The organism is Paenibacillus sp. A3M_27_13 (assembly GCF_024213315.1).
Classification (GTDB): Bacteria; Bacillota; Bacilli; order Paenibacillales; family Paenibacillaceae; genus Paenibacillus; species Paenibacillus polymyxa_B.
On record NZ_JANAVE010000010.1, the window covers coordinates 1 to 57,671 of the forward strand.

Annotated in this window: 50 protein-coding genes and 1 pseudogene; 16 read left to right on the forward strand and 35 right to left on the reverse strand. The window is 43.6% G+C overall.

The window, feature by feature from the left end:
• Window positions 1–361: 361 nt before the first annotated feature.
• Window positions 362–1,522 (reverse strand): trans-sulfuration enzyme family protein, encoded by a 1,161-nt coding sequence (locus NLX82_RS23820; RefSeq protein WP_076161222.1) that lies wholly within the window; start codon window positions 1,520–1,522, stop codon window positions 362–364.
• 235 nt (window positions 1,523–1,757) lie between these two features.
• Between NLX82_RS23820 and NLX82_RS23825 the strand changes: the two genes are divergently transcribed.
• Genes NLX82_RS23825 through NLX82_RS23835 form a run of 3 tightly spaced genes read left to right on the forward strand, consistent with a single transcriptional unit; the run spans window position 1,758 to window position 5,728 of the window.
• Window positions 1,758–3,377 carry a spore germination protein gene (locus tag NLX82_RS23825; RefSeq protein WP_254349152.1) on the forward strand — a complete coding sequence of 540 codons (1,620 nt, stop codon included), beginning with the start codon at window positions 1,758–1,760 and terminating at the stop codon, window positions 3,375–3,377.
• 9 nt (window positions 3,378–3,386) lie between these two features.
• Window positions 3,387–4,589 carry a Ger(x)C family spore germination protein gene (locus NLX82_RS23830; protein ID WP_023988555.1) on the forward strand — a complete coding sequence of 401 codons (1,203 nt, stop codon included), beginning with the start codon at window positions 3,387–3,389 and terminating at the stop codon, window positions 4,587–4,589.
• Window positions 4,590–4,621: 32 nt separating this feature from the next.
• Window positions 4,622–5,728: a GerAB/ArcD/ProY family transporter gene (locus tag NLX82_RS23835; RefSeq protein ID WP_254349153.1), complete on the forward strand. Its 1,107-nt coding sequence runs from the start codon at window positions 4,622–4,624 to the stop codon at window positions 5,726–5,728.
• Between the two features lie 113 nt (window positions 5,729–5,841).
• On the opposite strand, the gene NLX82_RS23840 is transcribed toward NLX82_RS23835, so the two are convergent.
• The 16 genes from NLX82_RS23840 to NLX82_RS23915 all read right to left on the reverse strand — a co-directional run bounded on the left by NLX82_RS23840 (window position 5,842) and on the right by NLX82_RS23915 (window position 23,535).
• Window positions 5,842–6,522 carry a YetF domain-containing protein gene (locus NLX82_RS23840; RefSeq protein WP_068939434.1) on the reverse strand — a complete coding sequence of 227 codons (681 nt, stop codon included), beginning with the start codon at window positions 6,520–6,522 and terminating at the stop codon, window positions 5,842–5,844.
• Window positions 6,523–6,809: 287 nt separating this feature from the next.
• Window positions 6,810–7,076, reverse strand: coding sequence for a metal-sensitive transcriptional regulator (locus tag NLX82_RS23845; protein ID WP_013310304.1), 267 nt, complete (start codon window positions 7,074–7,076; stop codon window positions 6,810–6,812).
• 76 nt (window positions 7,077–7,152) lie between these two features.
• Window positions 7,153–7,668 (reverse strand): DsrE/DsrF/DrsH-like family protein, encoded by a 516-nt coding sequence (locus NLX82_RS23850; protein WP_049828400.1) that lies wholly within the window; start codon window positions 7,666–7,668, stop codon window positions 7,153–7,155.
• Window positions 7,665–8,255, reverse strand: a complete 591-nt coding sequence (locus NLX82_RS23855; protein ID WP_023988551.1) for a sulfurtransferase TusA family protein — start codon at window positions 8,253–8,255, stop codon at window positions 7,665–7,667. The genes NLX82_RS23850 and NLX82_RS23855 overlap by 4 nt, the downstream gene beginning before the upstream one ends.
• Before the next feature lie 213 nt (window positions 8,256–8,468).
• Window positions 8,469–8,996, reverse strand: a complete 528-nt coding sequence (locus NLX82_RS23860; RefSeq protein ID WP_076161218.1) for a TetR/AcrR family transcriptional regulator — start codon at window positions 8,994–8,996, stop codon at window positions 8,469–8,471.
• Window positions 8,997–9,146: 150 nt separating this feature from the next.
• A complete protein-coding gene (locus tag NLX82_RS23865) occupies window positions 9,147–9,842 on the reverse strand; it encodes a DUF4309 domain-containing protein (protein ID WP_254349154.1) in 696 nt (231 codons plus the stop codon).
• Between the two features lie 120 nt (window positions 9,843–9,962).
• Window positions 9,963–10,589 carry an HXXEE domain-containing protein gene (locus NLX82_RS23870; protein WP_254349155.1) on the reverse strand — a complete coding sequence of 209 codons (627 nt, stop codon included), beginning with the start codon at window positions 10,587–10,589 and terminating at the stop codon, window positions 9,963–9,965.
• Window positions 10,590–10,607: 18 nt separating this feature from the next.
• Window positions 10,608–11,198: a TetR/AcrR family transcriptional regulator gene (locus tag NLX82_RS23875; protein WP_023988547.1), complete on the reverse strand. Its 591-nt coding sequence runs from the start codon at window positions 11,196–11,198 to the stop codon at window positions 10,608–10,610.
• A gap of 230 nt (window positions 11,199–11,428) precedes the next feature.
• Window positions 11,429–12,661 carry an aminopeptidase gene (locus NLX82_RS23880; RefSeq protein WP_254349156.1) on the reverse strand — a complete coding sequence of 411 codons (1,233 nt, stop codon included), beginning with the start codon at window positions 12,659–12,661 and terminating at the stop codon, window positions 11,429–11,431.
• Window positions 12,662–12,708: 47 nt separating this feature from the next.
• Window positions 12,709–14,298, reverse strand: coding sequence for an acetate--CoA ligase (locus NLX82_RS23885; protein WP_254349157.1), 1,590 nt, complete (start codon window positions 14,296–14,298; stop codon window positions 12,709–12,711).
• A gap of 177 nt (window positions 14,299–14,475) precedes the next feature.
• A complete protein-coding gene (locus tag NLX82_RS23890; protein ID WP_068939444.1) occupies window positions 14,476–15,579 on the reverse strand; it encodes a DNA alkylation repair protein in 1,104 nt (367 codons plus the stop codon).
• Window positions 15,580–15,691: 112 nt separating this feature from the next.
• Complete coding sequence (locus tag NLX82_RS23895; RefSeq protein ID WP_254349158.1) at window positions 15,692–17,719, reverse strand: S9 family peptidase; 2,028 nt, start codon at window positions 17,717–17,719, stop codon at window positions 15,692–15,694.
• A 216-nt stretch (window positions 17,720–17,935) separates the two neighbouring features.
• Window positions 17,936–19,054 carry an LLM class flavin-dependent oxidoreductase gene (locus NLX82_RS23900; RefSeq protein ID WP_254349159.1) on the reverse strand — a complete coding sequence of 373 codons (1,119 nt, stop codon included), beginning with the start codon at window positions 19,052–19,054 and terminating at the stop codon, window positions 17,936–17,938.
• A gap of 57 nt (window positions 19,055–19,111) precedes the next feature.
• Window positions 19,112–19,660, reverse strand: coding sequence for a GNAT family N-acetyltransferase (locus NLX82_RS23905; RefSeq protein ID WP_254349160.1), 549 nt, complete (start codon window positions 19,658–19,660; stop codon window positions 19,112–19,114).
• A 288-nt stretch (window positions 19,661–19,948) separates the two neighbouring features.
• Complete coding sequence (locus NLX82_RS23910; protein ID WP_013310291.1) at window positions 19,949–20,452, reverse strand: ferritin; 504 nt, start codon at window positions 20,450–20,452, stop codon at window positions 19,949–19,951.
• Between the two features lie 134 nt (window positions 20,453–20,586).
• Window positions 20,587–23,535 (reverse strand): glycoside hydrolase family 48 protein, encoded by a 2,949-nt coding sequence (locus tag NLX82_RS23915; protein WP_179086223.1) that lies wholly within the window; start codon window positions 23,533–23,535, stop codon window positions 20,587–20,589.
• Window positions 23,536–23,851: 316 nt separating this feature from the next.
• Between NLX82_RS23915 and NLX82_RS23920 the strand changes: the two genes are divergently transcribed.
• Window positions 23,852–24,220 (forward strand): DUF423 domain-containing protein, encoded by a 369-nt coding sequence (locus NLX82_RS23920; protein ID WP_013310289.1) that lies wholly within the window; start codon window positions 23,852–23,854, stop codon window positions 24,218–24,220.
• A gap of 92 nt (window positions 24,221–24,312) precedes the next feature.
• On the opposite strand, the gene NLX82_RS23925 is transcribed toward NLX82_RS23920, so the two are convergent.
• The gene (locus tag NLX82_RS23925; RefSeq protein WP_068939447.1) at window positions 24,313–25,167 is read right to left on the reverse strand and encodes a sugar phosphate isomerase/epimerase family protein; all 855 of its coding nucleotides are present in this window, start codon (window positions 25,165–25,167) and stop codon (window positions 24,313–24,315) included.
• A gap of 19 nt (window positions 25,168–25,186) precedes the next feature.
• Window positions 25,187–25,921 (reverse strand): thioesterase II family protein, encoded by a 735-nt coding sequence (locus NLX82_RS23930; protein WP_076295940.1) that lies wholly within the window; start codon window positions 25,919–25,921, stop codon window positions 25,187–25,189.
• Between the two features lie 224 nt (window positions 25,922–26,145).
• On the opposite strand from NLX82_RS23930, the gene NLX82_RS23935 reads away from it, so the two are divergent.
• From NLX82_RS23935 to NLX82_RS23945, 3 genes are all read left to right on the forward strand, one after another.
• Window positions 26,146–28,581 (forward strand): glycoside hydrolase family 94 protein, encoded by a 2,436-nt coding sequence (locus NLX82_RS23935; protein ID WP_254349161.1) that lies wholly within the window; start codon window positions 26,146–26,148, stop codon window positions 28,579–28,581.
• Window positions 28,582–28,676: 95 nt separating this feature from the next.
• On the forward strand, window positions 28,677–29,801 hold the full coding sequence (locus NLX82_RS23940) for a GGDEF domain-containing protein (protein ID WP_023988537.1): 1,125 nt from the start codon (window positions 28,677–28,679) through the stop codon (window positions 29,799–29,801).
• A 170-nt stretch (window positions 29,802–29,971) separates the two neighbouring features.
• Window positions 29,972–30,490, forward strand: coding sequence for an NAD(P)H-dependent oxidoreductase (locus NLX82_RS23945; RefSeq protein WP_028541334.1), 519 nt, complete (start codon window positions 29,972–29,974; stop codon window positions 30,488–30,490).
• An 88-nt stretch (window positions 30,491–30,578) separates the two neighbouring features.
• Here the strand turns inward: NLX82_RS23945 and ectB are convergent, their stop codons facing one another.
• Window positions 30,579–31,841 carry a diaminobutyrate--2-oxoglutarate transaminase gene (gene ectB, locus NLX82_RS23950; RefSeq protein ID WP_023988535.1) on the reverse strand — a complete coding sequence of 421 codons (1,263 nt, stop codon included), beginning with the start codon at window positions 31,839–31,841 and terminating at the stop codon, window positions 30,579–30,581.
• 591 nt (window positions 31,842–32,432) lie between these two features.
• Here ectB and NLX82_RS23955 point away from each other — a divergent pair.
• Window positions 32,433–33,119: a response regulator transcription factor gene (locus tag NLX82_RS23955; protein ID WP_023988534.1), complete on the forward strand. Its 687-nt coding sequence runs from the start codon at window positions 32,433–32,435 to the stop codon at window positions 33,117–33,119.
• A gap of 5 nt (window positions 33,120–33,124) precedes the next feature.
• Here NLX82_RS23955 and NLX82_RS23960 read toward each other — a convergent pair whose 3' ends face one another.
• The 5 genes from NLX82_RS23960 to NLX82_RS23980 form a co-directional block, all read right to left on the reverse strand.
• Window positions 33,125–35,686, reverse strand: coding sequence for a hybrid sensor histidine kinase/response regulator (locus tag NLX82_RS23960; protein WP_076161190.1), 2,562 nt, complete (start codon window positions 35,684–35,686; stop codon window positions 33,125–33,127).
• Between the two features lie 143 nt (window positions 35,687–35,829).
• Complete coding sequence (locus tag NLX82_RS23965) at window positions 35,830–37,830, reverse strand: methyl-accepting chemotaxis protein (protein WP_076161185.1); 2,001 nt, start codon at window positions 37,828–37,830, stop codon at window positions 35,830–35,832.
• Between the two features lie 400 nt (window positions 37,831–38,230).
• On the reverse strand, window positions 38,231–40,297 hold the full coding sequence (locus NLX82_RS23970) for a thioredoxin domain-containing protein (protein ID WP_076161182.1): 2,067 nt from the start codon (window positions 40,295–40,297) through the stop codon (window positions 38,231–38,233).
• A 204-nt stretch (window positions 40,298–40,501) separates the two neighbouring features.
• Entirely contained in the window at window positions 40,502–41,509 is a 1,008-nt protein-coding gene (locus NLX82_RS23975; RefSeq protein ID WP_254349162.1) for an alpha/beta hydrolase fold domain-containing protein, read from the reverse strand.
• 262 nt (window positions 41,510–41,771) lie between these two features.
• Window positions 41,772–42,044, reverse strand: a complete 273-nt coding sequence (locus tag NLX82_RS23980) for a CD3324 family protein (protein ID WP_254349205.1) — start codon at window positions 42,042–42,044, stop codon at window positions 41,772–41,774.
• A gap of 399 nt (window positions 42,045–42,443) precedes the next feature.
• Here NLX82_RS23980 and NLX82_RS23985 point away from each other — a divergent pair, with 399 nt between their 5' ends.
• Together NLX82_RS23985 and map are read left to right on the forward strand one after the other, a co-directional pair.
• Complete coding sequence (locus NLX82_RS23985; protein WP_254349163.1) at window positions 42,444–43,166, forward strand: TetR/AcrR family transcriptional regulator; 723 nt, start codon at window positions 42,444–42,446, stop codon at window positions 43,164–43,166.
• Window positions 43,167–43,192: 26 nt separating this feature from the next.
• Window positions 43,193–43,939 carry a type I methionyl aminopeptidase gene (map, locus tag NLX82_RS23990; protein ID WP_023988527.1) on the forward strand — a complete coding sequence of 249 codons (747 nt, stop codon included), beginning with the start codon at window positions 43,193–43,195 and terminating at the stop codon, window positions 43,937–43,939.
• 215 nt (window positions 43,940–44,154) lie between these two features.
• Here the strand turns inward: map and NLX82_RS23995 are convergent, their stop codons facing one another.
• Window positions 44,155–44,649: a DUF2798 domain-containing protein gene (locus NLX82_RS23995; RefSeq protein ID WP_209942099.1), complete on the reverse strand. Its 495-nt coding sequence runs from the start codon at window positions 44,647–44,649 to the stop codon at window positions 44,155–44,157.
• A gap of 250 nt (window positions 44,650–44,899) precedes the next feature.
• Here NLX82_RS23995 and NLX82_RS24000 point away from each other — a divergent pair, with 250 nt between their 5' ends.
• Window positions 44,900–45,430: a DUF4303 domain-containing protein gene (locus NLX82_RS24000; protein ID WP_076161169.1), complete on the forward strand. Its 531-nt coding sequence runs from the start codon at window positions 44,900–44,902 to the stop codon at window positions 45,428–45,430.
• A gap of 153 nt (window positions 45,431–45,583) precedes the next feature.
• On the opposite strand, the gene NLX82_RS24005 is transcribed toward NLX82_RS24000, so the two are convergent.
• Both NLX82_RS24005 and NLX82_RS24010 read right to left on the reverse strand, forming a co-directional pair.
• Window positions 45,584–46,294 carry an alpha/beta hydrolase gene (locus NLX82_RS24005; protein ID WP_023988525.1) on the reverse strand — a complete coding sequence of 237 codons (711 nt, stop codon included), beginning with the start codon at window positions 46,292–46,294 and terminating at the stop codon, window positions 45,584–45,586.
• Window positions 46,295–46,471: 177 nt separating this feature from the next.
• On the reverse strand, window positions 46,472–47,197 hold the full coding sequence (locus NLX82_RS24010; protein ID WP_028541343.1) for an RNA polymerase sigma factor: 726 nt from the start codon (window positions 47,195–47,197) through the stop codon (window positions 46,472–46,474).
• A 200-nt stretch (window positions 47,198–47,397) separates the two neighbouring features.
• Between NLX82_RS24010 and clpP the strand changes: the two genes are divergently transcribed.
• The 3 genes from clpP to NLX82_RS24025 are packed head-to-tail and all read left to right on the forward strand — an operon-like array spanning window position 47,398 to window position 48,961.
• A complete protein-coding gene (clpP, locus tag NLX82_RS24015) occupies window positions 47,398–47,982 on the forward strand; it encodes an ATP-dependent Clp endopeptidase proteolytic subunit ClpP (protein WP_028541344.1) in 585 nt (194 codons plus the stop codon).
• Between the two features lie 58 nt (window positions 47,983–48,040).
• A complete protein-coding gene (locus NLX82_RS24020; RefSeq protein WP_028541345.1) occupies window positions 48,041–48,247 on the forward strand; it encodes a hypothetical protein in 207 nt (68 codons plus the stop codon).
• Between the two features lie 48 nt (window positions 48,248–48,295).
• Complete coding sequence (locus tag NLX82_RS24025) at window positions 48,296–48,961, forward strand: MBL fold metallo-hydrolase (protein WP_028541346.1); 666 nt, start codon at window positions 48,296–48,298, stop codon at window positions 48,959–48,961.
• A 508-nt stretch (window positions 48,962–49,469) separates the two neighbouring features.
• On the opposite strand, the gene NLX82_RS24030 is transcribed toward NLX82_RS24025, so the two are convergent.
• The 3 genes from NLX82_RS24030 to NLX82_RS24040 all read right to left on the reverse strand — a co-directional run bounded on the left by NLX82_RS24030 (window position 49,470) and on the right by NLX82_RS24040 (window position 52,011).
• On the reverse strand, window positions 49,470–50,510 hold the full coding sequence (locus NLX82_RS24030; protein WP_179086222.1) for an NADH:flavin oxidoreductase: 1,041 nt from the start codon (window positions 50,508–50,510) through the stop codon (window positions 49,470–49,472).
• A gap of 138 nt (window positions 50,511–50,648) precedes the next feature.
• Window positions 50,649–51,224, reverse strand: a complete 576-nt coding sequence (locus tag NLX82_RS24035) for a TetR/AcrR family transcriptional regulator (RefSeq protein ID WP_076295931.1) — start codon at window positions 51,222–51,224, stop codon at window positions 50,649–50,651.
• Between the two features lie 211 nt (window positions 51,225–51,435).
• Window positions 51,436–52,011, reverse strand: coding sequence for a TetR/AcrR family transcriptional regulator (locus NLX82_RS24040; protein ID WP_028541347.1), 576 nt, complete (start codon window positions 52,009–52,011; stop codon window positions 51,436–51,438).
• Between the two features lie 146 nt (window positions 52,012–52,157).
• Between NLX82_RS24040 and NLX82_RS24045 the strand changes: the two genes are divergently transcribed.
• Window positions 52,158–52,382: a hypothetical protein gene (locus NLX82_RS24045; RefSeq protein WP_483312066.1), complete on the forward strand. Its 225-nt coding sequence runs from the start codon at window positions 52,158–52,160 to the stop codon at window positions 52,380–52,382.
• 95 nt (window positions 52,383–52,477) lie between these two features.
• Here NLX82_RS24045 and NLX82_RS24050 read toward each other — a convergent pair whose 3' ends face one another.
• From NLX82_RS24050 to NLX82_RS24065, 4 genes are all read right to left on the reverse strand, one after another.
• Window positions 52,478–53,266 (reverse strand): hypothetical protein, encoded by a 789-nt coding sequence (locus NLX82_RS24050; protein WP_028541349.1) that lies wholly within the window; start codon window positions 53,264–53,266, stop codon window positions 52,478–52,480.
• Window positions 53,267–53,290: 24 nt separating this feature from the next.
• Window positions 53,291–54,262 carry an ABC transporter substrate-binding protein gene (locus NLX82_RS24055; RefSeq protein WP_254349164.1) on the reverse strand — a complete coding sequence of 324 codons (972 nt, stop codon included), beginning with the start codon at window positions 54,260–54,262 and terminating at the stop codon, window positions 53,291–53,293.
• Window positions 54,263–54,390: 128 nt separating this feature from the next.
• Complete coding sequence (locus NLX82_RS24060; RefSeq protein WP_254349165.1) at window positions 54,391–56,031, reverse strand: helix-turn-helix domain-containing protein; 1,641 nt, start codon at window positions 56,029–56,031, stop codon at window positions 54,391–54,393.
• Window positions 56,032–56,177: 146 nt separating this feature from the next.
• On the reverse strand, window positions 56,178–56,375 hold the full coding sequence (locus NLX82_RS24065) for a TetR/AcrR family transcriptional regulator (RefSeq protein WP_028541351.1): 198 nt from the start codon (window positions 56,373–56,375) through the stop codon (window positions 56,178–56,180).
• 146 nt (window positions 56,376–56,521) lie between these two features.
• Between NLX82_RS24065 and NLX82_RS24070 the strand changes: the two are divergent.
• Window positions 56,522–57,634, forward strand: a pseudogene (locus tag NLX82_RS24070) (alpha/beta fold hydrolase).
• The last annotated feature ends 37 nt before the right edge of the window (window positions 57,635–57,671 follow it).

The following is a 57,671-nucleotide window of genomic DNA, read 5'->3' on the forward strand; positions in this document are numbered from 1 at the left end:
CATGTACCAAAATTTCAGCGTTGGATTTTGTAAACAAAATCCGTACTCACTCGTTGTTCAGTTTTCAAAGATCAAATCAACAGCCGTTTAACTGGCTGGATATATAATTTATCACGTGTATACCTATCAGGCAAGTTGTAATATTTCCCAGTTTGCTAATTTGTATTTCTACACGTTGTAGTTTTTATTAAAACACTCCAACACACGGTAATTTACCTGGAGCAACCAATGCTCTCTTATCTCCTACTTAAACTGCAAAGTTGATCAGGTATAAACGTCATAAATCAGAAAAGCAGGTGCTCTTTATGTATTGGAGGAGCCGCTGCTTTCGCTTTTTTAGATAAAATACTGAAATGTTCGCTTAGCTTAAAGCTGTAGCCAAATCCTGTATCAAAAGTTCAGCAGGCTCATGCCCTACAGCCAGGCGGATAAGCGATTCAGGCATGTGTTGTTTTTTTAGACTCTGCTTATTGAAGCCGTAGTTTGGTGAGATCACCTGGCTCTCCATAGACCCCCAAGATACACCGATCCGGATCAGTCGCAGTTTATTGATCACTCTACATATATCCTCATAAGTCGAATCCTTTAGTTCAAAACTGAATAATCCGGCATACCCTTTGAGCTGTCTACATGCCAGTTTATGTTGTGGATGAGAAGGAAGTCGGGGATGATTCACTTTGGAAATGGCCGGATGATCTGATAGAAAACGAGCAACCAACAGAGCATTCCTTTGATGGGCTTCCATACGGAGCGGGAGCGTTCTTAGACCCCGAATGAGTAGCCAGGCTTCAAAAGGGGCTAACGAGCCGCCAATCAACTCATACTCTTCAGCATACATACGGTTTATTATCTCTTTAGAAGCGAACACTGCCCCTGCAATTAAATCATTATGACCACCCAAGTACTTGGATGCGGAGTGAACAACGATATCTACGCCCCATTCCAATGGTTTTTGGAAAAGGGGTGTAGCCCATGAATTATCTATGATTGTACGTATACCCTTTGCTTTGGAAAGCGAAGTTACCTCCTGAATATTTACCATATCGAATGTGAATGAGGTAGGAGACTCCATAAGAATAGCACGGGTCTGCGATTTGATGGCATCAGCAACTGCTTCCGTAGAAGTCGAATGTACGATTGTATAGTCTATATGGAACCTCTTTAAATATTGGGCTAGGTTGACGGAGGTTTCATATATGTGTCCGACCAGAATCAGATGGTCCCCTGCGGATAAGCTACACATTAGAGAGGCACTGATAGCAGCCATTCCGGAAGCAAAGCACTTGCAATCCGCCCCACCTTCCAGCGCAGCAATCATTTGCTCTGCAATCTGAACGGTAGGATTGGTTCCCCTCGAATAGACATAATGCTCCTTTTCATTATTAGCCGCTTCAGCATAATCTTCGTAAGTATCAAAGAAAAATGGAGCAGTCTCATAAATAGGAGGAGCAGCAGCCTTAGCAAAATACCCTAGTTCGTCCTCAAATCGGAGACAGATAAGCTGATCATCCGAGAAACTCAAACCTGATCACCACTTTCTAAAAAATTTCAAACCTATAAGAGGTAGTCTCCTCAATCCGGGACTCAAATATTCTATACGTCAAACTCTTCTAGACCCTATGCTGGTTGATTTGCGAAATTCGGATAATTATGAGGCTTCCAAATGTCTTTCACTAAGTATCCAATTCATAAAAATAGCGTATATTTTTGGGGTGCAGGGCAAAGATATACTTTATCAATAAAGAGGGGGTTCACTTGTGTTGACACGTTGGATTAGAAATGTTCTGAAACCTGGAAAAAGGTACACACAGGATATCGAAAAATCTAAACAGCAGGCCTCTTCAGAACCCATAAATCCATCATTAGCACATACTCTATCAATACTTAAATTAAAACTCGGACAAAGCTCTGATTTTATCATTCGTGATTTTTCCGAAAGTCCTGTCCATGCTGGACATCTCGCCGTTTGTTATATCGAGGGGCTGATTGACCAAAACTTGCTTTCCGATTTAATGGAGGGCTTAATTACAGAGCCGGTCTTCGCAGCTTCTTTTAAGCTTGAAGAAAATACCGCAGTTTCGCTAATAAAGAGAACAATCCCGTCAGGAAATATTCAAATGATACACTCGCAAAATGAAATTTATCAATCCATCCTCTCCGGTAATGCTGTCATTGCTATCGATGGAAGTACATATGCCCTGACAGTTTCCATCGCCGGCGGAGTAAGACGAGCTATTCAGGAACCCAGTACTCAAACCGTAGTTCGGGGTCCTAAAGAAGGATTTACGGAGGATGTCTCAACCAACATCACACTGATTAGAAGAAAATTGCGGACACCTGACCTTAAGTTTGAAAGTCATATTATTGGGCGATATACACAAACTAAAGTTATATTAGCTTACATTGAAGGTGTCGCTAATCCAGAAGTCGTGCATGAAATTACTAAACGGCTTCAATCCATTGATACAGACAGTATACTTGAAAGTGGCTACATAGAAGAATTCATACAGGATGAACCACTTAGTCTCTTTCCCACCATGCTGAACTCAGAGCGTCCGGATACAGTCGCAGGAAGCCTTTTAGACGGACAAGTAGCTGTTCTGATTGATGGGACGCCATTTGCTCTGATTGCACCTGTAACCTTCTTTAATTTCTTTCAGACGGCTGAAGACTACTACCAGAGATATGACATTTCATCTTTTTTAAGGGCTCTTCGTGTGGTATCTTTTTTAATCACTTTGTTGCTCCCTTCTCTATTTATAGCCCTGACGACTTTTCAACAGGAAATGATCCCTACCACGCTGTTAATTACACTGATGGCTCAACGGGAAGGAACTCCTTTTCCCGCATTATTGGAAGCATTAATGATGGAATTGATGTTTGAAGTAATTCGTGAAGCCGGTGTGCGAATGCCTAGGGTCATCGGGCCAGCCGTTTCCATCGTAGGAGCTCTAGTTATCGGGCAGGCAGCGGTGCAAGCCGGACTGGTCTCAGGTGCAATGGTAATCGTTGTTGCCTTCACAGCTATATCGAACTTTGTGATCCCATATGTCACCTTGGCTTCAGCAGTCCGATTGTTGCGGTTTGCTCTTATGCTAATAGCGGGGGCTCTGGGCTTATTCGGTATTCTGATAGCACTTATCCCCCTTTTAGTTCATCTTGTATCACTCAAATCATTTGGAGTTGATTATTTTATGCCCTACAGCCCCTCCTTTAAGTCCAATATGAAGGATCTTGTCATTAGAGTACCGTGGTGGGCTATGAAAACAAGACCAAATGGAAAATCAGCTTCCAACAAAACCAGACAGGCAACTCACCAATACTCTGCCATTTCAGATGAAATTAGAAATGATGACAAGTCTGATACCGAAAAATAGGAGAGATCAATGGTGAGCCAATTTAGAGTTAGTTACGTTCTGTGTATTGCAGGATTATTACTTACAGGGTGCGTGGATCGAACAGAATTGAATGAATTAGGCATCACAACAGCAACTGGAATTGATGGACATCAAGGCGACTGGATCAATACTTATCAAATCATCATTCCATCAGCTATGACGACTGGCTCAGGTGGTTCTTCCACGGGGGCATCGCAAAGCGCTGTACATACTTTTTCTACACATGGAAAAACACTAAGAGAGACCGTTACGAAGAGTAGTCTGGAATACCCACGTAAATTGTATTTTGCTCAAAATAATGTAATCGTTATTGGAAAAAAAGCAGCAGAACAAGGCATTGAAGAAATTATTGATATTTACCTCCGTAACCTTGATTCACGGGAAACTGTAAAAGTATTTATTGCCAACGGAGAGGCTCGTGATTATTTAAAAAAGCTTGTACCACCAGAGAAAATTCCCGGTCAAGCTTTAGAAAATATTATAGAAAAAAACAGAAGATATGGATCGATTTATCCATCCGTATCTATGTATGAATTTATTTCGAAAATTAGCTCCGATAGTGGTGCAGCCGGAGTTCCAGAAATATCTCTTGAGGGCTCCGAGCCGGAGAAACTAGATTCTGTTGATGTGTTCAAGGAAACATCCGCTAAAAGTAAACTTAAGTTGTCGGGCCTAAGCATTTTCCGGAAAGACAAGAGAGTCGGACACCTAAATGAAAAGGAAAGTATAGGGGTTTCATGGTTAAACAACCAGATTAAAAACACCACTATAAACTATGTGGATGGGAATGCTACGGCTGCTTTCCTCATCCGGAAGGCCAAGGTTAAGATTACGCCAATAAAGAACTTAAATCATTTTTACCTAAACGTTGACGTTAAAACTACCGGAGATCTTTTGTCAGCCTCTTCGCAAAGAGAAATGAAAAATATGCAAAGTATAGACCAATTGCAGAAGCAAGCAGCAGAAATTATCGAGTTGCAAATCCGGGAAGGCTGGAAAGCCTTACAGCAAAATAATATCGACCTTATTGGTATTGGGAATAAAATTCATCAGAAGAACCCAAAAGACTGGAAAAAAATAAAGGAAACGTGGCCTAAGGAGTTAGCAAACATGGATATAAAAATAAATGTAAAAATGAAACTTGCACGTCCAGGATTATTTGGAGAGTCTTTTAACGAGCTATTGAAATGAATGGAATAAACAGGCAGAGGTGAATTGAAGCAATGCGTCAAAATTCAATCCGAGTATCAGAGCTGATCATTTGTATGTCTTTGTTTGAAGTTGGAAGTACAACTTTGTTTTTAATGGGAGCTGAAGCAAAGCAAGATGCTTGGTTAGTCATGTTGATAGGCGCCTTAGCAGGACTACTTCTGTTAATGCTCCATCTTGCTATCCATCATCAAGACCCTGAATTAGATTTGTTCATGTTGTTTCGCCGTTACATAGGAAAATATGTGGGTACAACGATTAACCTGCTTTTTGTGATGTACTTCACATATGAAGCTTCTCGGAGCTTACGCGATTTAGGCGAGGTGACAGTCCTGGCTTTGCTACGCCAAACCCCCTTGTGGCTCATCATGTTGATCACAATCATGGTTGTATCCAATACGATTCGTTACGGATACAAAGTATTGTTCCTATTTTCCTTATTCCTTTTCCCTTTTTTTGTACTTGGATATACTATAATTACTATACTAATTCCGGCAACCGGTCTCTTTCACTTTGAAAATTCTCTTCCGATTCTAGAGGAAGGATGGAAACCCATTTTTAAAGCCGCTATTCCTGAGCTTATCTCCTTTCCATTCGGACAGATTGTATTATTTCTTGTATTTTATCCGCTTGTACATAAAGACCGGAATCTCACAAAAACTGTGATCTTTGCCTATAGTATTACCGCCCTTTCTCTGATATTTATCAATCAATTGAATATTTTTGTTCTCGGACCTAAGATCGCCGTAGATAGTACACTTCCTCTGTTGGAAGCCGTTCAGTTGATTGAATTGGCGGATGTGTTCGAACGAATGGATGCCCTTTTCACCTTGCTTCTTTTTCTTGGATTGATCATCAAAATGTCCTTATTTTTTAATGGCGCCGTGATAGGACTTGAAAAAATAACTGGAGTCGGATTTAAAAAGTGGATTTCCCCCCTTGCAGCACTTATTTATGGGCTTTCTTCTTTGTCCCCTAACTTTACTCATCACATGGTAATCGGTCGAAAAATTGTAATTAATACTTGGTTCCCTATTTTTCAGATTGTACTCCCTTTGTTTCTGTTTACAGTTATTATTATTAAAAGAAGAAAAAAGACAAATAAACAGTCCTCTTCATGAGAAGATGGTAGTTCAATACCCCAAAGTTCTGCCTCTATCTCAGTAGCTACACCATACACGGTAAGAAGCGCAGAACTGTAGTAGCCTATCATTCAAATTTTATGATGCTTTTTCTATTTCATCGGCACGATGTGAAGTGTTCCATCCTCGCTAAACTCTGCGTAGGCGATTTCGTCGATACTATCATATCCCTGCTCGCGCACCTTTACTTTAATCTCTTCAATATCGATTGACTTCCCACGCATAGATTCGTTCAGGAGCTTTCCTTTATCAATGACTGTTACAGAAAAAAGGTCAGGCTGTGCATCTATTCCCATATCCTGAGCGGCGGGTGGCTCGTATTCGGGTTTGCGCATGACTGACAATGAACCATTCGTTTCTAACGTGGCGTACCAGACCTCACGAAGAGAAAAAATATTTTGCTGGCGTAGCATGGAGAGCAGCTGGGTAAATTCTATATCATATTTTTCAAGCATCTCTTGATTGACCTGGCCCTTATCCACGAGTAGCACTGTTCGACCTTCTGCCATATATCCAAATTTCACAAAACGGGTCGTCGCCTTTTCAAAAAAGTAGGCCAGCGCGCACCATAGTGCCAATGCAAACAAAAGCTGCCCAATGGTCACCTTATCGTCATATAACGTATTTCCCACAATTTCGCTTAACACCAATGATGTTAGGAAATCGAGTGGTGTTAACTGACTGAGTGTTTTTCGACCTGTAATAAAAGTAATGATCCACAAGCCAAAAAAGCTGATGATCAATTTGACACCAATCGTAACAAATACCTCCATAAATAGGCCTCCCGGAAGAAGTTGTTTTCCTTATGTGTTATTTACACCTGTCTACCTCAGCATAAACAGAGGGTTATTCCTAAAATGTCCGATTAAAAAAGCCCGCTACCAACTAGAGGCAGCGAACTTTAATTATGGCTAGTATATAATCTTAATCTCTCAGATGTTTATCAAAAAACTTCTTAACAACGTCCAATATATGTGGCTGGGTAAAGGCAGTATGCCAGCTCCCGTAATTTTGTACATAGTAACATCATTGCCCGCTAGCATGGACTCTGGAGACATGATTATCTACTTTTCACAAGAAGCTGAATCGCTTCTTTAACCAGCTTATCCGTGTCTCCTCCTGCCTCTTGCTCTTCCAATATACATCGTTGCAGATTCTCTGCTACAATTTGGGCAATCGCTTTATCTGATGCGTTACGTACGGCAGATAACTGGCTAACGACGTCTTTGCACGATTTACCTTCATCCATTAAACGAAGTACCCCACGTACCTGTCCCTCAATCCTCCTCAGGCGCGTTTTCAGTTCATCACTGTAATTGTAATCCATAAGTAATGCACTCCTTTTTTGACTTACCATATACACGTATAGGTATATTATAAACCAAAAAAATAAATAGGATACCCTAAATAAATAGATTCACCTTCCCCTGCGAAGCATCCCCCAAGTAGGCGGCTACTCCAGCATATTCCAAACCGTCGATTAGCTCTTCTTGCTGCAGTCCTAACAAATCCATGGTCATGGTACAGGCGACGAGCTTGATCCCCTGCTCTCGTGCCAACTCTATAAGCTGCGGCAAGGAAAGCGCATTGTGCTTTTTCATGACATGCTTGATCATCTGTGGACCGAGTCCGGCAAAATTCATTTTGGATAGTGCAAGCTTTTTGGGTCCACGAGGCATGATCCAGCCAAAGGCTTTTTCGAGCATTCCCTTATTGGTGCTCACGATTTCATCCTTGCGCAGCGTATTTAGCCCCCAAAAAGTAAAGAAAATAGTTACTTCATGATCATATGCTGCCGCTCCATTCGCAATAATGAATGCAGCAATCGCCTTATCCAGCTCCCCGCTGAATAATACAATCGTTGTTTTGGACTGAACATGTTCTTGATTATTTGTATAAATTCCTGCTGTTGTACTCATATGGATTCGCTTCCCTTAGTTTCTCCAGCCCATTCGGATATGCCTGAAAGCACAGATTTGACTTTTTTAGCGCCTTTGGAAACTAAGAACTGACAAGCCATTTCACTGCGTGCTCCAGCTTGGCAAATCACTGCGATCTCTTCTTCCAAGTTCAGCTCAGAAAGTCTGTTCTCCAGTTCGCCAAGAGGGATGTGCTTAGATCCAGGGATATGTTTAAGCGCAAATTCAGCGGGTTCACGAACATCAAGCAAAATGAAGTTCTCTTTTCCAGAACATTTTGCTTGTAGCTCTTCATGGCTTATCGTAGAAGAAAATATTTGCTCCTTCTTCACTTCAGCCGGATTTGCTTTGCGTAAATAATGTCGCATTACATCTCCTTCTTGGAGGGTGCCCAAATATTGATGTCCGGTGTTTTTAGCCCAGCTCTGAAAATCGGCTAATGAACCTTTGTCAGTCGCCTGAACCTCTATAATCTTTCCGGGAACGAGCTCATTCATAGCCTTTTTTGTTTTTACAATAGGCATAGGACAAGCTAGCCCTTTGCAATCAAGAATATGATCTGCTTGGATATTGTTAGTTGATGACATTCTATAACCTCCGTCTTTTTTTTGAGGGGACTTAGTTTAGTTAAATCTCTTTATACATATACCCCTATGGGTATTAGAATAACGAGACTCGCTTCTCTTGTCAACTTATTTGGCCGTTTTTTCTCAGAAGCAAATGAAATCATGTCTTGAACAAAATAAAATTAAAAGCAAAAAAAGCCGCGCAAAAACGCGACTCTAATGCATAAACCAAAATTAATCGTCTTTTTTCATCAGTTCTGGTAGATCCAGCGACATCGAAATATTACACAGCATACCTCTGGAGAGAAAAAGCATCGTTCTTTCCATTGCTTGTTCAATACCTGCCCGTCGGAAAGCATCATAAACCGTCGTATGAATTTCACGGAATCCTTGCTGCATCACGCTTACAACCTCATCCTCGCGGATCGTCTGCGCCTGCATTTGCAAAAGTGTTTCATTGCGGTATTCCATCATAATTTGCGAATAGGCTGCAATTAGCTCTTGCTCGAGCTGTTCAGATGAGGCCGAATGAATAACTCTGTGAAAAGAGTCTATGATACGTGCAAATGAAACCTTCAAGGCTTCAACAAGCAACGCTTCCTTGGTAGCGAAAAAACGAAAGACATAGGGCTGAGAAATATTGGCCCGTTCCGCAACTTTGGCTGTTGTAGCTCGGTAGTAGCCCATCTCTGCAAACACTTCAATGGCAGCAGATATGATTTCCTTTTGGCGATTTATAGATGTTGACGTAGCTTTAGCCATATTTTTTTCATCCTTTAATTTAGCACAGTTTTCTGATTAGCGATTAATCAATTACAAATCAGTATAAACGACATAACCTAAAAATGCAATGAGTTTGAACAAAGTCGCCTCCGCAATTCTGACGGAAACGACTCTGTTATATACATCCAATTATGGCGTCTTAGAGTTAAAATATAATCGGATATAATTGACCTTTTGCGTTTTGGTTTGATAGGAAAATACTAAATAATAACTAAGTCCTGATGTGTTATTGATCGTATAATTAGCTTCTGCTGTGTCAGGTATGTCTCTAGAGGTGTCAACGGTTTCCGTAGGTTGGCCCAATTCGTCAACAACTTGTTTGATAAGCAACTTCTTATAGTCTGGATCGGAAGATGTGATTTCTGTAACTTTATCGCTTCCATCCAGCACGATGTCTGTATGATACTTAGCGTAGCTTCTCATAGGACCTGTAGAACCTGACTCAGATTTCCCCCACAGCTCAAATAACAGATCGCTGCTAGTTCCCAAGCCAAGACCTTTAGGCAAATTCGGTAAGGTCCCCTGCTTGGCTGCGCTGAATAAAGCGGCTGCGGAGCTGTGTTTACTGTGAGATGAAGCTGTACTACTGGCAGGTTCTTGATGGGTAGAGGTTGAGCCTTGACCATTAGTATTGAGATCCGTGTTTTGATCTGTAGAACTAGCAAGTGATTTGACTGTTTCTGCTTTAGTAGGAGCAGTTGATTTTGCTTCCCCGCTATTGCTGCATCCTGTCATCACAGCAAAACCTATAGCCAAGAAAGCACTAGTGGTGATTAGCTTGCAAGCCAATTTTTTACGATCATGAGATTGATGTGTATGCTTCATTATAAGATCACTCTTTCCTTGTTCATGGGTACAAAGCAAGTGTAACCGAACCTCGTTTCCAGAATACCTCTACTTGTATCCAACTTGTAAACAAGGACATTGATGATTTTCTAACATACCCTATTTACGACCGTAAGCTCCCAGCTGTTGTTTAGAAAAGGAGTAAGGAGAGTCACTCTTCTTCAACCATATATTCCCTTTAATGATGAAGATGTATACAGCAAAAACAAAGTAGATCGTACCCGCAATCCAGTCTATTGCCGATGGGATGTCTCGCTGTACTATTTCATGAATATACCAGATTCCGACTGGAACATGCAGGAGAAGTGCCGTAAACAAGCCAGGATTATATAAGGTTTTTGCTTTAATATTGACAACGATACCGTGCCAAACGACCTGAAAGAATCCCATAAAAATTGGTGCGAGTCCAAGCCAGACTACTTGCGGGAACCATACGGGGAGCAGATAAAACACGTAGGCAATTGCTACATTGATAATCATCGCTGATTGAGTGTTTAAGGGGTAATGATCCGGTGTATCACTTTTAAACATAACATTGTTAAATAAACCAGCAAAATATCCAGGCCAGCGGTACTCCTCAAATTGATGAAATAATATAGCTACAAAACTCAACCATAACATGCCTGTTATATCCGAAAGGATAGCTGGATTCATAAGTAAAACAATACATACAACCACACCGATTATAGCCCCTGCATCTTGCCAATATTTTCTTAAAAAATTCATATTAGTCACCCCTATGATTTATTTTTGATCAAAATATCTTTCGAACAGCAGATTTAATTGTTCCTCTATTGAAGGTATTTCCACAACTGCCCCTGATTCAAGAATCGGACTCATCAGTGCAGGCAGAAAAATAGCTCCAAATATTTGCAGCATCATCGCTAACAAGCGCTCCGGCTGTTGCTCACCTGTCAGCTCCTTGATCGTGCTCTGAACCTTTGGAAATCCCATGATGTTTAAAAACCTTCCGTATTCCTGTTGAGATGTAAAGGGCGTGCTGCCCATGGCAATAATTCGCGAAAGAAGCTCTGGATATTGACGAATGACCTGTAGATAGTTAAGTAAAAATTGTTTCAGTCTATCTTGGGGGGGCATCGCTGTATTGTCCAAAATAGAAAAGGTGTGCTGAAAGCCATTTAATATCACTTCAATAGCTTCACTGAGCAGATTTTCCTTGGAGCCAAAATAATAATTAACTAAAGAAATATTAGTAGCAGATAGGTCGGCAATTTTTCTGATTGTAACCGCTTCAAAACCTTCCTTTTGAATAAATTCCAGCGTAGCGTCTAAGATTTTTTCTTTGGTTTGTTGTTTTTTGTCTGGGTGATTCATGTTTTTCCTCCTCCTGTTTCGTCCAATCATAACGGATGAATGAAATGGGACGATTTTATGTAAATGACTTTTCAAACAATAATTAAAACGTTGTTTAAATTACTGTTTGAACTCAGTTTAGCACTTTATATTTCACAAAACAAGGAGCAATTTGAGATTTAGGGAATAGAAAAACCCGCATAACGAATGAGATCGTTTGCGGGTCGATTGAATGGAGATTGAGAAAAGGCCTAAATGGCCCAATTTCCTTTGCGGAACACGGCTTCTTTACTTCCGTCTTGCAGTTCGCCGTCAATATCCAGCTCAGCTGAGCCGATCATGAAGTCAACATGAGTCAGGCTGACATTGGCACCGTTCTGGAGCAGCTCCTCCCGGTTCATTTGTGTGCCATTTTCCATATTAAATGGATACGCACTGCCTAGAGCCAAGTGGCAGGAGGCATTTTCGTCGATACCTGTATTGTAAAAAATGCGATTGAGATTGGAAATCGGTGAATCGTGCGGCACCAGTGCAACTTCTCCCAAATAGCTGGCCCCTTTATCCGTAGCGAGCAAATGAGTCAGATGCTGCTCGCCGGATTCTGCTGTATATTCAGTGACTTTACCGTCCTTAAAGGTAAACGTTATGCGATCCACCAGTTGTCCATTTAAATTGAGTGGCATGGTACTTGTGACATGACCATTCACACCTGTACGCTTAGGCATCGTGAACACTTCTTCTGTCGGCATATTCGCGACAAAATAATCTCCGTGCTCGTTCTCACCACCACCGCTGCGCCAAATATGACCGTCAGCCAGTTCAATTCTCAAATCTGTTCCTGGTGCACGATAATGGAGGCTTTTATACTTTTTATGATTCAGCTTGTCTTGTACCTGTTCAAGGTTTTTCAAATGTTTCTGCCAATTCTGAATAGGATCAGAGCCATCTACACGGTTCATTTGGAAGATTGTATCCCACATGACACGTATACGATCCTCTTCTGCTACATCTGCAAATACTTTATCGGCCCAAGCCTTCGTCGGCGCTTTAATCAAACACCAGCTAATTTTATGATTTCGGGTATATTTGGAAAAACCTTCTCTCGCCGTAGCTGCCGCCTTAGTCGCACGAGATACCTTTTGTGGATCAATGCCTTGATATAAATCCGGGTTCGGCACTTTAATCGTTAGTGTGGCTCCACCCTCTTCGGCAAATTTCTCCATCATTTCTGCCTTCCAAGTAGGGTAGTAATCAAAGCTGGCTTCGTCACCATGTTCAAAACGACTACGTGTAATGGAATCATCCTCGAACTCTACCTGTACATATTTAGCGCCTGCTTCATAGGCTTTGCTGACAATCAGGCGTGTAAACTCAACAGTTTCCAGTGGTGCAGTTACCAAAAACACCTGTCCGGGCTGAATGTTAACCCCTACTCTTACGACCAGTTCTGCGTATTGCTCCAACAATGATTCAAACGTACTCATTTTTCCACGCTCCTGTTCCGTTTTGATTATATTGAATGATTTCATCACTACAGTACGGATTGCTTCTCCAGTTCACGCAGCTCCACTCTTCGTATTTTGCCCGAGCTAGTTTTAGGAAGCTCTTTAATAAACTCTATTTTTCGTGGATATTTATAAGGCGCCGTCCATGTTTTCACATGATGTTGCAGTTCCTTCACTAACGCCGGTGATCCTTCTACCCCAGCTTTGAGTACGACAAAAGCCTTTACAACATGTCCACGGATTTCGTCAGGGCTGGCTACGGCAGCACATTCCTGCACGGAGTCATGCTTCATAAGCGCTTCCTCTACTTCAAAAGGACCAATAGTATAGCCAGAACTGATAATGATATCATCACCACGTCCTTCGAACCAGAAATATCCATCCTCGTCTTTGCGAGCCCGGTCTCCCGTAACAAAATAATCTCCGTGGACACTAGCTAATTTGCGTTCTGGATCATGGTAATACGTATGGAATAATGCCGGCAGATCGGCACGCACTGCAATATCTCCCACTTGCCCCGGAGCCAGCGGAATGCCATCCTCGTCTACGACCTCAACGAGTCCCGGTGCAATGGATTTGCCCATCGAGCCTGTACGCAGAGGTGCATCCTTTAAATTACCAATAATTAATGTGCTCTCCGTTTGACCATAGCCGTCACGAATCGTAATGTTGAATTGCTCCTGAAACTTGTTAATGACCTCCTGATTGAGAGGCTCTCCCGCAGAAACTGCGCTGCGCAATTGGGATAGATCATATTGATCCAAACCATCCGTTTTCGCCATAATCCGATATTCTGTCGGCGTACAGCACAACACTTGGATTCCATACTGCTGCATAAACTGCAAATACCGGCCTGGACGAAACGGACCATTATATACGAATCCGGTCGCTCCATTTCCTAGTACGGATAAAAACGGACTCCAAATCCACTTTTGCCATCCCGGTGCAGCTGTAGCCCATACTATATCTGAAGCTTGAATATCCAACCATGGTGATGTTATCCGCAGATGAGCATATCCCCAGCCATGGCTATGTACAACACCTTTAGGATTTCCTGTGGTGCCGGAAGTATAGGCCAGAATGGCCATGTCGTCACGGTGCGTCTTCACAGCTTCAAAAGTATCTTCCTGTCCATCCATCAGCTCATTCAGCACGAGCCAGCCAGATACATCTGCCGTGTCGTCCCCGGAGACCACGATGCGATAATCCAGAGCAGGCAAATCATCATTTATTTTGTCCACTTCGCTTGTTACTCCGGTCCAGGCAATGACTGCGCGCGCTTCTGAATGGCGAAGACGAAATGCAATATCCTTGGCACGTAGCATTTCTGAAGATGGAATGACAGCAAGCCCAAGTTTCAAGCAGGCCAGATAAATTACATACGCAATAATACGCCGTGGTACTACGACCAGAACTCTGTCACCTTTGTTAAATCCCAGATTTGCGAGTCCTCCAGCCAGTCGATTAGCCTTTTTCAACAGCTCTCCATAGGTGATTTCTTCGTATTCTCCTGTCTCACTCAGCCACTTGAGTGCGGTTTTACCAGCATCATGGTGTTCCATTTCCGAAGTCATATTGTAATATTCAGGCGCAAGCCATTGTTGTTGATCTGTCAAATTATACCTTCCCCTTTATACATAAGATGAGATCCACTTTCTTACTGTAGTATAACACGTCTTAGTACCAGGTTCTAATACCAGAATCATTTTTTTGGAAAAAAATAAATTTGGTAAAGCGAACGACAAAAAGAAAGAGCCTAATTACAGGCTCTTTTTCTTCACTACTATCGTGATTTACAACTGGAGTTCTACCACTGTAGAAGTCGCTTCCTGACCGTTTACGAGCAGTGCAATCCGGTGCGCTCCCGCATAATGGCGACGAGTGGTCAGGTCTGCAAAACGGTGTGTCCGTGTACCTGTAAGATGGGTTCCTCCAGGGACCGTTTTGTCAGATAGCAAAAACAGTTTACGTGAGACTTGTCCTCTCGCCTTCACAAAGTCGATGCCGTACTCGATGCGGACTCGTACCGGGTCACCTTCACGAAGCTGAAGCGCGTAGCTCAACTCACAGCTATCACCAAGCTTTAGCATGGCAGGGTCTGTGGTGAAAGAGGCTCCCGTGACTAACGGCGCCCCGTCTGTTTCATCCGCATAGCCGAACATTGCCATCACTTCGGGGATGGATTTGCGAATCAGGGTCCGACAGCCATGACGCACAATCCAGTCGGTGTCAGGATGTGTTCCTTTCCACCGTTGAGCCGTGGCAATGACCACATCAGGATGATCCTTGGCAATATCGTTCAGGTTGTTGGCTACACTTTTACGTACATATAGTGATGGATCGGCCTTCAGTAGTTCCAATACGGCCAATACTGGAGCAGGATCGCGTTTAAACACAGGCAACGCCTGTCCCCAGGGTAGCCGTGGACGACAGCCTTCGCTGGCAAGTCGGCGGACGTGTTCACTTTGTTGTCCGGCCCAGGTCGTCATCTGCCGCATCATCCGTTCCGGTTCACGCAGAAGGAAGGGTCTCACGGCGAACTCCGCAGAGGACTTAGAGGTGAATCGCTCCAGTGCCTTCATGGACAGTTCCCAATGCTCTTCTCCCTGCCCATACACCTCCACAAAATCGGGGAAAAACAAGTATGGAAAACCACTGCAATGCTCGTCTATAGCAAAAAGAATATCCAGAGCTTCTTCATATTTACTGGGCAAAAATGCCCCTAATGTTAACGAAATACGTCGTATTCGTTCTTTTAGCTCCAGTTCATCCCATTTTTCATCCATCACTTGATGGATGAATCCGTTGGTATCGAACGGCCTGTACGCAGACTGTACTTTTTCACCGAATAGTTGAAGAAAATTCTCCGTGTACATATTTTTTAAGGGCTCGGCCATTATATATCTCCTTTTGTATGAGGTTGAGAGAATTGTAGCAAGGCATACTAAAAATGCCAAGTCCTATGGTTAGGACCTGACATTTTTACATTAATACAAGAAATCGATTTACTTATAATTCGTGTTGGGCAAACCAATTGGTAATACGTTGCAGTCGTTCCACACGAAGCTGCGGGTGCCCTTTTCGTGAAAGCTCGTGACTTGAAGCTGGAAAACGGACAAATTGCGTAGGTTTCCCCAAGCGACGTAATGCTGTAAACAGCTGCTCTCCCTGCTCTATAGGACATCGCAGATCCTGCTCCCCGTGTAATATGAGCAGCGGTGTGTTGATTTGCTGCACATAAGCCAGCGGAGATTGCCTCCACAAAAGCTCGCAATCCTCCCACGGATTCCCGCCGACTTCATCTTCAGTAAACGAGTACCCTATGTCACTCACTCCATACATGGACAGCCAGTTAGATATGGAGCGCTGGGTCACAGCTGCGCGGAAACGATCGGTATGGCCGACAATCCAGTTTGTCATAAAGCCACCATAGCTGCCTCCTGTTACACCCAGCCTTTCCGGATGAATGAATGGAAATTGACGTATAGCCTCGTCCACTGCGCTCAGCAGATCGGTGTAATCGCGTCCGCCGTAATCTCCAAGGACGACATTGGTGAAAGACTGTCCATACCCTCGGCTTCCTCCCGGATTCGTGTAGATGACTGTATACCCCTGAGCGGCCAGCAACTGAAATTCATGAAAAAAAGAATTGGAATACATGGCATGAGGACCACCGTGAATCTCCAAAATAGCAGGATAGGATACCCCCTCCTTAAACCCAGCAGGCTTCATCACCCATCCCTGCACCCGTCGTCCATCCTCAACCTCAGTCCAGAAGCTCTCAGGCACACTGATCTCAATCTCATCAAGCAGAGAATCATTCACTCGTGTCAGCCGTTCCTCAGTTCCTGAATGAATCGCAATCTGGAATAAATCACCTGGTAAAGCTACATCGGTGGAGGCGGCAATGATATGCTGCTCATCCGAAGTAAGCTCGAATTGGTAAATTTCCCGCTCTCCTTGGGTTAAAATTTTAAAAGTCCTATCAAGCGCAAACTGATATACGTGCACATTTCCTTCATGGGTAACCAGCGTATACAGAGATTGACCGTCCGCACTGAAGCGTGGTGGTCCTACATGAAGATGTGAACGCATGTCGCTCATACCCGCATTACCGAGGTGAGCGTCAAGCGTCTCACTAACGCATACTGCCGTCCCCCCACTGGAAGGAACCGTGTACAGTCGGGTCTGAGTAGCGTCTTTGGCATGTCGATCATGACCGTAAAAGGCAATCGTTGAACCGTCGGGAGAATAAGCGGCACTCTCGATGTGCAGTTTAGAATGGGTCAGCTTAAGCGGTGCTGCTGCATCACCATTTGAAATCGCAGGGGCTATCGTAAACAAATCATTTTGCTTACGTAAATCCGTATCCTCTTTCGAATGCTCTGCTATTCTGGCGACGAATAAAATACGTTGACCATCCGGTGACCACACAGGCTCCGCCACATCATAAGCGCCGGAAGTCAGTTGAACTGTGTGCCCCGAAGTCACATCAGTTACATACAAGTGATCACGAGTATCATCCCACAGTCCATATCCGTCGGATTTAGCTTTCGTTCGATTAACGACTCGTCCCTTAAGTTGTGCCTCCTGAGTTCCTCCATCGGATGTAGGGCTTGACGGGTTCTCGGCCGTTTTAGCTACAAACGATATGCAGGTCCCATCAGGAGACCAGGCTAATGAACGAACATTGTTCTCTACGTGTGTAAGCTGTCGTGCCTCCCCTCCGCGTTCTGGAATAATCCACACCTGGCGCTTGCCGTCTGTTGTACGGAGAAAAGCTAGTTGTGATCCATCTGGTGACCAGACAGGCGTTTCATCTTTCGGTCCGTATGTAAAGGGTAATGCGCTAGCGCCTTCGGACGATAATAGCCAAATTCCTGAGTTATAATCTGTCCGCTCTTTATTAATATGCTGCTCTACGTAAGCGATTTCACCGCTGAGGGGATGAATAGCTGGATCGCTAACCCAGTGAAGTCGATATAAATCCTCGGCTGTTATACAGCGCTTGGTCGTACTAGATTGTGAGTCGCTCAAAAAAATTCCTCCTTTATATCATTAGATTCCACATCTTTAAATTTTAATTAATCCGATTAATTTTATGCGATTTAAATGAATATACAATTACGTTACTCTTTTTATTTATCTCTGTCAATTTGTCTAAAACTAAAAAGACCCTCTCTCAGTCGCTATCGACCCGAAAACACCGCTACTTCGGTTGCTTTCATGAGAGAGGGTAACGTTATTCATCAATCACAATTGGAAAATAGGAGAAATGGAGGAAGCCCCTTTAGGTAAAGCAGCCAGTGATCTATTTTCTTTGTGTAGGTTCGGCATCTGCTGCCAAATAGTGCTGGGAATCTCTCGCCGCAGCACAGGAATGATATCCTCGGCAAACCGATGCAGCTGTTCAAGCTGCTCCTGCTCTCCCAGCCCATCCACGCTTATGCTGAGTACCTGATGGCCGAACGCAGTATAATAGTTCCGTATTTTTTCAAGAACGCTGTCCGCAGAACCAATCAGAACTGGACCGTTGCGGATATTGTCCTCCAAATTTGTAAACGGGGATTGATTATGCTGAGCCGCCGTCGTCGAGTGGTAAGCATCATAATACGGGCGATAGCGTCTGATCGCTTCCTCGTCTGTATCCGCCAGATACAAGCTCCCGGCTCCGGCACCAATTACGGCTTGAGCAGGATCATGACCGTAATAAGCGAGCCGTTCACGGTAATGATCAATTAAGCCTTTATACTTGGCCTGAGGATGGAAAGAATTTGAGGAAAATAACGGCTCTCCATATTGTGCAGCCAGCTCCGTCGATAATGTACTGGAGGCACTTCCATGCCATATCGGAATTTGCTGTTGATACGGGCGTGGCTGTGTCGTGACCTGATACAGCGGGGGCCGATAGTTGCCCTTCCACGTAACCTCTTCCTCGCTCCATAGCCGTTTGAGCAGACGATAGCGTTCTGCTAACGATTCCCACTGCTCTTCCTCCGTAATTCCAAACAACGGATAATGGCGTGGATCATTGCCTTTTCCGATAATCAGTTCTAATCTTCCGCCCGATAAATGATCCAATGTCGCATAATCCTCAGCTACGCGTACTGGGTCAAGTATACTAAGCACCGTTACCATCGTCAGCAGACGAATCCGTTCAGTTCTCGCTGCTATAGCGGTCAGAACGAGTGGAGGTGAAGACGACAAAAAAGGCGCACCATGCCGCTCCCCCACACCATACGCATCAAAACCAAGCTCCTCTGCGAGCACAGCCTGCTTAATTACATTTTGGAATTTTTGCTGCGAACTCCAGGCTTCTCCGGTAATCGCATTAGGCAGATTAGCCATTAGGCTGAACAATACAAACTTCATTCGCTCCTGCCCCCCTTCTGCGAACGAATCGGCTTCGTCCGTTCCCTATGGTCGCGTCTAATTTCGGTTAGCTGTCTCAGCTTCATTTTTTTCACGAATGTAGGTGGAGAATAATTCAGGATTCACCACTTTACGCAGTAAATGCATCGTCCCGTCCCCTGTTCCATGGTCAAAAGCATGGATACGTTCATACCCCCAACGCTCGTACATGGTTAGCAAATAGGGATGCTTTTCCGCAGTCGCCAGTGTCACAGCAGGAGCACCGACCTTGTCACGAATAATCGTTTGCTCTACCCAATTCAGCAGTTTTTTCCCATATCCTTTGCCCTGGGCAGCCGGGTCTACAGCAAACCACATCACAAACGGTAGATCGGTTATAAAATTAAGGGCTCTATTTTTGAGATGGCTAACGGTAGCCTGAATGACACCGTCTACTTCCAGCACATAGCAATCATTATTTTTAATGTTTTCTTGAATGAGAGCAACATCTGCCTGAGCGGCAGGCCATCGAAGCTCCAACTGCCGAATTGTTTCATACGCCTCATACGTCACATACTGCAATCTTTCTGCATCCTCTTGGAGTGCCAGACGATAGATTTCACTCATACTAACCCGCCTCCCTATAGTGTTATTATAATGCTCGTGAATCACCAAATAATTAATCCTATCTACTTAATGAGATATAAAAGTTAACATAACTGTAGCATGCTCACCATCCAGCGACAAATTAATTTTTTCTATAACTCCATTTAAAATAACAATAGCCCCTAGAAAGATGGGAATTCGTTAATTAAAGTCAACGCAAAAAAGCCCGAAAATCGGGCTTTTTTACTTTCTAGACGAATAAAATGCTGGCCATATCTCCGGCATTCAAAACACACCATGTATGCTGTATTACTCCGCAGGGGCAGTAAAGCTGCGTTTGGCAAACTCGCTGTCCAGCATATAAAAGGCGTTGCTGTCTCTTTCAATGCGCTTAAGCTTCTGGATAACACTGTCGAACAGAGCTTCCTCTTCGACTTGCTCATCAATAAACCATTTCAGGAAATGGATCGTTGCATGCTCGCGTCCATCGAGGGCCAAGTCAGCCAGATGATAAAATTTTTGCGTGTTTTGCTGCTCATGCTTGTAGCCATGCTCAAATACGTCCAGCATGGAATCGTAGCTGTTTTTTGGCTCCGGCAATGCAGCCAATGTGGCGCGTCCTCTACGGTCATTAATGTATTTATACAGTTTCATGGCATGAAACCGTTCCTCCTCAGCTTGTACCAGGAAGAAGTTTGCAAACCCATCCAGACTTTCACTGGAGCAATAAGCAGCCATCGCCAGATATACGTGAGCGGAGTAAAATTCAAAGTTCATTTGCTCATTCAGAGCCTGTGCCAAATTGTCATTCATGTCTCAGGTCACCTCGGTCATGTATGTAATAATGTAACGATCATAGTGTACCACGAATCCGATCACAAAAAAACGGACGGAAGTGAATTAAATGATCTCACATTCCGCCCGTAATCTCTACAATTAGTTTACAATCAAGGCTCCAGACCCCAGACACGTTTGTCATTTATATACAATGGTGCTTTGCCCCAATCCGTATAAGATGTCTTGGTTGGATCATAGGAAAAATCATCACTTTCGTTATAGTTGCTCCAGTCCGTCTTGTTCATGCGAATCTGAATGTCCCCTGTGTTTTCCCCTGCTGCCAGACTTCCCGCACCAGCTCCAAAGGAGATTTCCAGATAATAATCTGCGCCTGTAACGGCCTTATCCAGTTTCACAAAACGTCCCTGAACGTTACTACTGCCCAACTGTGCATAGTCACAATGGAATTCCTGTGACTTGTCGCCATCTACGGTGTAGTAGTATCGCAGCTTGACATTTTTCAGATCAACTGCTTCTTTACCCTTGTTTACAATACGGAACAGTGGCCGAATTTGATTATCTCCCGGGTTTGTGTCGCCCACGCGGTATTGGGCAATCACATCTCCCGTTGCTGGAATGGGTGCTGCCGTAGGCTTGGCACTGACCTCGGCAGAATCCGGGCTGGTTCCTAAAGAATTTGTTGCACTTGCCACATAATAATAAGTGGTTTCATTCACCACTCCTGTATCCTTGTAAGTGCTGTCTGTTACCGTTGCTACTGTGGTATAAGGGCCACCACTGGTTGTCGAGCGCTTGACTGTATAGCTATCGGCACCCGTCGCTTTGCTCCAGGTCAGTGTAACCTGAGCATCCCCCGCGTTTGCCTTCACATTTGCCGGAGCTTTGGGAGCTGTAGGCTCGGTTGGTCCACTACCGTTAATGAGACGGTCATACTCGGCATAAGCCGTTGCCATATCAACTTGGGACCAGAAACGGTGATACGTAAATTCTGGAGCGCCTTTATCCCATTTTTTGGTCTGCTTGTTCCAAGAAGTCGTGTATTTATCTTTAAGATAGGACCATTGCGGATCTTTGGTGATATTAGGGCGGATATCGCTGTAGCTGGAATACGTACCATTACCACCTTTAGACGGATCAGACGGTGTAGCGTCGGTGCCAGGGATCGTGTTGCCTTGCCCAGTCTTACCACTCCAGCCGCTCGGGATATACACTTCTTTGGTAAAATAACGATAATAATCCTCGCGCGCTTCCTTCGTTGTAATGCCTATACCATCGTTATAACCCCATGCAGCATCAAGCAAAGCTTTAGACAGATCCTTAGCTTCCTTGCCTAACTCGGAATAGTCTCCTTTTTCAGCTTTCGTTCCAGCAGCAAAGAAAGTAAGTGCTTTAACATAGCTGCCCAGCACTCCGGCATCCTGCCCCGGATTCTTTGTTACCACATGGAGATTGGTATTCCCTTTATGATTGGCAAATCCGCTCCAGGTTTCAGGCTTTCCGCTCCATTCCAGATTGCTCGGTAGCCAGAACTCACCTTTAGCCACTGTAGTAGCCACTTTCGGATTCTTGCCACCCAGAATACGCTTGCCTTGAGCGTCCAAATAGTATCCCTGTGCATCAGTCACAGGCCGTTCGTTGGCAAATACATAGCTCTTGGACCACGCTATCCAGTTTTCCGTCACTTGTTTAGCCATTTTAAACTGCTCGGACGAAGTATCCCCTTTCTTGGCTAAAATGTAGTACAGCTCGGCAACCCGCTCGACAGGCCAAGCCTGCATCCCGAACCAGTTGTTCGACGGTGGATCGTTATATACAGGAGCCCCTGTATAAGCCATGCCATAAAAGGTACTTGTGCCAGATGGATAAGCCTTGTAGGCACCATCCCAGCTATTCGTCGCTCCGCCTGCAATGGCCCCCTCATCGGATTGCAGCCAAGTATAAAACTCCAGTTGGCGCTTCAGCGAGGTCGCCCAGTCCTGTCCCGCCGTTGGTGAATTCGGTATTAATCCACCATCTTGATCGGACAACGCATACGCTGCGACGACATTTTGATAGCCCTGATGTGCATGGCTGGCACCAATACGCCAAGCCCAGTTGCCGCTTTGGCCAAGTCCGCCACCCCAGGCTGTATACCATGCCATCAGATAAAGACTGGCATCCTTGCCCGTACCAGCAATTGGACTTCCGTTGGAAGCGCTTCCGGTTTTCTGGAAGTATTTATCGTACATGCCGTAACGCAAAAAGTCTCCCATCTTTTTAGCTTTATCCAAATATACGGAGTTGTCATATCCTAATTCCTTAGCCCAGTACATTGCTTGAACTGCCCGTGCATCTGCATCGGTGGCATTCGTGTAACGCCATTGCTGTGCAGGGGCATTATTTTCCTTGGTAAACAAGCTCATAAAGCCTTCATTAGGCTTGCCAAACTTTTGATTGTCTTGCGATGGGTGTGGTACAGCCTCCCAGACCGATTCCTGTTCCCCGCGCTGGAAGGTGTTTACATAGGCTGCTGTATGCGACGGATTCAGAAGATTTCCGAAGCCGTACCAATTATCCACGTCCAACAACCAGTGCATCAGATAAGTCTGGTTGTTGCCATAGGTTGCCTTCAGCTCAGAGTCCAGTGGATCCTTGCCACCACCATACTGTCCACTCAGACGGCTTGGGTATTGATCCGGCTGTGAGTATTCTGCGGCATAGGTGGCGGGGCTGTTCGGGTTGTAGTTACTCATTGTCGGCTGCTCTTCCTTACCGTCGCCTTCATTAACAGGAATGATATATTTCTCCATGTTGTCCCATGCGGATTCCAAATGCCCCCAATCCCCGGTATAATGACCATACAGCACTTCCAGCCACATCCAGTAGCTGTACGCTTCCGAAGTCGTTAAGTGTCCGTAATCTGGAGCCTCGCTCATAAGCGTTTCAACGGAATGATAAGGGATGCCTTCTTTTGAAAAGTATCCGCTAGCCGGATCCTTCAGCTGTTTATACAATTGTAAAAAGCGTGTCGATTCCGGTGTTGCGGCTGATGCACGGTCGGGTCCTGCCTGAAATAAGCCCAAGGTTAACGGAAGTACCAAAATGGCTGACATGACCATAGAGACAGATTTCCTGAACACTGATTTTCTGCTGATCACTTTTGCATTCATCCTCTCCATTATCAATTTTGGCTTTACACAAGATTTTATTCCGAAAAACGACAGCACAAAAAGACAGCATCATCACCTCACTTTCCCATAAAAAAGGTGGAGGACACGCTGTCTATTGCTCCAAATGCTTCGCATTGGCCCTGGAAAAAATATACCACACTAGGCGCCAAATGAGAGTCGAAAAATTCTATAAGTTTAGAGATTCACAAGGAAAATTGACGAAATCGATTGGAATCGGTACTATTTCACAGGGAGGCGTTAAAACATGAAAATTTTGCTATTGCTTGGTTGTATCGTGATGTTTTTAGCCGTAGCTCTGGGAGCGTTCGGCGCACACGCATTGAAAAAGAGACTTTCCGTAGACATGATGAGCATATTCCAGACAGGAATTCAATATCAAATCGCTCACGGACTGGGTTTGCTGCTGCTTGGAGTTCTTGCTGACAGCCTTGTCCATTCTTCTCTCATCGTTACCGCAGGTTGGGTTATGCTGGTGGGTATTCTCCTGTTCTCCGGCAGTCTGTATGCCCTTAGTATATCTGGTGTGAAAAAGCTTGGGGCAATCACCCCCATTGGCGGGTTGGCTTTTTTGGCAAGCTGGGTCATTGTGATCGTGGCGGTTGTGCAAGGTTAAACAAGGATAAAGGAACAGAGACTTGGAAAAGGAGGCGCTTCCAAGTCTCTCGAATTATTGACATAGCATTCCTGAGTATATGAAAGAATACATTATTTCGTCTGCACTTGTTGCGCCTTCTGAGCGGCTATCCGATGACCTTCGATATAACGTCTCGATTCTGCCATCTCATGCTCCTGAGCAGCTTCCATAATAATATGAACCCCCGGCTTGTACTGCTCCAGCAGTTCCATGTAGAGGGCATAGTTCATGTCACCAAAACCTGGCGGCACCGTCTCAATTTCACCTGACGATGACAACCGCCGGTCTTTGGCATGCGCTGCGATAATCCGAGGGCCCAGCAGTTGGAAAGCTTCGCGGATGATCTCATCCTGCTGCGCCAGATTTTCCGTTTTCAGCAGATTACCCGGATCAATCACAACACCGATGTGTGAAGAAGGTACTTCCTCCAGAAAGGCAGCCAACTCTACGGCAGTTCCGACCAAGTGATCGTTTGCAGCTTCCAATCCTACGAATACGCCCCACTTCTCCGCTTCATCTGCTAATTCACGCACTACTTCCCTTACAACTCTCCAGTCACGTTCCGTATAGGCGGTACCATCCTCATTACGTCCGACTTCGGCTGCAACCATTGGTGCTCCTAACAGACCCGCATATCGTATCAGCTCTTTGAAGCGCTCTACATTTTCACGCAGCAATTCCTCATCCTGTATAAAAAAATGTAAATAGCACCCGAGCACCGATATGGATACACCATGCTTACGAAATTCTTCTGCGATAGACAGTGCCAATCCCGGATTGAACTTACCCGGTTTATTAAAATCCACATCACTGATCGCTCTCCACGGAGCCAGCTGAACATGAGTAAAGCCCGCTGCGCCTACCTTTGCAGCCAATTCACGATAAGGCAACTTGCCAAACAAATGTGCCAATACACCTACTGTCACTAAAAATCACCTCTTATTATTATTGTTGTATGCTACTTGTTACCGTACTCTGCTCCAAGGTCTCATTGATGATGTACGTAATCCGTTCCACTTCATCATGAATAAAAAAGTGTCCTCCCTCAAAGGTAAACATACGAAATTGCTGATCCGTATGGTGTGCCCATGCCTCCGCATCTTGTAAGGTCACCGTGTTATCGGTCATTCCTGTCAAAGCGGTGATAGGACAATGTAAAGGTGCGGCTTTAGCCATGTACCTATACAACTCGACAGCTTTGAAATCCGCTCTTAACACCGGCATAAAATAGTCGTATAATTCCCGATTGTCAAAAATCGCTTCCGAAAGCTGACCGTACCGCTGCAAATGCGTCCTGAACTGATCTGCGGGCAGATCGTGTAACCACGGGGAATTTCTTGGGACATGCGGTGCCCGTCCACCCGAAACGAACAGATGAGCAGGCTTGCCATATCCACCGTCCACCAGCTTGTAGTACAGCTCGAATGAGATCATCGTCCCCATACTGTGGCCGTATATGGCATAAGGATCGCCAGGGGCTATCTCTTCGCTGATCTTGTGCAACAGATCCTCGCTCATCTCCTCAATGCTTTCCTTTAGCGGTTCCCCAGAACGAATACCTCTGCCCGCTAATTCCAGTGGAACAAGCTTAATCTGCGGAAGCAGCAACTTTTTCCATTTGAAGCTGACCGACGCCGATCCGCCTGCATACGGGATGAAAAATAATGTGATAGGTGCCATTCTTGCAACCTCCTGCCTTGCTAAGTTCTAACTTTTTCATTTTAGCATAAAAAGGTATATTTACCCATTTTAAATATTTTGCAAATTCCAGAAGAAAGGTTGAGAAAATCAAGCACATTTTATATAAGGCAGGAAGTGTCTTTCTAAAGAAAGAACGGCTCTATGTTTGAATATAATCATGTGTTGGGTCTTTTATTTTTTCAAATCGAAAGGAGTTCTGCGCCATGAAGTACGGTTTTTTCGATGATGTCAATCAAGAATATGTCATCCACACCCCTCAAACCCCTTATCCCTGGATTAATTATTTAGGTAATGAACGATTTTTTGGACTGATCTCCAATACAAGTGGCGGCTATGCATTTTACCGGGATGCTCGCTTACGTCGCTTAACACGTTACCGGTACAACAATATTCCTGTCGATAACGGTGGTCGTTATTTTTATATTTATGATGATGGGGATTATTGGACTCCAGGTTGGATGCCAGTCAAACGGGAGCTGGAGCAGTATGAATGCCGCCATGGACTTGGCTATACCTCAATTATGGGAGAACGCAGCGGTATTCGGGCCACCCAGCTGGCTTTTGTGCCCCTTTCCTTTGACGGCGAGGTCCATCAGGTAAAGCTTCAGAACACATCGTTACAAACCAAAAAGATCAAACTCTTTTCATTCGTGGAATTTTGTCTGTGGAACGCCTATGACGATATGACCAATTATCAGCGCAACTTGAACACCGGCGAGGTTGAAATACAAGACTCTGTCATTTATCACAAAACGGAATACCGTGAACGTCGCAATCACTATGCTTTTTTCTCTGCTAATCGTCCGCTAGCGGGTTATGATACAGACCGTGAAGCTTTTCTGGGGCTCTACAACGGATTAGATCAGCCTCAATCGGTCGCCGCTGGGCAAGCCTCGAACTCTATTGCCAGCGGATGGTCCCCTGTCGGATCACATTGCATTGAGGTAACGCTGGAGCCAGGCGAAGAAACAAGCTGTAACTTTATACTCGGTTATGTGGAAAATCCCGAGGAAGAAAAATGGGAGTCGCCCGGTGTTATTAATAAAAAACAAGCACATGCCATGATTAAGCAGTTTGCGGATGAAGCTGATGTAGAACGAGCGTTGAGTGAGCTGCGGACCTATTGGAATAATCTGCTGTCCAAGTATACCCTTCAAAGCCACGACGACAAGCTGAACCGAATGGTAAACATATGGAACCCTTATCAGTGTATGGTTACGTTCAATATGTCGCGTTCCGCCTCGTATTTTGAATCTGGTATCGGGCGTGGTATGGGCTTCCGGGATTCGAATCAGGACTTGCTCGGCTTCGTCCACCAAATACCGGAGCGGGCAAGAGAACGGATTATCGACATCGCCTCTACTCAATTTGAAAACGGCGGAGCTTATCATCAGTACCAACCGTTAACCAAAAAAGGAAATCACGAGGTTGGCGGTGGCTTTAACGACGATCCGTTGTGGCTTATTGTCGGTACCGCAGCGTACATCAAAGAAACGGGAGACTTTGGCATACTGGATGAACAAGTGCCCTTTGACGGAAATGTAGAGCGTACGGCTACGCTGTTTGAACATTTGAAGCGTTCTTTTTACCACGTTGTGGGTAATCTGGGCCCGCATGGTCTTCCACTCATTGGCCGGGCTGACTGGAACGACTGTCTGAATCTCAACTGTTTTTCTGCTACACCAGATGAGTCCTATCAGACAACTCAGAATCTGGAGGGTCGAATAGCCGAATCCGTGTTCATCGCCGGACTATTTGTATATACGGGACCGGATTTTATTGAGCTTTGCAAGCGCAGAGGACTGGATGAAGAAGCAGCAACCGCTCAGGCATATGTGGATCGTATGCGAACAGCCACATTGGAGCATGGTTTTGACGGGGAATGGTTCTTACGTGCTTATGACCATTATGGAGACAAAATAGGGAGCAAGGATTGTGAGGAAGGCCAAATTTTCATTGAACCTCAAGGCTTCTGTGTCATGGCAGGAATTGGCGTTGAAGAAGGTCTAGCTCAAAAAGCTCTCGATTCTACACGTGATCGTTTAGAAACTCCCTACGGCATTGTGCTGCAAAATCCACCGTATTCTCGCTATTACATCAATCTGGGCGAAATCTCATCTTACCCTCCCGGGTATAAGGAAAATGCCGGTATTTTCTGTCACAATAACCCTTGGATTATGATGGCGGAAGCCGTAATAGGACGTGGGGATCGCGCTTTCGAGCTATATAGCAAAATTGCCCCCGCCTATCTAGAGGACATTAGCGACATTCACCGCACTGAGCCGTATGTGTACGCTCAAATGATTGCGGGCAAAGATGCTGTTCGTGCAGGCGAAGCCAAAAATTCCTGGCTGACGGGTACAGCGGCATGGAACTTTATAGCTATTACTCAATCCATTCTCGGTATTCAGCCCGAATGGGATGGTCTGCGTATTGATCCGTGCATTCCTACAGCCTGGGACGAATTCACAGTCACCCGCGTCTTCCGCGGTGATACCTACGTGATTCATATCACGAATCCACAGCATGTCTCCAAGGGTGTAGTTACTGTTACCTTAGATGGCACCGTCCTTACGAATAATATTCTGCCGGTTGCAGGGGACGGGGCTATCCACCAAGTAAAAGTGTTGCTAGGCTAACAAGTTCATGGCCTTCAAAAAAATTAGCTTCAACTTCATCACATAGTATCTTATAATACGAGAATGGCTAAAGATACATTAAGTGTGGTGACATCATGAACAAGACAAAACGGCTTACTCAAACCATGGATTACAAAACAAAGCAAGCCCGCTGGGTACGCAAAATGTTATTACTGTATTGGATGATTATAGCTGTACATTTTATCGTCCAGCTGGGCAGCTACTTATTTCTTGATTACTCCGCTTCGCCTTATGAATTTTACGTCGGAACCCTTATTGTTCCCACGCTAATCATGAGTGGTTCCAACTTACTGGCAGAGTTGGCTCATTTTAAATTTAACAGGTATTCTTTTGTGATCCTGTTTATGGCAAGTACCGTCATTTGCTGGATGATTATTCGCCTAAACTATGATATCCGGATTATTACAGCGTTGTGCTTGTTGCCTATTTTCTCTTCTATCCTGTTCTTCAATCGCCGCTTAATATGGCTTTCCTTTGTATTACAAGTAGTCGTCTTTTTTCTGTTGCTGGCAGTGGATGCATCATTTCGTACCTATTTGTCAGACTTTGATATCGTGGCGATTCCAACCTTTTTGATTATGTCCACCTTTATTGCTCTCATTATTCAGGCCAGCGGCCGCGATTTGTTAGTGGATTTGTATAAAACAAAGCGCGCGCAACAGGAATTAATGATCAGTAACGCGATTATCAGCAAAATGTCAATGACTGATGGTTTGACAAAGCTGTACAATCATTTGTCCTTTCAAAACTTTTATGAAAAAGCACTCGAATATGCCGAACAAGGCGCGATCATCCATCTGGCGTTAGTGGATATTGATAATTTCAAGAAGATCAATGATACTTACGGACACCAGTTCGGAGATAAAATTTTGGAAGGCATCTCGCAAATCATTACAGAACAGATTACCGCAAATGACATTCCGGCTCGCTATGGCGGTGAGGAATTTGCTATTTTGATGTTCGAGCATACTTTCGAAGAAGCTTATCAGATCGTCGAAAACATCCGTCGTGAAGTGGAGAAAATGACCTTTCAGGAGAAATTGCAACTCGTTTCTGTAACCGTAAGCATTGGACTGAAAAGCTATACAGAGGAAATGAACAAAGATAAAGATGTATTTTTTCAGCAAGCAGATGACTATCTGTATCAAGCTAAGCGCTCCGGGAAAAACAAAATTGTTGCTCTTAATCATATCGCTTAATGTAAAAACACTTCATTTGATGAGACTCCGGCATGAGCTTGCCGGAGTCTTTTGAATATAGAACTTAAAATGTAATAGAGTTGACAATTCCATAAGTTGAAACTAAAATAGTTACATATGTATTGGTTATTTACTAACAATAAATAAGTTCGAAGGAGATGGTTTTTTAAATGTCAACCCTCGTTATTGTCGTTCACCCTGATCTTGCGGAATCTCGCATTAACAAAAGATGGGTGCAAGAACTCAAGAAACAATCCGGCGTGACCGTTCACAACCTGTATGAAGTATATCCTGATGAGCAAATCAATGTCGCCCAGGAGCAGGAACTGCTAGAGCAGCATGACCGTATCGTTCTGCAATTCCCTTTTTACTGGTACAGCACTCCTTCCCTACTGAAAAAATGGCTGGATAAGGTTCTAACCTACGGCTGGGCTTATGGAAGCGAAGGTGGCAAGCTACAGGGCAAAGAGTTGTTGATCGCCTTGTCTGCTGCCAGCGTTGAGGAAAATTACCAACATGACGGACGGAACAGGTATACGATCGAAGAGCTGTTGAGACCTCTGGAAGCTACAGGCCATATGATTGGTGTCAAATTGCTCCCTTATTTCGTACAATATGGTGCTGCAGTTTTGACCGATGAGCAACTAGAGCAATCCGCACAAAAATACGCGCAAACGGTTATTTCTTAATTTTTTACTAGAAAGCCCCTTGGACGGCGCCTGCCATACCTGCTTTACAGCAGACGGCAGCTCCAGCCAAGGGGCTTTACTGATCGATTTACATCGTAACCAACGTACTGGTTACCTGTGCCATACTTTCTTTAATAATGTCGCAGCCCTTACGCAAGTTTTCCAAGCTTATCGTTAACGCTGGCATGATTTTAATTACCGTATCGTTACGCCCAGCACGTTCAATAATGAGTCCCCTACTAAAGCAGAGAGTCGCTACCTCCTTGGCGAACGCTTCTCCCAGATGGGATACATCAATTCCCCAGATTAGTCCCATGCCGCGAATTTCAATTAGAGGATCTATCGATTGGATATGTTCACGCAAGAACTGCTGAACAAAAGCCTCTTTTTCCTTCACTTGTGCTTCCAGCTCTACCGTATCTCTGAACTCCAGCGCAGCCTTTGCCCCGACAAAAGCAAGCTGATTTCCACGGAAGGTGCCGTTATGCTCACCTGGACTCCATATATCCAATTCTGGCTTGAGTAGCAACAGAGACATTGGCAAACCGTATCCACTGATCGATTTGGACAAAACAACCATATCAGGAACAATTCCCGCCCGCTCGAATGAGAAGAACGAACCAACTCGACCGCAACCGACTTGAATATCGTCAACAATGAGCAAAATATCATGGTCATCGCACAGCTGTCGCAAATCACGCAACCATTCGGTATCTGCAATATGAATACCGCCTTCAGCCTGTACCGTTTCCAAAATGATCGCGGCAGGCTTTTCCACACCCGAGTGGGTGTCTGTTAAAAGCTGCTCCATATACAAAATGGTATCCATTCCGTTAAATGTGCTGTTATAAGGTATGAAGGTAACATTGTTCAGGGGAACCCCTGCGCTCTCTCGCATGGAGTTGTTGCTGGTAATAGATAAACTACCCAGCGACATTCCGTGGAACGCGCCCATAAAAGCGAAAATACCATTTCTGTTTTTCACCTTGCGTGCAAGTTTCAGTGCTGCTTCCACCGCATTGGTTCCGGTCGGTCCGCAAAATTGCAGCTTATAATTCAAGCCCTTGGGCTGGAGAATACGCTCTGAAAAAGACTCAATAAACTCTTGCTTAGCTGTCGTGTACATATCCAGACCATGCATAATCCGATCGGAACTTAAATAATCCAATATCCGGTTTTTCATAAAATCATTATTATGCCCATAGTTCAAAGCCCCTGCCCCAGCAAAAAAGTCAATATAACCCTTGCCTGCCTCCGTGTACAGTACATCGTTTTTAGCTTTGTTGAAAACAACTGGAAAACTTCTGCAATAGGATCTTACATTGGACTCCAGCGCTTCGAATGTGTTCATGATCTCTCGTCCTCCCGCTGACCTGATTTTAAAAAATACAAGCATGGAAAGCAAAAAAAATGTAAATATGTAATCTAAATGAGTAGACAGTCTGAATTCACACTGGGATATCCACACCAAAGAATCATAAGTATGATCACAAGAACAATTAAAGTACGAAAATTAAATACAGAGATAGCACATGAGAGTATGTTAGTAGAAGATTAAATAGTGGGTTTTTCTAAGAGGCCTATCAGAGGATGTCAACTCCTATGTAATAAAATACCATAATTTTCATTTAAGTCAATGCATGTTTCTGATGTGTTTTGTTAAATTTTTGTAATTTATCATCAATGGCTTGTAGTATATTGTTAAAAGAAAACGAAAAATGTCGTATTATAGTAATAAATCTCAAAAATAGTACATTTCCATATCAAATAGATATACATCTGGACTAATTGTCCACAGGATTGTCACAACAAACCTGATCTTTTGACAGACTGTCCAAAGGAGTTTACTCTATCAACAGGACCTGCCAAAAACTTGTTGTAAACATTGCAGTTATCCTAACTATTTGGCTCGAATTTGATAGAAAGATAAGGAAATATGATCATGTCTAATGTTTTAATTATTGAAGATGACAATATGTTGGGAGAGACCCTTTCCTTGTATTTAACAGGAGAAGACTACAACGTTACTCGAGTGGAACAAGCGTCTGAGGGTATTGCCCGGCTTGAGATCGTACAGCCCGATATTATTTTGCTGGATCTGCTGCTTCCAGATTTGGATGGGGTAAATCCCTGCCCACTCATACGCAAGCATACGGACGTGCCCATCATCGTGATTTCTACAGAAAACAACATATCAGAGCGTATTCGTACACTTACGTTGGGAGCAGATGATTATATTTGCAAGCCTTTTAGTATGCAAGAGCTAAAAGCACGGATGGAGGCTCTTTTCCGTCGTATTGAAATCACGCGCTTGCAAGGAAGAGGCAGAGCACCTGAACCTGAAACCGGCATTACTTTGGATCTAGCGAGAAGAATGATTACCGTTAACGGACAGAATGTGGAGACAACATATTCAGAATTTGAGCTCATGAAGCTTTTTTATTTGAACCGGGGAATTGTATTCAGCAGGTATGCTTTGATTCAGGCTCTCCGTGGCACAGACTCCTTTATTAATGAAAGGGCTGTGGACGTACATATTAACCATTTACGCAGAAAAATCGAAAAAGACCCTAAGAAACCGCAATTAATCAAGACCATCTGGGGAATCGGCTACAAATTTATGCAATAACACGGTCAGCTCCAGGGAAGTGATGACTTGATTTGGTTAATATCCTTCTGAACCGTGCTCAGATGCTTTTTCCAGTCTGGATACAGTGCTCCTGTTGAGGTTTCATTGCTGCGCTTCAATGCCTTTTCCAGCTCTATTACCTTTGCCAGCAACTCAGGCGCGCACAGGTTCCCCGTTCCTCCCTTAAGTGAGTGGATTAATCGAAGAGCAGAAGATAACTGCCCATTGTCCATTTTTCTCACAACTCTTTTATCGAGATACTGGTATTCCTGTATCCATTTATAAAGGGCAAATTGAAAAATATACACCTTGCCATCCATGCCTGCTATCGACTGCTCAGCGTGAATACCATGTAAATCTTGCAGCCACGCTAAATTAATCCAGCTAGTTAATACTCTAGCAGCGGTCAGTTCATGGACAGGCTTGAACAACACGGCATTAATACCAGCACGAAGACAAACTTCCTGTTCATGCTGCACAGCATCAGCGGTAAAAGCGATAATGGGAAGCCTGTTAAAAGCTTTGTTTCTCCGAATATGCCTCGCCGTCTCAAAACCATCCATCTCTGGCATATGCAAATCAAGCAGCACCATATCCCAGTAACGCAGTTCCAGTAACGCTATTAGTTCTCTTCCGTTCGTGACCATCGTTACCTCAAAGTTACGCTCTGCTAAAAACTCGGTAATCACCACCTGGTTAATTTCGTTATCCTCTGCTATGAGAATTTGATACTTCTGTGTTGTATCCCCTATCTCATTGTGGGAACTCATCGTCGCATGAGTCTCCAGAGTATTACCATCTGCTGGCACTGACTGTTCCTTCTTCCAGCAGAGAACCTCCAGCAGAGCGTTTCGGGTAACGGGCTTGGACAAAAAGGCATCCACACTATGATTCATGTCCCCTGCAGCTATTGTTTCCATCTGAAACACGGTTGTAAGTCCAATAATCTGAGTTATCTGCCTATCCAGCATTTGAAGCCACTGCCTCCGGGAGTCCAGTTCTCTCAAACCTTCCATCCCCATATCGATGATAACATAATCAAAATGCTCACCCTTTTGAAAAGCGTCCACACTTTCTTGGAAGGATGAATTAGTGAATGTTTTTAATCCCAAGTCTTGCAGTAGTTCGTTCAAGCTGTATCTCACCAGTTCATGCTGCGCAACAATTAAGGCTTTGCCTTTGATTTGTTTTTCTATTCGTGTGCTTCCTGCATTCAATTCCCCAGTTTCCAGCTCGACATTAAAGTAAAATTGACTGTACTCTCCTAATCGACTTTTCACCTCTACTTTCCCGCCCATAGCTTCAGCCAAATGCTTGCTAATGGCCAAACCCAGCCCAGAGCCCCCATATCTGCGGCTGGTTGATGTACTCGCCTGGATAAAAGGGACGAATAGCTTGTCTATACATGAATCGGAAATTCCTATGCCCGTATCTTCTACCATAAAAGAAACGCCTACTCGCCCTTCCTGCTGACTTAGCATTTTTACCTGTAACAATACATGTCCCTGATCCGTAAACTTGATGGCGTTGGTCAGAAGATTTGAAAGCACCTGCTCCATTCGAAGAGGGTCTCCCTTAAAGCTTTTCGGTAACGCCGGGTCCGTTATAAATACGACCTCTATTTCCTTATCTTCAAGTAAAGTTCCAACGGTATCTGCGAGATGCCGAAGCATTTTTTCCGGCTCGAATTCTACCTTTTCCAGTTCCAGACTGCCGGCTTCCATTTTGGAAAAGTCCAATACGTTACTGAGCATGGATGAAAGGGTACGAGAGGAAGCGAGAAGCTTGTGGAGGTAATCTCTTTGAACGGCAGTCAGTTCAGTCTTATTTAACAGCTTTGACAGACCGATGATTCCATTCAGCGGGGTGCGAATTTCGTGACTCATATGAGCCAAAAAAGTGCTTTTCGCACGGTTAGCCTCGTCCATCTCCTTTCGCTTCTGCTCAGAGGCTTTATACTCTGTAATATCCAACACGTGACCGATAACATGCCTGGTATTCCCGTCCTCCCTAACCGGATGTAAGGTAATGAGAGCCGAATATTCCCAAAACTCCAATTCAAATACGGTCCGATCACCGAACCAGGCCTGTTTGTAGTATTGACTTAGCTGCTCCATCGTTTCAGAGGAAAGCTCCAAAATGTCCCCGAGACGCTTCACATGCTCCCTTTTATTGTAGTTGACTTGTAGATTCAGACCCACTCGCTCCAGCAATTCACCTTCAAGCAGCCTATAATAAAATTCATCACCACTTTTCTCCAGCCTAAAGGTAAAGCCAGGTTGAACCCGAAGTAAATTCAGCAGATCACGATCTTTGTCTAACAAACGTTGTCCATATGAATACTTAGCGGTGGTTAAAGCGTGCACAAACAGCGTCATGAACATTAGACCCATCCCCAGCTCCAGCACGCAGGTCAGCAGTGTTTTATCACTTATGCCAAAATATAAGAACAGAATTCCTGCCACTCCATAAAAAACACCTGTAATCGCCTGACGAACAAGCTGCCGCTGAAAAATCAAAACTAACAATAATATCAAGATAGCATATAGCACTAAATCTCGAACCAAGTGTTCGCCCCCTTATAATCTTCCATGTTTTGTGAGATATCGAAAATATAAAAAAACTCAGGACAGATTCCTTATGCCATAAGGCTTAAAGAACTGTCCCGAGCATTCATTGTACTATACATTCCATAGGGTTCAAGTTCATTTTAATATTTGAAACGACTGATCATTACCTTCAAATCAGCAGCCATCGTTGAAAGCAACTGTGCAGAAGCTGATATTTCCTCCATGGAAGCCAGTTGCTCTTGTGAGGAGGCAGCAACTTCCTCAGATGTGGCGGCATTACCGGTTGCAATCGTCGCCAGCTCGTTGGCTGTCGCTGCAATTTCTTGTACACTGGCTGATATTTGCTCTGCAATCGCAGCGACCTCCTCTACCTGAGGCGTTGTCTCTCGAATGCCTTCCATCGCATGACCTAGCTTGACAATGGTTGCTTTGGAAATCTGCAGTCCATCCTGCACCTCAGTCGTGACCCTGTCCATCGTCTTCACTGTTGTTTCGGTTTCATGCTGAATTTCGGCAATCAAGGTGGCAATCTGTGTGGCGGATGTCTGAGACTGCTCTGCCAGCTTACGCACCTCATCAGCAACGACGGCAAAGCCTTTTCCATGATCACCCGCTCTGGCTGCCTCAATAGCTGCATTCAATGCCAGCAGGTTTGTCTGATTGGAGATATCACCGATAACTTTCGTAATTTCACCGATTTCATGAGAGCGGGCTTGCAAGGTTTGAATCATCTGGTTGGAACGCTCTACTGATTGATGAATGGAATTCATTTGCTCGCCTGTCTGCTCAACAGACTTTCGTCCTTCCTCGGCTTGCAAGGCAGATCGTTTGGCCAAATCAGCTACCAAAATCGATCGTTCAGCAATTTGGGTGATCCCTTGTGCAATTTCATCCAGGGCCACCGAATTATTTTCCAGCCCTGTAGTCTGCTTCTCTGCACCACTGGCAATTTCTTGCACAGCCTGGGACACCTGCTCACTTGCAGCACTGGTTTGTTCCGCGCTTATTGTGAGTTCATTCGAAGAAATTGCGACATGATCTGCACTGTTCCCTACGTTCTGAATGACAGATCGCAGGTTATTCTGCATATTTTGAAAAGCCACTCCTAATTCTCCGATCTCGTCCTCGCTCTTTACTTGAATGTCCTGTGTTAGATCTCCGGCGCTCACATTTACCGCTTGTTCTTTTAACTTTAAAATCGGTTTGATGATGGAACGAATCAGGAAATAAACAATGATAATACCAATCACAAGACAACCGACGATGGTTAGTAAAGTGCTGATCAAAATCGGGCCTGCTGCTTCATCGACTTCAGACAAATACAGCGTTCCGCCTATCTTCCAGCCAGTCAGCTTGTTAGTTGCATAGTTCATATATTTGGACTGGCCTTCATACTTATACTCGTATTCACCAGTATCGCTCTGAAACATGCGTGATTCAATATCTGTAATTTTGGTGCCTGCTTCCTTCGTCGGATGTACAATGTAGGTATGGTTGCTGTCCAGCAATATGGCATAACCTTCATGACCTACTTTAATATTGTTCAACGTCTCTTTAATACCACTAATTTTCAGGTCAATGCCAATAACACCCGATCCATCTGACGTTGCCCGGGACACCGTAACCGTCATTTGCTTCGAGCTTGCCGAAAGATAGGGAGAACTAATCGCTGTCTTTGCTTGCTCTTTTATCGCTTCATCGTACCAAGGTCTGACCCGTGGATCATAATTGTCCGGTAATTGCTTCTGTGGATAGGTTATAAATTTACCATCCTTCGTACCATAAGAGATGGATTCTGCTTCAGGATGAAGTGCAGCATATTGCTTAAAAAACTCTTCCAGTTTGGCCGCTTGTTCCTCCGTCTCTACCCGATTGCCTTTTAGTCTTTCTGCAAAATATTCTGCGTCATGTACCTTGGGTTCGATAGTACTATCAATAATAAAATTAGTGCGGATGATAGCCTGCTCGGCACTTTCTTCAATCTGGTTTCGAATCTGCTGACTGGCGCTCACAAACGACAAAGCCCCCACGATCATGGACGGTAAAATCAGAAAGGCAATAAAGGCGACCATTAGCTTCGTTTTAAAATTTTTGCTGAGCATCCTTGCGACTAGCCACTTTTTTCCTGATAACTTCTTCATTAATAAACATCTCCATTTCATTACCTAGATTTCCTAACCTATGGTGAACCTCTTCGTCTTGCCGATGATGACAATCACCCGACAGACTCTCTTTCACATTTTTCACATCTGCTGCTAAAACGCTTGGACATAAAAGATATAAACACGCTAGTTAAATAGGTATATGTACTTATTTTCGAAAACAGCAAGGCTGGTCGGAACCGGTTCTTTGATATAATATACCTAAAAAATATTAAAAAAAATGCGTAGCACATGTTAAGAAAATATTAGTTTCATTTCACTATACCTACCTCTTAACATGAAAATAATCCCCTTGAAGGTAGCAAACATAGGGTCATTTTCGATAATCACCATATGCTTACTACCCCCAAGGGGATTAGGTTTGATCGCTTTATTCAGTTCAATCCAACAACACCTTCAGATCTTCAAGCCTGGTAACAGGTGCCTGACAGGTAAAATGCTCACACACATATACGGCTGGTTTGCCTTCCACAAGATTGTAATCACGGATATAAGAAACCGTCTCTGCAATCTCCGACTGTCCTTCATCCTTCAAAATAACGACCGTATTCGGCCTGAACCCAGCTCGAACTGCCTGAATGAACTGTACGGTCTGCAGATCGTCCCTATGACCTACAATCACAATCTCCTTCGTCGTTCCCGTCGCATACAACAACGCGCTGAGCAACGCGGAGTGGCCTGACGGGTAATGAGCAACCATACCGCCAAAAGCCTTAAACTGCTTGGCTGCATAGTTCTCTAATTGAGATTCACCCGTTAGCCGCGCAAGCCTCACAAAATTATAGGCCGCGATGCTGTTACCCGACGGAATCGCACCGTCATAGATTTCTTTAGGCTTGGCAATTAGCTGCTCACTATCTGACCCATAAAAGAATAATCCGTCCCGTTCCTCATCCCAGAACAAATCGATCATATTTTGATTGAGCGTCAACGCCCGTTGCAGATACTCTATATCGAAGGTCGCCTGGTATAACTCGATCAAGCCCCACACATAAAAAGCATAATCATCTACATAACCGGGATAAGCTGCTTCTCCGTCCCTGTAACGTGCCAACATCCGTCCGTTCTCCTGTCTCAAATGGTTCCACAAAAACGTCTCAGCCTTCCGAGCTTGCTCTGTATATCTCGTGTCTCCAAAAGCTTGTCCTGCCTTCGCCAGAGCAGCAATCATCAATCCGTTCCACGAGGTCAAAATCTTGTCATCCTTGTGAGGATGAACCCGTTGCTCTCTGGCAGCAAACAGCTTGGCGCGTAGCTCACTAACCCGCTGCTCCAGTTCCTGCTCAGTCAAGTCATGCTTGATCCCATAGGCTTCCAGATTGATATCAATCAGGTTTGGAATGTTGTGGCCTTCAAAATTGCCGTAAGGTGTAATTCCATACAAATCGTTGAAAAAGGCAGCATCCTCATCGCCTAGTACAGCCCTTACCTCAGAGTCGTCCCAGACGTAGAATCTCCCCTCTTCTCCTTCGGAATCCGCATCCTCCGCCGAATAAAAGGCACCATCTGCATCCGTCATGTCTCTTGCGATATATGTAAAGATTTGTTCTGTAATCCGTCGGTACATTTCCTTGCCTGTCACCTGCCAAGCCTCTGTATACGCGATGGCCAACAGAGCATTGTCATACAGCATTTTTTCAAAATGCGGCACCAACCATTTCTCGTCCACGGAGTATCGTGAGAACCCCATGCCTATATGGTCGTAGATTCCGCCCCGGGACATCGCATCCAGCGTCTTCTCTGCCATTTCCAGTGCCTGTTGATTCCCCGTATGCTGTGCATATCGCAGCAAAAAAGACAGGTTATGCGGAGAAGGAAACTTAGGAGCTTCCCCGAAGCCGCCATATTCCTTATCGAAGGTGTGGCTGTATTCATGGAAAGCTTTATTCAAGCTCTGTTCATCCAGTTCACCGCGATAACCTGCAAGCAAGTCCTGCCGCTCATGCTCGGTAAGCACCTGCTCACTCAGCTCCACCAGCTCTTCGGGCTGTTCTTTCCACCGGGTACCCACCTTGTCCAGCAGCTCTAACAGTCCGACACGGCCAAATTTCTGCTCCTTGGGCAAATACGTCCCCGCAAAAAAAGGCTTCTGATCCGGCGTCATCAATATCGTCAGTGGCCAGCCTCCATGCCCCGTCATCGTCTGGCAGATGGACATATAGATATGATCCACATCCGGACGTTCTTCACGATCCACCTTAATGGATACGTAATCCCTGTTTAATACCTCAGCTACTTCTTCATCCTCGAAAGATTCTCTCCCCATTACATGGCACCAATGGCAAGTGGAATAGCCGACAGATAGGAAAATAGGCTTGTTATTACGCTTAGCAATTTCAAAAGCCTCATCTGACCAAGGGAACCAATTTACTGGATTGTGAGCATGCTGTAGCAAATAAGGTGATTTTTCCTTGGCTAGTCTATTCGGTTTGCTGCTCGTTGTCATGGGACATCACCACTTCCGTAGTTGGATTTTATGCTTGGTACTATTTTACCCTAAATGGGTGGTAAAAGTCGGAAGGGATGAAAAAAGATAATATCAGATTAGAATATATCAGTATCCCTCTCCCTCACCGACTCATCCAGCACGATCAACTTGAGTTTTATCGCAATCACCTTGGCGACATTGACACGCTGAGGTCGGAGCTTATTAGAGGAGTTTAGCATTATACTCATTAGAATTTATATCAAATATCTCCAGAGCTTTCAGTAAGGCGTATTCACTTGTTCTAGCCCCTTCTTTTGAAAAATGCGCATCCGGAAACGCGGGAGACATATGATGGTACCCGGGATAGACATGTAATTCCACTAAGACACCATCAAAGGCCAGTTGTTTTGCAAAAACTAAGGCCTCATCAATGAATAAATCAAGGGTACCTATATTTATATAAGTCGGTGGTAATCCGGCCAATGACTTAGCACGGGCCGGCACATAATACTCACTTACCTCCTCCTGACCCGGTTCATCCCCCAATACAGATTTCCAGCCAAAATAGTTGCTTTGTTTTGTCCAAATAAACTCTCCTGAGTATGGATGCTCTGGTGCGGTGCTTGTGCGATCATCTAGCATTGGCCTCATTAATCTTAGATGATGGATTTCGAATTCCTTCTGATCACGAATGTACAAGGCTAGGCCAGCCGCCAATCCGCCGCCAGCGCTGCTGCCCCCTACGGCAACTTTCTGAGTATCTATCCCTAACTCTTCCGCATGTTCAATACACCATTTTAGGCCCGAATAACAATCCTGTAACTGACTTGGCTGTACATGCTCTGGTGCTAGGCGATAGTACACAGATACACAACAAAAACCATGTTGTGAAGCAAGAGATGCATTAGCAGGACGATCCACGACTGGACTTCCTAAGACCATCCCGCCTCCGTGTATCGAATAATATAGAGGCATCTTATGATGCTTTGATTGTGAGGGCTTAATGATTTCTATTTGAATATCTGGACCCCTAAAATAGCTTGGCACAACCTTTTTTTCTAATGTAATAGGGAACATCTGCGTTACATCTATTTGTTGCATCATTTGAGATTGATTTTTACGTGCTTCCATTAGTGTAGATTCGGTAAGGTCGGTTATTGGTATTAAATCAACTGCACTGATAATTTCTGGATCAATCAGATGTCTACTTCTACTTCTTTGCTCCCCCATAGTAATCGTTTCCCCCGCTTTCTTGTTTTAAAGACAATGAATCAATACATATTTCAATTGTTGCTGTCGTTTATATTCATATTTTAAAGATTAAAATAAGCTTTATAAATGAAAACAACGATTTAGAATCATTTTTGGCATAAAAAAAGACGTGACGGATTGGTCGTTCACAGCGATCATCCGATCACGCCCTAAGCTCACCACGTTATGAGGCCAAAATTAAATTCATTTATGCGGGTAGAGTACCACGCCACTTTACAAACTAGGTATTTTTATGTGAATAAACTATTTTCTTAATGGTTTCGGTAGAGAGGAAAAACTCCTTAGCTAATTGCTCGATACTGCTGCTATTTTGAAAAGCATTTCTGATTGCGGCATTTCGCTGTTCAAGCAACCTTCTCCCGCCACTCAAACTGCCCCAATTCATATATTCCGTTTTTGGCTTGGGAATATACAGAGTCTCTCCTTGAACATATTTTTGAATTTCCATAATTAGTTTTTTAGGTAAAATTTTTGTAGAATTCGTATATCTCAATTTTGCTCGCCCCTTATTTTGATTCTTTAAAATAAGGTGCAAAGCCAAAAATATTAAAAAAGCTTGTTCAGCGTTAAAAATTGTTTCGCCCCATACAAAGTAACGCTTTCCTAATAATTGGCTTTGCATGAGTGTAAGAAGTCACAGACAATCCCAATAGATTCTCCATCAGTAGGCACCCCCTTTTACTTCGCAAGTATAGCATAACTTCTGCTCACCTGGGACCAGCTAAATGATATCAGTACAATCCAACCATTAAAATTGAGCTGATATATAACTGATCTTCATTCGTTTATGAGGTGTTGCCGGGACTTTTGTTTGCCCGACTCTTGTTATTTGCAAGCCGATGTTTTATATTGACATAAGAGCAGGTCAAAAATAAAAGAGGTGACGGACGAGATGTCTCCACGCACGAAGGAACAAAACGAAGAGATCCGGTTGCGGCGTCTGGCGCAAATCCGGAAAGCCGCTGCCGATGTGTTTTTGAATAAAGGGCCTTTACTGGAAATCCGCGATGTGGCCGTCCAAGCGGGACTCGGCTATGGCACGGTATACCATTATTACAGCAATAAGGGCAATTTGCTCCACGATCTGCTATGGGACGCGTTGGAGCGGGCCGGGGGATGGCTGGAGGCCCCGCGCGCTTCGGCTTCGGGGGAGGCGCCAACGGGCGGGCATTTCGGCTTGGCTGCTGCGGCGGACACCGGGAACTCGGCTGCCGCGGATTCCCAAAGCGAAAGCCGCGAACCGGCCGCTGCCGCAGAGCTTGGCCCCGTCGCCGTCGCCGGCATTCGGCTGCTGCAGCTTTGGGCGGAGGACCACGCCCTGTACCTGCTGCATAAGCTGGCCGGTGAGGGCTTTGCCTCGCTGCCTGAAGCGCGCTCGGCCCCGCTCTTGGCCGCCTTTCGCCGGGAGGTGCTCGCGCCGCTTGCCGCGCTGCTGGAAACCGGTCGTGCGGCGGACCGGGCTGCCGCTTCCGGCGGAAACGCGGCGGAGCCGCCGTATCGGCTACAGCGCGCGGAAATGCTGCTGGCCGCCTTGGTCGGCTGCGCCTCGCTTTCGCTTCGCCGCGGAAAGCTGCACGAGGAGGCCATGGATATCGCCCGGTTTTTAAAATTATAGAATTGATAAGGAGCGAATAGACAAAGATGATCATTCTAAAATCACCTAGGGAAATCGAAGAAATGAAGCCGGCGAGCCAAATCGTTGCGGACTGCTACCGCGAGGTGGCCAAACTGATCGAGCCTGGGATCACCACCCGGGAAATCAATGACTTTGTTGCCAGACACATCACCAAGCTGGGCGGCAAGCAGTTTACGAAAGGGTACAACGGTTTCCCCGCCGAAACCTGCATTTCGGTCAACGATGTGGTGGCCCACGGCATTCCTTCGAACCAGGCGCTTATGGACGGCGACTTGCTGAAGCTCGACATCGTCGTGGAATACGGCGGATGGTTTGGCGATTCGTGCTGGTGCTATGCGGTGGGCAATATCCGGCCGGAAGCGCAAAAATTAATGAAGGTGACAAAGGAATGCTTGGATCTGGGGATCGCCCGGGCACTCCCGGGGGGCCGGCTCGGCGACATAACGTCGGCGATTCAACAGCATGCGGAATCAAACGGGTTTTCGGTCGTACGCGATCTGCTGGCGCATGGGATCGGGCGGAGCCTGCACGAGGAGCCAAGCTACGAGCATATCGGCGTAGCCGGCAAAGGCATTCGGTTAAAGGAAGGCATGGTGTTTACGATTGAACCGATGATCAACCAAGGTACGTTCCGTATCACGATCGACGATGATCAGTGGACGGCGAGAACGGCCGACGGCAAGTTGTCAGCGCAATATGAGCATACGATCGCAGTTACGTCGGACGGACCACTGATTTTAACGGCCCAGTAAGAATAGAGGCGAACGGACGGCAAAGCGTCATTTAGGAAATAAGTCGCCAACCTGGCCTGCCTGGCTTGACGAAAGTTCGTAATCTGAAACGCGAAAAAGCGCTGGTTCCAGCCTGGGACCAGCGCTTTTTCTACATGGTTTGTAACTTTACCGATTTACGAAAAACCACGTTGTTATGCGGTTTTTTATTATGACTTTGGTATCGTGTTACGGATTTACACTCTCTCTTGGCTAGCCTGTCTTGCGTGTATTTTTTTCATTGCAAATCTTGCTATTGGCTGAGCAATCAATAGCTCAATCCAAAATGCTACACCAAAATTTCTAAACCAACTATGAAAGAAGTTCTGAAAAGGTTCTAGGCTTATTTGTTTCGTACCAACCCAAGTTCCTATAATGGTTAGAAGAACAGATAAGACCGTAACATTCAATAAAGTATTCAATAAAACTCTAGCATTAAATCCATCTGTTTGTCCTACGAATTTGGGTATCACTTTACCCACTAACGGTCCCGCAACCAATCTTACTAACAAAACAACGATAATCCACATAAACGGAATAATCTTTAGCGTTTCTAAATAATTTTCTTTACTAAAGCCGCGCTCCAATCCCATAATAATTGGGGCGATCGTGTTTACTGAAATAATTGAAATAATCAATAAAAATAATATACCTTCTTTTGCGTTTTGAGGCAGTCTTTCTTCCTTATACATATTGTTTCCCTCCGAAATAAAAATATTTCAGATGGTAGACGTATCATGCGACATATATTTTTGGTCATTAAAACTAGTACCAATATCTCTACACACTGATCTAACAATTATAACAACTTTTTTTAAACAAATAAAAGGGTTTCTAAAACATTTTTTTGCCAGTTAATTGAACAAACTCCAGCTAACTTTAATTAGAGAAATCTGATAATCTAAGTTTATCAAAAGAGACATTAAGGAGTATATGAATCAGATGAGCAATTTTCTAAGTGAATTTGAGGAAAGATTTAGGGCAGGATTTTTGGATGATCTTAAAAGCATACTGGAAGAAGTGAAGAATGAGCGGGTTTACGCTTGTGCTTTTGGCACAGACAGCGATTTTATCACCTTGTTTCTTGCTGTTAATACGGAGGAATCACTTGTTAGACATATCACAAACATGAAAGCCCAAGGCCTGTGCAACAGCAAGAAAGATGAAAATTATTATAGATGGGGATTAAGCGAATATCAATATGGCGATACAACACATCTCAATCATATTAGCAAATTTCTGTATGCAACCGAAAATGTGTTTGACTATAAAGATGAAGTGATAAAAATTATGGCCAAGGTAGTTAAGGAAACAGACGATGTACTTTTTAATCAATTCGGCCAATCCAAAGAAGATATTATTTTTTTCGTGTCCATGACGGATGATGATATGGCCGAGGAACTGGAAAATCAGTCCGTAATTCAGATGACAAACGCCAAATTAGTTGATGACTTCTTGCATCGTTATCAATAATACTAAATCATTCTCTTTCACATGGTTCAACTTTTTTCCAATCTCAAACACTCACTTACCAGCTACTTATTTGTAACCTTTTGAAGATAAATACGGCGCTGGAAGGTACGTTAAATGGGAAGCAGTGAGATTAACCCCTTGCTTCCCATTTACTTATTTTGCGAATAATTGTTCTTTCAACCACTGCCTATAAAACTGTAGTTGCTCTTTGGTGTGAAAATAATGTTTTCCATGTTCCATCACTTTTAGATGGCAATGAAATCGGCTTGCAAACGTAGATATGACATCATATTCACACAAGTCATCTTCAGTACCATAAAGAATGGCAGTTGGCTTATTCCATGTATCAACCGGATGTGATTTTACATAACAGTAATAATCCCAATAAAGTGTTTGCCCAATGGGTGTAGATACTTCTCTTTCAACTTTTAATCTATCCTCACTTACACTGAACCATGTCATCATATTTTTGATTATTCTCTCCATATCTAGCACTGGAGAAAGAAACAGACATTGTTTTAGTGGGAGATGATTATAAGCAAGCAAACTAAAATACGCACCCATGCTACAAGCGAAAATACTAATGTCATCCCATTGCTTTTGTGTGTAACGCATGATTATGTCAAGATCATGAACACAATTTTGAACTTTACAGACGTACGCTTCTTCTTTGCGATCACCATGTTCAGGCAAATCAAAACTAATGACTTGATACCCTTGTGCCGTTGCTTCTTCTGCAAATATAACGATCACATCATCTGCCTTGTTTGACATATTACCGTGGATAGCTATAAATATCTTATCTGATTCAACACCCCACAAAATTGCCGGAATGCCCTCGATTTTCAATTCTTGCTTTATCATTACTTTATCCTCGCTTAAAACAGCCAATGGTACGTTGTCTTCCTGATCAAAATGTTCTTTGCGATTCCACTGCTCCAAATTTATTTTGTTAGAATTCATGATCAGAACCCTACTTTCACCCAATTCAGAAAAATTGAGTGCTATATCCTATGATACTACGATGGTAAGAAAAACAAACTACGCCGCTATCATACTCATGGTATGGGAATCCGTTTGTTTTATTGTAGCGAGACTCCGGTGCAGCTTATGATTGACGATTCCGATCACCACGTCCGGCTCCATTTCATCCTGATGGGAGAGCATAACCATTGCTGCAATATCTCCCATCTGATATGCCGCCGTCAACGCTCTCAGAAAAGTTTTCGAGTTTTCACTTTCCGGTAAGGATAACTCTCCTTTGAGAAGATCCTCCCTGACTGCTCCAAGCGATTTTCGTGCCCGGTGGAGTGCAACTTTTACCGCTCCCTCCGTTGTTTCAAGCATGTCGGATGTTTCACGAATCGAATATCCAAACACATCTCGCAGCAAAAAAACAGTTCTCTGAAGCGGAGATAAATGATTCATTAAGGATTGCAACGCTATCTCGATTTCAAAAGATCCATGATCGGGTACAGTTACTTTCGCTTGGTCCCTATTCAATATCCGAGTGTAGACTGCTTTTCTCCGTATATCATCAATCCAGGTGTTCTTAGCAATCCGTAGCAAAAGCGCTTCGGGATTTGTATGCTCGAAGCTATTTAACTTACCTAATGCTTTTATCCAAGTGTCCTGAGCCAGTTCTTCCGCATCCCAATTTGATTTCGTAAGCGACAGACAGTAACGTTTCAGGACCGCCTGTAATTCCTCCAAGTTCTCGATGTTTATTATATTATCTGTCATTTGTATAGAATCATCTATGCGCATAGGTCCTCTCCTCCACGGTCTTATTCTGCCCTTTCCTAGAGCAAAGCCATTTGCTACCTCCAATGTAAACGAACAAGTGGTTGTAAAAGTTACACCATTTACGTAAATCGTTTTCCCATTGAAACCTCCGTATCTTTTTACGGCCTCGGTTCGTTTACAAGGAGAAATCAACTGGAAACAGGAAATTGGGGGTATAAAAAATGAGTGTTTATGTTCCTTATGTTGTCGAGCAAACCGCTCAAGGTGAAAGATCGTACGATATCTATTCCAGACTCTTAAAGGATCGTATTGTGTTTGTCGGGGCAGCCATCGATGATCATTTGGCTAACAGTATTATTGCTCAATTATTGTTCCTGGCGGCAGAAGATCCGGAAAAAGAAATTTACATGTATATCAACAGCCCGGGTGGCTCTACTTCCGCAGGATTTGCCATTTATGATACGATGCAGTACATCAAACCCGATGTGCACACGATATGTACGGGATTTGCTGCTTCGTTTGGCGCGATCCTTTTGCTGGCGGGCGCCAAAGGGAAACGTTCGGCGTTGCCGAACAGTGAAATCATGATCCATCAGCCGCACGGCGGCGCACAAGGTCAAGCTAGCGATATTGCGATCAGCGCAGAACGAATTTTATGGACTCGTGAAAAGGCAACCCGTATCACAGCTGAACGGACCGGGCAATCTTTTGAAAAAGTCGAAAAAGATATGGACCGGGATTTTTACATGTCCGCTCAAGAGGCACTGGAATATGGTGTTATTGATCAAGTGATAACTTCTTTGTAAAGATGCTCAAAACCTAATGATCTTCAAGAAACTTCAAGAAATAATACGAGGTGATATCATGTTAGCAAACTTACAAGGCAAGGAAGTAACTATTCATTTTATAGATGGGACAAATGTATGCGACGGGATATTGGATCAGATTGACGACAAGTTCGTTAAATACCTTACGCAATATCAGACGCTTGTTATTCCTATTACATCCATTCGCACCGTATCCATTGACATTAAGGAACGGCAACGCTATAGAGTTGGATTCGCCCCATGAACCTATTCTAGCATGGGTGGCAATTACATTGTACGGAGGCCCGATATTATGGAAATTTCACAGGGGGTAGAAATGCTTCAGCTAGATTTTCATGGGAATATGATTCACCCTATTCTTTTGTGGGATCAAGAAATGGCTGTTTTAATAGACACAGGACTCCCTGGGCAAATGGAAGATTTACGCGTGGCTATGGAAAAGGTAGGCGTGTCGTTTGACCAACTAAAAGCTGTGATTTTGACGCATCAAGATGTGGATCATATAGGAAGTCTTCCTGAGATTTTGCAGGAGTGTGGCAGTCATATTAAAGTCTATGCACACGAACTGGATAAGCCGTATATTCAGGGGGAGATCCCTCTTTTAAAAGATGGTCACCTTGTGAATCCCCCGAAGGGCAAAGTGGACGATACCTTAATAGATGGTCAGGAACTGCCGTTTTGCGGCAGGATTCGCGTCATCCATACGCCTGGGCATACTCCGGGTCATATCAGCCTTTATTTAAGGCAAAGTAAAACTCTTATTGCCGGGGATTCGATGTACAGTGTAAACGGGATTCTCGCGGGAATTCATGTCCCGACCACACCCGATATAAAAGTAGCTCATCTCTCATTAAAAAAGTATTTGGATCTCGACATTGCATCCGTAGTTTGTTATCACGGGGGATTAAGTAATGTACATGTGAATGATCAGATATTAGGACTTACCCAAGGATTATAAAGTTAAAGTTCCGGTAAGTTATCTTTGGTGAAACAATGTTGTGAACGAGAAGATTATTTAAAATAACACTTTGTTAATTCGTGATTGAACTTTAACAAAGTGTTATTTTGCATTTTACAAAATAGATCTTCATTGTTTATTCCTGCAATCCAACTAACTGAGATGAACGATAATTTTCATTAAGTTGCATTCTCTGAGCGTATGAGTCATTATTCCATCCTGGCTAAACCTTGCTAACTGCGAATTCGAGGAATATCCACCTTTGCGTCCCTCCCCGTTTGGCTTTTAGGGTATGATCTTAATTAAATCGCTAACCGATTATTTGCTCCGTCTCTGCTACGTCCCCTGCCTCAACCATATCATCCAGTTAGGCCTTCCGAATCGCCTGTTCCAGATCCTCCTACATATCCTCGGGAGCTTCAATGCCGATCGACAGCCAAATCAGGTCGGGGGTAATTCCTCCCTCTGGTCTGCCACTGCTTGTATCATGCAGGAGATGTTATAAGAATTAATGAAGTGTCTTTAGTGCCTCCGCCGTAAAAGGAATTAGCTCATCTGTCCGGCCGTCACGAATTTTGGCTACCCACTCAGGATCAACCAACAGGGAACGGCCTATGGCCACCAAATCAAACTCCTCACGTTCGAGCTTTTGGATTAATCCATCAATCCCAACATGATTTGCTCCCTTTCCTTCGGTGAAAACACTCATAAATTCACCGTCAAGGCCAACGGACCCAACCGTAATGGTCGGTTTACCTGTTAGTTTTTTGGTCCAGCCGGCAAGATTCAGCTCAGAGCCCTCGAATTCAGGCTCCCAGAAACGGCGAGTAGAACAGTGGAAAATATCCACGCCCGCATCAACCAGTTGCGCCAAGAACTGCTCCAGCAGTGCCGGCGTTTCAGCCAACTTCGCTGTATAATCGCTTCCTTTCCATTGTGATAAACGCAGTACAACTGGGAATTCTGGTCCAACGGCCTGACGGCAGGCCTTGATGACCTCCACTGCAAAGCGTGTGCGTGCAATTATATCACCGCCATAACGATCGGTACGTTGATTGGTTTTTTCCCAGAAGAATTGATCGATCAAAAATCCATGAGCACCATGCAGCTCAATACCATCGAACCCAAGTCGCTTGGCTTCCGCTGCTGCCTGTGCGAAGGCTTGGATGATCTCTGCAATTTCTGCTTCCGAATAATCGTTAACTTGGCCTCGTGCTCCCATATGCCAGAATTGCGGGATGATCTTTCCGCCTGCCTTATGTACCTCAGCCACCACATTTGCCCAACCGTTTAGTGCAGCTTCACCATAAAAGTGCGGAACATCGGCTTGATTGGACGCGTCCAGGTGATTGATCACCGTTCCTTCGGTCACAATAAGTCCCACACCATTCTCAGCTCTGCGGCGGTAGTAGGCAGCTGAATTTGCACCAGGCACACCGTCCGGAGAAAATTGACGGGTCATCGGTGCCATCACGATACGATTAGATAATTTCAAGTTGCCTAATTCAAAAGATTTAAACAAGGGTTCTACGGATTGAGTATGGTTCATAATTGCCTCCAAATTTGATATTTATTTAAAAAGCTTAAGAAGTATCACAGACCGTTCCTTTAATGTAATAAAAGTGATCTACTCTTCCCAGTGATGACGTATTATTGACTACAAAGTCAATAACTTGACAAAAAAAGATCAAGGCAAGATCATTGAAAAAGACACGCGTAAGATTGCCTTGATCTGTTCCCTGGACGCACCTGATTTCTCCTGAATTCGCGCGCCGAGAATAGCGTTGTTCAGATAAGATGCAAGCTCTTCGCTGGAAAAACGCGTCGTAATCAACTGCTGTTCCTGGCCACTGATGACGATTTTCTCCAGTATTTGTTCGGCTTCAGTGAACATCAACTCTATTTCGCGTGTGACCTGATCATCTTCTGTTCCGAATTCCAGAGCGGAATTTACCATCAGACAACCTCGGGAAGTGGCTTCTTCGTCCAGCAGAGAGTCGCGTAACGATTCCAGCTTGTTCACTGGAGACATTTCCTGCGCTTCCAACTTTTCAAGTATCTCTATATATTGTTCACGATAGTGTACTAACGCCTTCAGGAACAACGATCGCTTGTCGTTAAATACACCATACAAACTTTGCTTCTTAACCCCCGTAGTGCGAGTTAGATCCTCATAGGAGGTTGACTTGAATCCCTTGTTCCAGAATACTTCCATAGTCTGTTGCAACACACGATCAACATCAAATTCTCTTGGTCTGCTCATGGACTCACTTTATCACTTATTGACTATGCAGTCAATAATCTTTTATTGGTAAAATTATAAAAAAAGACGGTGAAGACGTTAATTCGCGGTTAGCTTTCCCCCTTTTGAACAAAGAAATACGAAAAAGAGCCGTGCGTCAACACGACCCATGATAATAGATAATGTATTCTTCTAATGATTTATCGGTCATAAAAACATCACTCCACGTGTGCTAACTTGTATATAGATCAGACTTTAACTGATTAAAAATATATTCTTGCATTTGATCTAAAAGAAGAATGATGTTAGCATCTTTGCCATTTTTCAAAACCCACTGAATAGACATCATTGAGTTAGCAGCATATAGTTCTGCTAAATACTCTAATGCGATCGAAGTTGAAGAATTCTGTTGCTTTAAATAATCTAAGCAAGTCCTAAACAAAATTTGTTCAAATTCCTTACGTAGATCTGCTGTTACTTCATGAACGGCTAACAATGTTGAAATTTCGAGCTTATTTTTAATCATTTTATCGGTTACAAGTTCTATGGCATTTGCCACCTTACCATCTTCGATGGGATCAAAACGCTGCTCAATTTCAACTTTAAAATCAGAAGCATACTGTTTAACTATTTTTTCTAGCAAGTCGTACTTATCCAAATAATGACTATAAAAGGTAGAACGTCCGATAAGAGATTGATCACAGATTTTTTTGATCGTAATTTCTTTAAAATGATTTTGTTGGAGTAATTCTATTAAAGCTCGCTCAATAGCTATTTTTGTTTTATAAATTCTGATATCTTCATTCATTCAACCACTTGCTCCTTATGTGTAAGTTTTCGAACACTTCATATATAACATGTAAGACATCTTACAGATTATGCGATACTAATTATTTTTTATGTAGTAACTATACTCTATAGTAAGCACATACCCAAATTGAAGGAGGAAAATATATGTTTACATCCTATGTCAATAATGAACAATTCAATCTTCAAATTAATCGTTTTATCAATGATTATTATCAAGAAGATGATCAATACGTACCTATTAGCCGACTCGCACAAATCCAACAAGAATTAATCAATGCTGCGTCCATTACACCAAAGTATTTACTAAAGAAACAGGTGGTAGCAGGTCACAGGGAGTTAGCATTTAATGAAATGAAGAAATTCATATAACAACTGTAAAAATATATTGTTCGTACGCAACATGCCCATCAAAATCGTAGTTCCATAGCTTCAATCGTTATTATCCAATCAAAGCAGATGTTTTTTCAACAACGTCCATTCGCTCTCATTAATGCCCGATCCTTTTCTTTTAATCGCGGACATGCGTAACAGTAACCAAATTCACGATCCAAGCAATAAGCCAGGCAACAAGCTGTTTTCACTAACATTTTTTGATCAGGGATATTTGGGTGTTCAATGAAATTTGGTTTAACATTAAACGGGTTATTACGGAGTCCGAACGCACTAGCATCGACATCGTGTGTGAGCAATTTGAAAAAAGAAATGATCCTGGTTCTACTTTCTTCATCAGACGCTTCGGCCAACTCTTCTTCCATTTGAGCATACAACGCATTAACGATTTGTCCCCATAATGGAATAGCGTTTATGGGGGCCAGTTGGGACAAAAGTTGGATTATAGGCGTTACCTGTTCCCTGTAAAAGGAATCAAGCGATTTCTTCTCCCCCTCATCCCAGTCCATTATCGAAATTTGGTTAAATCGCACTTCGTTGATTTTAAATGAAAAAAGCGGATAGCCGTCAACTACATATAATTGTACGGATAAATTAGATAATGATAAATCCAACAGCAACACGTTGCCTTGATACAGCATGTGCTGCATCGCACCGCATACCCCGGCGTACCAGCTAATAAAAAAAGCTGCTGCTGCTGAACGTTCTTTAGCTTTGATGAGCGTGCCGTATGTGTCGATTAAGTGATTCATATTTTCAACTTTTAATAGATCAAATGCAGGGATGGTAAGCACGGTTTTATCGAGCTCATTCAAAGTAAGGAAAAATTTTTCTTCCAAATGTTGAAAATCAACCGTGCCCATAGCATACACTCCCATTATTGTTCTCTATTTTTCAAAAGCATGAACGACATCGTTAATAGCATGAAGATCTGCCAATGGAGACATGCCAAGACTAAACCATTCCTTGCCTCCCATTATGTGAACCTGTTTTTTTTTCACGGCTGTCATGTTTTTCCATAAAGAGCTGTTCAGCATTTCCTCATATCTATTCCGAACTTCTTGACTGGAGTCATCATCTAACTGCAAAATGATATGGTCAGGATTATATTCCGGTATTTTTTCCAATGAAATGGATAGACTTAGCTCACCCTGTGGATATTCTTTAATCGGCTTTAGACCTAATGTCTTATGGATGAAGATTCCCCGATCACTATTTTCTCCGTAAATAACGATCTCCTTCGCCATAATCATCATGTACATGACTGTCTCGTCACCAACTAGAGAATGAAGTTTCTCCTTCGCTTCAGTTTCTTTCGTTTGCAAATCCTGAATGACCTTTTCAGCCTGTTCCACTTTGCCTAGAACCTTGCCAATATCCCGTAACTCATCACGCCAATCATCCCGCTGCGGTAAAAGCACCGTTGGTGCAATTTTGGAAAGCTGAGCATAATCCTTATCGGACCACCACGTAGGGGCAATAATTAAATCCGGCTTAGAGGCCAGAATAGCTTCAAAATTAGGAGTTTGGGCAATTCCCATCTTCAGTGTATCTTTAAACGGTTCCTTTAAATAGGATGGGAAATCCGGATGATAGTTTTGTACCGCAACAGGCGTAACGCCAAGTGCATATAACAACTCTGGGTAAACAACAGAGAGTCCAATGACCCTTTTGGGCTCCGTTGGAATACTAAGGTCCCCTTTTAAAGTTGAAATAACGTGCTGCTCAGCAGTGGCTCCTTTATTCGCTTTTTCAGAATTGCTAGCTGTGTTTCCTGCATTATTGGCTCCACAAGCAGTACTTACAATGACGAACAATACGATAATTAAACCTGCGATTATATGTCGTTGTTGCTTCATTCTTCGGTGGTCCTCCTGATCATTTGATTTATTTATGACAACCTCTAATTAAAATTGATTATCATTATCATATATTAGGAGTATAGATGAATTTATAATTTCGGAATATTGACGATAGCGACTTTTTTTCATGCACGATCCCGCCAAATCTTTAAAACTTCATCCAGCATAAGCTCATGAGTGAAAGCCGTATATTCTACCCAAGGATATGAGGGAAGGAAGTCCACCCGGCTGTTCCTGACAGCTTTCAAATCACTCCATAGCTTAGAATTCATGAGTGTTTGCCAACTTAATTGTGACTGAATGTCCTCGTCTACGATGAGCAATAAACGATCTGGATCAAAATTCGCTAGTTGGTCAGGCGTTATCTGCTGATTTTGACTCAAAAGATCGACACCTTGCACAGGCAGAACATGCAGATCATCGTAAAATACTGTGCCTAGGCTTCTACTGCCCAAAACATTGTAACGATCACCGGTGATTCTCAGAATGAGGAGACGATCATCCTTGAATACATGTTTCACTTGCTCTCTTACAAAAAGAGCCCTTCGATCATATTTTTCAAGCCAAGTCTCGGCTGCTACGGTCTTGTCCAGAAATTTCCCAATTAAGCGCAAATGCGTACGCCAATCGTTCTTCACCCAGGGTACAAAAAATGCAGGTGCAATTTTCCTCAGCATTTCCTGTTCCTCAGGAGATACCAGAGTGTCGATACCAACAATAAAATCGGGTTCAGCAAGTCGAATTTCTTCTCTCTTGATCCATTGATTTGAACTTAGAGGAAGCATGGCATCCATGTGATACTTTCGCTTGTAATAACCAGTCCATGGGTGATCGGCTGGTGCGGCGAAAGGATTAATTTGAAGCGCAATCAATTGTCCAATGTTGGGGAAATCGTAGGCGACTATTTTTTTTCTGCTGTTCTGCATAAATGCCGCTGGAGGCACGCCCGATACCTGTTTAAATTTGCGCCGAAAATAAGTATCGTCATGGTAACCTACATGTCGTGCAATATCTCGAAGACGATTTTGCCCACCCGACCTCATCAGCTGTTGTGCCTGCTCGATTCGGAACACTGCCAAATAGTCGATCGCGCTGCAGCCATACCTTTTTTTGAATAATCGCATAAAATGACGGGTACTCATTCCCCCCACCTTGGCCAAGTGATCGATTGTCAGTTCTTTCTGGTAATGCTGCTCTATATAGCCTTTGATATAGTCTAGGGCTGTTTCCGAATCGTTTCCTTGTTCAAGATGGGCATCTTGCAAGATGGTATGCAGCAGTTCTTGAAAGAGAATTTGCCCGCGAAATCGTTTTAAATGATCCTCATCCTGCAAGTATTGGTTAATGGTATCGCACAACGTATTAACAGAAACAGGCGACGTAACGATAACTTCCCCTTTAGCCGGAAACGGGCTGTTCTTCTTAATAATCTGCATCGAATGGGCTGAAGATACCTCATCGTCCATAACATCAAATCGAAGATAATAAAACCCTCGTTCATCAAAGGAGTGCGCGGCTGCTTCGATGAGTTCTCCTGGCGTACACACGTAAACGCTGCCCTGTCGAAGTTCGATGAATTGCCCATCAATCGTTAGCCAGCCTTGACCGCTTGCCGCAACAAGAATCATGTGGGATTCGATAAACTGAAGTCTTAGCTCCCAATCATTTGCTTGATTCTTGATATGCTCAATTTCTCGTAGCTTGAAACACATCCCTTCGAGGGGTGCATATTCTTTATGTTTAAAGTTCTTTTCTATCTCAACCAAGTAATCTCACCGCCCTCATACTAGCTAAAACATTTAACCTTGATACAAGTCAGACTTTAACTGATTAATAATATATTCTTGCATTTGATCTAAAAGAAAAATGATGTTCGCATCTTTGCCATTTTTCAAAACCCACTGAATAGACATCAAGCATACTGTTTAACTATTTTTTCTAGCAAGTCGTACTTATCTAAATAATGACTATAAAAGGTAGAACGTCCGATAAGAGATTGATCACAGATTTTTTTGATCGTAATATCTTTAAAATGATGTTGTTGGAGTAATTTTATTAAAGCTCGCTCAATAGCTATTTTTGTTTTATAAATTCTGATATCTTCATTCATTTAACCACTTGCTCCTTATGTGTAAGTTTTCGAACACTTTATATATACCGTGTAAGATATCCTACAGATTATGCGATACTAATTATTTTTTATGTAGTAACTATACTCTATAGTAAGCACATACCCAAATTGAAGGAGGAAAATACATGTTTAAATCCTATGTCAATAACGAACAGTTCAATCTTCAAATTAATCGTTTTATCAATGATTATTATCAAGAAGATGATCGAGCACAAGCTGACTTGGAAAAGATGATTCCGAAATTAAAAGACACCCATAGCTGGTATGAAGCTTGGCTCAATTTTGCAAAGAAACGCGAAGACAGCAAGGACTATGACTTAGCCTGAGTCTACTATCAAGCTGCAGAATTTTATCTTGCAACCACAGACCCCAATAAAGAAAAAATGTATCGAAAATATAGAGAAATGTTCTATAAAGGCTTTCATGATTTTGATTATGAATCCTACAAGATTCCCTATGAAGACTCGTATCTTCCTGCTGTAAAATTATTGACACCTGGAGCTACGAAGACATTACTTGTCTTTGGTGGGTATGATTCTTACATGGAAGAGATGCTTAAAATGATGAGATTTATGAAGGGAATTGATTACAATATTATTGTATTCGATGGCCCTGGCCAAGGAACTGCTTTAAAAAACGGCCTAAAATTCATTCATAACTGGGAAAAGCCCATATCAACGGTGATTGATTATTTCAAATTAGATCGTGTTAGTCTCGTAGGTGCTTCTTGGGGAGGATATTTAGCAATGCGTGCGGCAGCCTTCGAAAAGAGAATCGATAAAGTAGTTGCTTTTAACATTTTCTATTGTGGTTTAGATGCCTTAAAAATGGGCATGCCAGAAGAGACTTACCAGAGCATAGTGCAGCTAGTCGATCGTAATGAAGTAGATCAAGTGAATTCATTATTCGAACAGATGATGACTCACAATATTGATTTGCATTGGAAAATTACCAAAGGGATGGAAAACACCGGTGTAGCAACGCCTTTTGAACTCATTAAAAATTTCGAAAAGCACACGATGCAAGGCATTGGAGCATTCATAAATCAAGATGTTCTTTTATTAGCTGGAGAAGATGATCAATACGTACCTATTAGCCGACTCGCACAAATCCAACAAGAATTAATCAATGCTGCGTCCATTACAACCAAAGTATTTACTAAAGAAACGGGTGGTGAGCAACACTGCCAAGCAGGCCACAGGGAGTTAGCATTTAATGAAATGAAGAAGTTCCTATAACAAAGAGATATAAATACTATAATTTCTCGCATAAAAA

Coding starts and splice junctions, on each gene's coding strand:
- NLX82_RS23830 (WP_023988555.1), top strand. CDS start 3,387: ATGGTGAGCCAATTTAGAGTTAGTTACGTTCTGTGTATTGCAGGATTA.
- NLX82_RS23835 (WP_254349153.1), top strand. CDS start 4,622: ATGCGTCAAAATTCAATCCGAGTATCAGAGCTGATCATTTGTATGTCT.
- NLX82_RS23840 (WP_068939434.1), bottom strand. CDS start 6,522: ATGGAGGTATTTGTTACGATTGGTGTCAAATTGATCATCAGCTTTTTT.
- NLX82_RS23845 (WP_013310304.1), bottom strand. CDS start 7,076: ATGGATTACAATTACAGTGATGAACTGAAAACGCGCCTGAGGAGGATT.
- NLX82_RS23850 (WP_049828400.1), bottom strand. CDS start 7,668: ATGAGTACAACAGCAGGAATTTATACAAATAATCAAGAACATGTTCAG.
- NLX82_RS23855 (WP_023988551.1), bottom strand. CDS start 8,255: ATGTCATCAACTAACAATATCCAAGCAGATCATATTCTTGATTGCAAA.
- NLX82_RS23860 (WP_076161218.1), bottom strand. CDS start 8,996: ATGGCTAAAGCTACGTCAACATCTATAAATCGCCAAAAGGAAATCATA.
- NLX82_RS23865 (WP_254349154.1), bottom strand. CDS start 9,842: ATGAAGCATACACATCAATCTCATGATCGTAAAAAATTGGCTTGCAAG.
- NLX82_RS23870 (WP_254349155.1), bottom strand. CDS start 10,589: ATGAATTTTTTAAGAAAATATTGGCAAGATGCAGGGGCTATAATCGGT.
- NLX82_RS23875 (WP_023988547.1), bottom strand. CDS start 11,198: ATGAATCACCCAGACAAAAAACAACAAACCAAAGAAAAAATCTTAGAC.
- NLX82_RS23880 (WP_254349156.1), bottom strand. CDS start 12,661: ATGAGTACGTTTGAATCATTGTTGGAGCAATACGCAGAACTGGTCGTA.
- NLX82_RS23890 (WP_068939444.1), bottom strand. CDS start 15,579: ATGGCCGAGCCCTTAAAAAATATGTACACGGAGAATTTTCTTCAACTA.
- NLX82_RS23900 (WP_254349159.1), bottom strand. CDS start 19,054: ATGAAGTTTGTATTGTTCAGCCTAATGGCTAATCTGCCTAATGCGATT.
- NLX82_RS23905 (WP_254349160.1), bottom strand. CDS start 19,660: ATGAGTGAAATCTATCGTCTGGCACTCCAAGAGGATGCAGAAAGATTG.
- NLX82_RS23910 (WP_013310291.1), bottom strand. CDS start 20,452: ATGAATGACAATTTGGCACAGGCTCTGAATGAGCAAATGAACTTTGAA.
- NLX82_RS23915 (WP_179086223.1), bottom strand. CDS start 23,535: ATGGTCATGTCAGCCATTTTGGTACTTCCGTTAACCTTGGGCTTATTT.
- NLX82_RS23920 (WP_013310289.1), top strand. CDS start 23,852: ATGAAAATTTTGCTATTGCTTGGTTGTATCGTGATGTTTTTAGCCGTA.
- NLX82_RS23930 (WP_076295940.1), bottom strand. CDS start 25,921: ATGGCACCTATCACATTATTTTTCATCCCGTATGCAGGCGGATCGGCG.
- NLX82_RS23935 (WP_254349161.1), top strand. CDS start 26,146: ATGAAGTACGGTTTTTTCGATGATGTCAATCAAGAATATGTCATCCAC.
- NLX82_RS23940 (WP_023988537.1), top strand. CDS start 28,677: ATGAACAAGACAAAACGGCTTACTCAAACCATGGATTACAAAACAAAG.
- NLX82_RS23945 (WP_028541334.1), top strand. CDS start 29,972: ATGTCAACCCTCGTTATTGTCGTTCACCCTGATCTTGCGGAATCTCGC.
- ectB (WP_023988535.1), bottom strand. CDS start 31,841: ATGAACACATTCGAAGCGCTGGAGTCCAATGTAAGATCCTATTGCAGA.
- NLX82_RS23955 (WP_023988534.1), top strand. CDS start 32,433: ATGTCTAATGTTTTAATTATTGAAGATGACAATATGTTGGGAGAGACC.
- NLX82_RS23965 (WP_076161185.1), bottom strand. CDS start 37,830: ATGAAGAAGTTATCAGGAAAAAAGTGGCTAGTCGCAAGGATGCTCAGC.
- NLX82_RS23970 (WP_076161182.1), bottom strand. CDS start 40,297: ATGACAACGAGCAGCAAACCGAATAGACTAGCCAAGGAAAAATCACCT.
- NLX82_RS23975 (WP_254349162.1), bottom strand. CDS start 41,509: ATGGGGGAGCAAAGAAGTAGAAGTAGACATCTGATTGATCCAGAAATT.
- NLX82_RS23985 (WP_254349163.1), top strand. CDS start 42,444: ATGTCTCCACGCACGAAGGAACAAAACGAAGAGATCCGGTTGCGGCGT.
- map (WP_023988527.1), top strand. CDS start 43,193: ATGATCATTCTAAAATCACCTAGGGAAATCGAAGAAATGAAGCCGGCG.
- NLX82_RS23995 (WP_209942099.1), bottom strand. CDS start 44,649: ATGTATAAGGAAGAAAGACTGCCTCAAAACGCAAAAGAAGGTATATTA.
- NLX82_RS24000 (WP_076161169.1), top strand. CDS start 44,900: ATGAGCAATTTTCTAAGTGAATTTGAGGAAAGATTTAGGGCAGGATTT.
- NLX82_RS24005 (WP_023988525.1), bottom strand. CDS start 46,294: ATGATAAAGCAAGAATTGAAAATCGAGGGCATTCCGGCAATTTTGTGG.
- NLX82_RS24010 (WP_028541343.1), bottom strand. CDS start 47,197: ATGCGCATAGATGATTCTATACAAATGACAGATAATATAATAAACATC.
- clpP (WP_028541344.1), top strand. CDS start 47,398: ATGAGTGTTTATGTTCCTTATGTTGTCGAGCAAACCGCTCAAGGTGAA.
- NLX82_RS24020 (WP_028541345.1), top strand. CDS start 48,041: ATGTTAGCAAACTTACAAGGCAAGGAAGTAACTATTCATTTTATAGAT.
- NLX82_RS24025 (WP_028541346.1), top strand. CDS start 48,296: ATGGAAATTTCACAGGGGGTAGAAATGCTTCAGCTAGATTTTCATGGG.
- NLX82_RS24030 (WP_179086222.1), bottom strand. CDS start 50,510: ATGAACCATACTCAATCCGTAGAACCCTTGTTTAAATCTTTTGAATTA.
- NLX82_RS24035 (WP_076295931.1), bottom strand. CDS start 51,224: ATGAGCAGACCAAGAGAATTTGATGTTGATCGTGTGTTGCAACAGACT.
- NLX82_RS24040 (WP_028541347.1), bottom strand. CDS start 52,011: ATGAATGAAGATATCAGAATTTATAAAACAAAAATAGCTATTGAGCGA.
- NLX82_RS24045 (WP_483312066.1), top strand. CDS start 52,158: ATGTTTACATCCTATGTCAATAATGAACAATTCAATCTTCAAATTAAT.
- NLX82_RS24050 (WP_028541349.1), bottom strand. CDS start 53,266: ATGGGCACGGTTGATTTTCAACATTTGGAAGAAAAATTTTTCCTTACT.
- NLX82_RS24055 (WP_254349164.1), bottom strand. CDS start 54,262: ATGAAGCAACAACGACATATAATCGCAGGTTTAATTATCGTATTGTTC.
- NLX82_RS24065 (WP_028541351.1), bottom strand. CDS start 56,375: ATGAATGAAGATATCAGAATTTATAAAACAAAAATAGCTATTGAGCGA.